This window comes from Streptomyces geranii (genome assembly GCF_002954775.1).
Classification (GTDB): domain Bacteria; phylum Actinomycetota; class Actinomycetes; order Streptomycetales; family Streptomycetaceae; genus Streptomyces; species Streptomyces geranii.
On the sequence record NZ_KZ672952.1, the window covers coordinates 57,225 to 113,999 of the forward strand.

Annotated in this window: 50 protein-coding genes and 1 pseudogene (1 of these 51 cut by a window edge); 19 read left to right on the plus strand and 32 right to left on the minus strand. The window is 71.4% G+C overall.

Annotated elements, in window-relative coordinates; genetic code table 11:
* Window positions 1-263 precede the first annotated feature (263 nt).
* Window positions 264-1,598 carry a hypothetical protein gene (locus CW359_RS00295; RefSeq protein ID WP_105967626.1) on the minus strand — a complete coding sequence of 445 codons (1,335 nt, stop codon included), beginning with the start codon at window positions 1,596-1,598 and terminating at the stop codon, window positions 264-266.
* Window positions 1,585-4,854 carry an AAA family ATPase gene (locus tag CW359_RS00300; RefSeq protein WP_198655022.1) on the minus strand — a complete coding sequence of 1,090 codons (3,270 nt, stop codon included), beginning with the start codon at window positions 4,852-4,854 and terminating at the stop codon, window positions 1,585-1,587. The genes CW359_RS00295 and CW359_RS00300 overlap by 14 nt, the downstream gene beginning before the upstream one ends.
* 563 nt (window positions 4,855-5,417) lie before the next feature.
* Between CW359_RS00300 and CW359_RS00305 the strand changes: the two genes are divergently transcribed.
* Window positions 5,418-6,755 carry a helix-turn-helix domain-containing protein gene (locus tag CW359_RS00305; RefSeq protein ID WP_269805575.1) on the plus strand — a complete coding sequence of 446 codons (1,338 nt, stop codon included), beginning with the start codon at window positions 5,418-5,420 and terminating at the stop codon, window positions 6,753-6,755.
* A 139-nt stretch (window positions 6,756-6,894) separates the two neighbouring features.
* Here the strand turns inward: CW359_RS00305 and CW359_RS00310 are convergent, their stop codons facing one another.
* Window positions 6,895-8,370, minus strand: a complete 1,476-nt coding sequence (locus CW359_RS00310; RefSeq protein WP_105967629.1) for a sensor histidine kinase — start codon at window positions 8,368-8,370, stop codon at window positions 6,895-6,897.
* Complete coding sequence (locus CW359_RS00315) at window positions 8,367-9,116, minus strand: response regulator transcription factor (protein ID WP_105968168.1); 750 nt, start codon at window positions 9,114-9,116, stop codon at window positions 8,367-8,369. Before CW359_RS00315 ends, CW359_RS00310 begins: the two co-directional genes overlap by 4 nt.
* Before the next feature lie 231 nt (window positions 9,117-9,347).
* Between CW359_RS00315 and CW359_RS00320 the strand changes: the two genes are divergently transcribed.
* The 4 genes from CW359_RS00320 to CW359_RS00335 all read left to right on the plus strand — a co-directional run bounded on the left by CW359_RS00320 (window position 9,348) and on the right by CW359_RS00335 (window position 14,420).
* Window positions 9,348-10,700 carry a ferredoxin reductase family protein gene (locus CW359_RS00320; RefSeq protein ID WP_105967630.1) on the plus strand — a complete coding sequence of 451 codons (1,353 nt, stop codon included), beginning with the start codon at window positions 9,348-9,350 and terminating at the stop codon, window positions 10,698-10,700.
* A gap of 7 nt (window positions 10,701-10,707) precedes the next feature.
* Entirely contained in the window at window positions 10,708-11,181 is a 474-nt protein-coding gene (locus CW359_RS00325) for an FMN-binding protein (protein ID WP_105967631.1), read from the plus strand.
* A gap of 924 nt (window positions 11,182-12,105) precedes the next feature.
* Window positions 12,106-14,061, plus strand: a complete 1,956-nt coding sequence (locus CW359_RS00330) for a PAS domain S-box protein (RefSeq protein WP_105967632.1) — start codon at window positions 12,106-12,108, stop codon at window positions 14,059-14,061.
* A 173-nt stretch (window positions 14,062-14,234) separates the two neighbouring features.
* Window positions 14,235-14,420: a DUF6126 family protein gene (locus tag CW359_RS00335; RefSeq protein ID WP_105967633.1), complete on the plus strand. Its 186-nt coding sequence runs from the start codon at window positions 14,235-14,237 to the stop codon at window positions 14,418-14,420.
* 52 nt (window positions 14,421-14,472) lie between these two features.
* On the opposite strand, the gene CW359_RS00340 is transcribed toward CW359_RS00335, so the two are convergent.
* The 6 genes from CW359_RS00340 to CW359_RS00365 all read right to left on the minus strand — a co-directional run bounded on the left by CW359_RS00340 (window position 14,473) and on the right by CW359_RS00365 (window position 18,558).
* Complete coding sequence (locus CW359_RS00340; RefSeq protein ID WP_105967634.1) at window positions 14,473-14,853, minus strand: hypothetical protein; 381 nt, start codon at window positions 14,851-14,853, stop codon at window positions 14,473-14,475.
* Between the two features lie 157 nt (window positions 14,854-15,010).
* Window positions 15,011-15,361 carry an ArsR/SmtB family transcription factor gene (locus CW359_RS00345; protein ID WP_105967635.1) on the minus strand — a complete coding sequence of 117 codons (351 nt, stop codon included), beginning with the start codon at window positions 15,359-15,361 and terminating at the stop codon, window positions 15,011-15,013.
* Between the two features lie 272 nt (window positions 15,362-15,633).
* A complete protein-coding gene (locus CW359_RS00350) occupies window positions 15,634-16,065 on the minus strand; it encodes an ATP-binding protein (RefSeq protein WP_105968169.1) in 432 nt (143 codons plus the stop codon).
* Window positions 16,065-16,490: a pyridoxamine 5'-phosphate oxidase family protein gene (locus CW359_RS00355; protein ID WP_105967636.1), complete on the minus strand. Its 426-nt coding sequence runs from the start codon at window positions 16,488-16,490 to the stop codon at window positions 16,065-16,067. The genes CW359_RS00350 and CW359_RS00355 overlap by 1 nt, the downstream gene beginning before the upstream one ends.
* The gene (locus CW359_RS00360; protein WP_105967637.1) at window positions 16,487-18,220 is read right to left on the minus strand and encodes a SulP family inorganic anion transporter; all 1,734 of its coding nucleotides are present in this window, start codon (window positions 18,218-18,220) and stop codon (window positions 16,487-16,489) included. The genes CW359_RS00355 and CW359_RS00360 overlap by 4 nt, the downstream gene beginning before the upstream one ends.
* Complete coding sequence (locus CW359_RS00365) at window positions 18,217-18,558, minus strand: ArsR/SmtB family transcription factor (RefSeq protein ID WP_105967638.1); 342 nt, start codon at window positions 18,556-18,558, stop codon at window positions 18,217-18,219. Before CW359_RS00365 ends, CW359_RS00360 begins: the two co-directional genes overlap by 4 nt.
* Window positions 18,559-18,920: 362 nt before the next feature.
* On the opposite strand from CW359_RS00365, the gene CW359_RS00370 reads away from it, so the two are divergent.
* The gene (locus CW359_RS00370) at window positions 18,921-19,868 is read left to right on the plus strand and encodes a Ppx/GppA phosphatase family protein (protein WP_105967639.1); all 948 of its coding nucleotides are present in this window, start codon (window positions 18,921-18,923) and stop codon (window positions 19,866-19,868) included.
* 174 nt (window positions 19,869-20,042) lie between these two features.
* On the opposite strand, the gene CW359_RS00375 is transcribed toward CW359_RS00370, so the two are convergent.
* Window positions 20,043-21,761, minus strand: a complete 1,719-nt coding sequence (locus CW359_RS00375; protein ID WP_105967640.1) for a sensor histidine kinase — start codon at window positions 21,759-21,761, stop codon at window positions 20,043-20,045.
* A gap of 317 nt (window positions 21,762-22,078) precedes the next feature.
* On the opposite strand from CW359_RS00375, the gene ppdK reads away from it, so the two are divergent.
* From ppdK to CW359_RS00405, 6 genes are all read left to right on the plus strand, one after another.
* Window positions 22,079-24,763 (plus strand): pyruvate, phosphate dikinase, encoded by a 2,685-nt coding sequence (gene ppdK / locus CW359_RS00380; protein ID WP_105967641.1) that lies wholly within the window; start codon window positions 22,079-22,081, stop codon window positions 24,761-24,763.
* Between the two features lie 16 nt (window positions 24,764-24,779).
* The gene (locus tag CW359_RS00385) at window positions 24,780-25,466 is read left to right on the plus strand and encodes a CBS domain-containing protein (protein ID WP_105967642.1); all 687 of its coding nucleotides are present in this window, start codon (window positions 24,780-24,782) and stop codon (window positions 25,464-25,466) included.
* On the plus strand, window positions 25,463-25,828 hold the full coding sequence (locus CW359_RS00390; protein ID WP_232838133.1) for a ferredoxin reductase domain-containing protein: 366 nt from the start codon (window positions 25,463-25,465) through the stop codon (window positions 25,826-25,828). Before CW359_RS00385 ends, CW359_RS00390 begins: the two co-directional genes overlap by 4 nt.
* A gap of 41 nt (window positions 25,829-25,869) precedes the next feature.
* Window positions 25,870-26,256 carry a hypothetical protein gene (locus tag CW359_RS00395; RefSeq protein ID WP_105967644.1) on the plus strand — a complete coding sequence of 129 codons (387 nt, stop codon included), beginning with the start codon at window positions 25,870-25,872 and terminating at the stop codon, window positions 26,254-26,256.
* A gap of 154 nt (window positions 26,257-26,410) precedes the next feature.
* Window positions 26,411-28,030 (plus strand): oleate hydratase, encoded by a 1,620-nt coding sequence (locus tag CW359_RS00400; protein ID WP_269805576.1) that lies wholly within the window; start codon window positions 26,411-26,413, stop codon window positions 28,028-28,030.
* A gap of 210 nt (window positions 28,031-28,240) precedes the next feature.
* Complete coding sequence (locus CW359_RS00405; protein WP_105968170.1) at window positions 28,241-28,720, plus strand: pyridoxamine 5'-phosphate oxidase family protein; 480 nt, start codon at window positions 28,241-28,243, stop codon at window positions 28,718-28,720.
* Between the two features lie 16 nt (window positions 28,721-28,736).
* Here CW359_RS00405 and CW359_RS00410 read toward each other — a convergent pair whose 3' ends face one another.
* The 6 genes from CW359_RS00410 to CW359_RS45690 all read right to left on the minus strand — a co-directional run bounded on the left by CW359_RS00410 (window position 28,737) and on the right by CW359_RS45690 (window position 32,771).
* A complete protein-coding gene (locus tag CW359_RS00410; protein ID WP_105967646.1) occupies window positions 28,737-29,594 on the minus strand; it encodes a universal stress protein in 858 nt (285 codons plus the stop codon).
* A 48-nt stretch (window positions 29,595-29,642) separates the two neighbouring features.
* Window positions 29,643-30,470, minus strand: a complete 828-nt coding sequence (locus CW359_RS00415; RefSeq protein WP_198655023.1) for a universal stress protein — start codon at window positions 30,468-30,470, stop codon at window positions 29,643-29,645.
* Between the two features lie 209 nt (window positions 30,471-30,679).
* Window positions 30,680-31,120, minus strand: coding sequence for a pyridoxamine 5'-phosphate oxidase family protein (locus CW359_RS00420; protein WP_105967647.1), 441 nt, complete (start codon window positions 31,118-31,120; stop codon window positions 30,680-30,682).
* Window positions 31,121-31,232: 112 nt separating this feature from the next.
* The gene (locus tag CW359_RS00425; RefSeq protein WP_232838135.1) at window positions 31,233-31,949 is read right to left on the minus strand and encodes a pyridoxamine 5'-phosphate oxidase family protein; all 717 of its coding nucleotides are present in this window, start codon (window positions 31,947-31,949) and stop codon (window positions 31,233-31,235) included.
* Window positions 31,913-32,206 carry a zinc-binding dehydrogenase gene (locus tag CW359_RS45685; RefSeq protein ID WP_198655068.1) on the minus strand — a complete coding sequence of 98 codons (294 nt, stop codon included), beginning with the start codon at window positions 32,204-32,206 and terminating at the stop codon, window positions 31,913-31,915. Before CW359_RS45685 ends, CW359_RS00425 begins: the two co-directional genes overlap by 37 nt.
* Window positions 32,142-32,771, minus strand: coding sequence for an alcohol dehydrogenase catalytic domain-containing protein (locus CW359_RS45690; RefSeq protein ID WP_198655069.1), 630 nt, complete (start codon window positions 32,769-32,771; stop codon window positions 32,142-32,144). Before CW359_RS45690 ends, CW359_RS45685 begins: the two co-directional genes overlap by 65 nt.
* Before the next feature lie 241 nt (window positions 32,772-33,012).
* Between CW359_RS45690 and CW359_RS00435 the strand changes: the two genes are divergently transcribed.
* The 3 genes from CW359_RS00435 (at window position 33,013) to CW359_RS00445 (ending at window position 35,038) form a co-directional block, all read left to right on the plus strand.
* Window positions 33,013-33,381: an STAS domain-containing protein gene (locus CW359_RS00435; RefSeq protein ID WP_105967648.1), complete on the plus strand. Its 369-nt coding sequence runs from the start codon at window positions 33,013-33,015 to the stop codon at window positions 33,379-33,381.
* A gap of 185 nt (window positions 33,382-33,566) precedes the next feature.
* Window positions 33,567-34,148 carry an Rv1733c family protein gene (locus tag CW359_RS00440; protein WP_105967649.1) on the plus strand — a complete coding sequence of 194 codons (582 nt, stop codon included), beginning with the start codon at window positions 33,567-33,569 and terminating at the stop codon, window positions 34,146-34,148.
* Between the two features lie 182 nt (window positions 34,149-34,330).
* On the plus strand, window positions 34,331-35,038 hold the full coding sequence (locus tag CW359_RS00445) for a universal stress protein (protein ID WP_232838136.1): 708 nt from the start codon (window positions 34,331-34,333) through the stop codon (window positions 35,036-35,038).
* Here CW359_RS00445 and CW359_RS00450 read toward each other — a convergent pair.
* From CW359_RS00450 to CW359_RS00470, 5 genes and pseudogenes are all read right to left on the minus strand, one after another.
* On the minus strand, window positions 35,035-35,532 hold the full coding sequence (locus CW359_RS00450; protein WP_105967650.1) for a flavodoxin domain-containing protein: 498 nt from the start codon (window positions 35,530-35,532) through the stop codon (window positions 35,035-35,037). The genes CW359_RS00445 and CW359_RS00450 overlap by 4 nt on opposite strands.
* A gap of 16 nt (window positions 35,533-35,548) precedes the next feature.
* Window positions 35,549-36,286, minus strand: a complete 738-nt coding sequence (locus CW359_RS00455) for a CBS domain-containing protein (protein WP_105967651.1) — start codon at window positions 36,284-36,286, stop codon at window positions 35,549-35,551.
* Window positions 36,287-36,299: 13 nt separating this feature from the next.
* The gene (locus tag CW359_RS00460) at window positions 36,300-39,020 is read right to left on the minus strand and encodes a bifunctional acetate--CoA ligase family protein/GNAT family N-acetyltransferase (protein WP_105967652.1); all 2,721 of its coding nucleotides are present in this window, start codon (window positions 39,018-39,020) and stop codon (window positions 36,300-36,302) included.
* A gap of 153 nt (window positions 39,021-39,173) precedes the next feature.
* Window positions 39,174-40,213: pseudogene (gap, locus tag CW359_RS00465) on the minus strand (type I glyceraldehyde-3-phosphate dehydrogenase).
* 31 nt (window positions 40,214-40,244) lie between these two features.
* Window positions 40,245-42,626 carry a phosphoketolase family protein gene (locus CW359_RS00470; protein WP_105967653.1) on the minus strand — a complete coding sequence of 794 codons (2,382 nt, stop codon included), beginning with the start codon at window positions 42,624-42,626 and terminating at the stop codon, window positions 40,245-40,247.
* 53 nt (window positions 42,627-42,679) lie between these two features.
* Here CW359_RS00470 and ppk2 point away from each other — a divergent pair, with 53 nt between their 5' ends.
* A complete protein-coding gene (gene ppk2 / locus CW359_RS00475; protein WP_105967654.1) occupies window positions 42,680-43,483 on the plus strand; it encodes a polyphosphate kinase 2 in 804 nt (267 codons plus the stop codon).
* 17 nt (window positions 43,484-43,500) lie between these two features.
* Here ppk2 and CW359_RS00480 read toward each other — a convergent pair whose 3' ends face one another.
* The 4 genes from CW359_RS00480 to CW359_RS00495 all read right to left on the minus strand — a co-directional run bounded on the left by CW359_RS00480 (window position 43,501) and on the right by CW359_RS00495 (window position 47,146).
* Window positions 43,501-44,379, minus strand: coding sequence for a universal stress protein (locus CW359_RS00480; RefSeq protein ID WP_105968174.1), 879 nt, complete (start codon window positions 44,377-44,379; stop codon window positions 43,501-43,503).
* Window positions 44,380-44,384: 5 nt separating this feature from the next.
* The gene (locus tag CW359_RS00485) at window positions 44,385-45,407 is read right to left on the minus strand and encodes a zinc-dependent alcohol dehydrogenase (RefSeq protein ID WP_105967655.1); all 1,023 of its coding nucleotides are present in this window, start codon (window positions 45,405-45,407) and stop codon (window positions 44,385-44,387) included.
* A gap of 45 nt (window positions 45,408-45,452) precedes the next feature.
* The gene (locus tag CW359_RS00490) at window positions 45,453-46,358 is read right to left on the minus strand and encodes a universal stress protein (protein WP_105968175.1); all 906 of its coding nucleotides are present in this window, start codon (window positions 46,356-46,358) and stop codon (window positions 45,453-45,455) included.
* Window positions 46,359-46,516: 158 nt separating this feature from the next.
* Complete coding sequence (locus CW359_RS00495) at window positions 46,517-47,146, minus strand: DoxX family membrane protein (protein WP_105967656.1); 630 nt, start codon at window positions 47,144-47,146, stop codon at window positions 46,517-46,519.
* 153 nt (window positions 47,147-47,299) lie between these two features.
* Between CW359_RS00495 and CW359_RS00500 the strand changes: the two genes are divergently transcribed.
* Window positions 47,300-47,818 (plus strand): hypothetical protein, encoded by a 519-nt coding sequence (locus CW359_RS00500; protein WP_105967657.1) that lies wholly within the window; start codon window positions 47,300-47,302, stop codon window positions 47,816-47,818.
* Here CW359_RS00500 and pflA read toward each other — a convergent pair.
* The 6 genes from pflA to CW359_RS00530 all read right to left on the minus strand — a co-directional run bounded on the left by pflA (window position 47,812) and on the right by CW359_RS00530 (window position 55,632).
* Entirely contained in the window at window positions 47,812-48,549 is a 738-nt protein-coding gene (gene pflA / locus CW359_RS00505; RefSeq protein ID WP_105968176.1) for a pyruvate formate-lyase-activating protein, read from the minus strand. The two genes, CW359_RS00500 and pflA, sit on opposite strands and share 7 nt — an antisense overlap.
* Window positions 48,550-48,554: 5 nt before the next feature.
* Complete coding sequence (gene pflB / locus CW359_RS00510) at window positions 48,555-50,816, minus strand: formate C-acetyltransferase (RefSeq protein ID WP_105967658.1); 2,262 nt, start codon at window positions 50,814-50,816, stop codon at window positions 48,555-48,557.
* Window positions 50,817-50,938: 122 nt separating this feature from the next.
* Window positions 50,939-51,862 (minus strand): carbamate kinase, encoded by a 924-nt coding sequence (locus CW359_RS00515; protein WP_105967659.1) that lies wholly within the window; start codon window positions 51,860-51,862, stop codon window positions 50,939-50,941.
* Window positions 51,863-51,865: 3 nt separating this feature from the next.
* Window positions 51,866-52,888, minus strand: coding sequence for an ornithine carbamoyltransferase (gene argF, locus CW359_RS00520; protein ID WP_105967660.1), 1,023 nt, complete (start codon window positions 52,886-52,888; stop codon window positions 51,866-51,868).
* A gap of 20 nt (window positions 52,889-52,908) precedes the next feature.
* Window positions 52,909-54,114 (minus strand): arginine deiminase, encoded by a 1,206-nt coding sequence (locus CW359_RS00525; protein WP_105967661.1) that lies wholly within the window; start codon window positions 54,112-54,114, stop codon window positions 52,909-52,911.
* Between the two features lie 33 nt (window positions 54,115-54,147).
* Window positions 54,148-55,632: an APC family permease gene (locus tag CW359_RS00530; RefSeq protein ID WP_105967662.1), complete on the minus strand. Its 1,485-nt coding sequence runs from the start codon at window positions 55,630-55,632 to the stop codon at window positions 54,148-54,150.
* Window positions 55,633-55,810: 178 nt separating this feature from the next.
* Between CW359_RS00530 and CW359_RS45060 the strand changes: the two genes are divergently transcribed.
* A complete protein-coding gene (locus tag CW359_RS45060) occupies window positions 55,811-56,044 on the plus strand; it encodes a hypothetical protein (RefSeq protein WP_157968442.1) in 234 nt (77 codons plus the stop codon).
* Window positions 56,044-56,775 carry the 5' portion of a hypothetical protein gene (locus tag CW359_RS00535; protein WP_105967663.1) on the plus strand. 252 nt of this gene lie beyond the right edge of the window, so the window shows 732 of its 984 coding nt (coding positions 1-732); its start codon is at window positions 56,044-56,046; its stop codon lies beyond the right edge, outside the window. Before CW359_RS45060 ends, CW359_RS00535 begins: the two co-directional genes overlap by 1 nt.

Here is a 56,775-nt window from a genome sequence, read left to right on the forward strand (position 1 = left end):
CCCGTCACTGATACACGGCGGGTGTCTCCACGGCGCCTGCCACGGCGTCTCCGGGGCCAGGAACGCACCCGCCAAAGCGATGTCACGGATGCCGCCCCCGGGAAGACCGACCTGCCGGGCGAGCAGGTCCAGGTCCAGCCTCCCGTCCAGGAGAGCCTCCTTGGGCCGGCCCCGCTCCGAGACGCGGCGCCGGCGTCAGTGCGCGCCTGCGGCCTTGGTGGCCTCGCGGGACGCGCGGGTGTGCCCACCGCGCCCGGCAGCGGTCACCACCGCCACGTTGTCCATACATCTCTCTGGCGGTCGTTGGCGGTCTCCCCGTCGAGACGTGGCGACCGCCAACCGGGCCCCGCCCCTTGTCCGGTCACAGTGAGTCCGCTGGAACCGTCCGGCCTCACCCTGGTCGGGTTCCCGGCCGCGTCGTAGCGGACACGGGTCCCGTATCCCACCCTCCAGTCGAACCAGTCCAGCAGGATGACCGCGTGCGACGTGTTGTGCCGCACCGCGAGCCAGCTTCGGAACTGGTCCTCGCCACCGGTCCCGACCAGCCGCTGCTCCTCGCCGTCCTGCGTCACCGTCAATGGTGAACGCGTCCACGGCGAGTCCTGCATGCTGGTGGACCGCGTACTCTGAGCCGCCTCCTGGAACCTCCTCGGCCGGTCGTTCATCCACGGCTGCCGGCCCACCTTGCTGTCCTGGGCGGGCAGGTCACTGACCGTGTCCTTGTACAACACCCGCCGACTCCGTGACGTGGGATCGGTCGGCTTGTAGTAGAACTTCCTCGTCGACTTGAAGACTGTTTGCAGGAACCCGACCGAATAGGCGCCGACGAGCTCGGCCGGACCCGTCGCCGTGACATCCCCCTCGATACGGAAGCCCGTCCATCCGCCCCGATTGCCCCCGATGACTCCCACACCGAGTTGGTCTCCGTTCGGCTCGACGACAAGGTCGCGCACCGCCGCCCCGTTGTGTGTCACGTCGGCCGATTCGAACCTGACCGTGTCGTCCGCCGCGTCGGCCGTGGTTCCGGCTCTGCGACAGGGACGCCAGGGCAGTACGGGACCGTCCGTCGTGGTGTACCGCGTCCGTCCCTTGACCGCACGCGAACTCTGGGGACCCGCCCCCGACAACCGGGCCGTGGCACGCCGCCCACCAGCGCGGGGCACGACACCGACCGACGTGGCACCGCGTACGCCGTCCAGGCCGTACCCGCCGCGGTCGGCGAACACGGCAGCGCCCTTGGCGGACGCTCCCGGCCCGGTCCAGCCACCGCCGCGGGCAACGACATCGCGCACCGTCGCCGTACCCGCGTCCACGTCCCGCCTGCCGTGAGGGTGCTGGACCGTGTCAGGTGTGTGCCGCGCCGACCGTTCGACCGCACCGGGCGACTGCCGGTCCGTCTCACTCTCAAGCGAATGATCGGCATGACCGGCGTTCAGCCTCGCCTGGACGGCACCCCGCGCGCGGTGATTCCCGTACCGCCGTTGCAGGTTCAGCGCCCCGTCGCGGGGGTGTGCGGGGCGGCGGCCCCGCGACGCGGATCCTTCGGTGGTGGCCGGTGCCTTCGGCACCGGAGTGACCTCACTCTCACGAACGCGCATGCGAGGCGTCCTTTCCGGTCGTCGAACCGGTGCCGAACTCTCCGGTGGTCAGGATCTTGCCCATCTTCTGGTACTCGCGCCGCGTCGCCCGCAGCAGATGACCCATCGTCACCATCCCGCCGTCCGCGGCGGCGAGGAACGCCCCCGCCAGGGCGATGTTGCGGATGTTGCCCCCGGGCAGGTCGATCTGCCGGGCGAGCAGGTCCGGGTCGATACTTCCGTCCAGGGGAGCCTCCTTGGGCCAGACCTGCTCCCAGATGCGCCGACGGTCCTCGACGCCGGGGACGGGGAAGTCGATGGTGACGTGCAGGCGGCGGATGAAGGCATCGTCGAGGTTCTTGCGCAGGTTGGTGGCCAGCACGACCACCCCCTCGTGCTGCTCCATCCGCTGCAACAGATAGCTGGTCTCCAGGTTGGCGTACTTGTCGTGGGCGTCTCGGACCTGGGAACGCTTGCCGAACAGGGCGTCGGCCTCGTCGAAGAAGAGGACGGCGTTGCTGGTGGCGGCCTCGGCGAAGATTCGGGAGAGGTTCTTCTCCGTCTCGCCGATGTACTTGCTGACCACGGTCGACAGGTCGATCTTGTAGAGGTCCAGGCCGAGTTCGTGGGCCAGGACGTCGGCGGCCATGGTCTTGCCGGTGCCGGACGGACCGGCGAACAGCACGGCCAGCCCCCGCCCGTTGGCCAGCTTGCGCTCGAAACCCCAGGACTCGTACACCAGAGCCCGGTAGCGCACCTGGTCGGCGACCTCCCGTAACTGCTCCATCCGGTCGGCGGGCAGCACGATGTCGTCCCAGCCGTAGTGCGGCGTGATCCGCTGGGCCAGCTCGGCCAGTTTGCGGTTGGACTGCAGGCGACACGCCGTGTACAGGTCGTCCTGGGTGATCAGGGGCGCGCCGGGTGCGCGGGCGTGCGCCAGGTTGCGGGCGGTCGCCGCGGCGTCCCGGATCTGGCCGCCGCTCAGCCTGAACTTCCCGGAGACGGCGGCCAGATCCAGCGTCGGCCGGTCCGTCCCGTCGAGCACGTCGAGTGCGGACTCCCAGAGGCGGAGCCGCTCGTCGTAGCCGGGAGCGGGGAACTCCAGCCGTACGAAGGTGATGCCGCCCGGCGGGTCGGACGGTTCCCACGCGGTGTTCCCGGCCAGGAACGCCGGGGCGGGGTGGGCCGCCAGTGCGGACAGCAGCAGGGACAGCCGGGGGCGGGCCTGTTCGCCGAGGAGGGCGTCGATGTCCTCCCAGTACATGACCGCGCCCTGCAACCGTGCCTCCCGGTCTACGAGAGCGACCAGTGCCGCGAACTCCTCCGTGGGGCGCTCGGCCAGCAGGTCGGCGGACACCACCAGCAGCGGAGCGTTCCAGCGCAGGGAGCAGGCGGACGCGGCGCTCTGTTTGCCGACGCCGTACGGCCCCTGGCAGTAGACGACGAGGCCGTCGTCGGCGTGCTCGCTCAGCCGGGTCAGTGACGCGCCGAACTCCGCGGGAAAGTGCAGGTCGTCGAGTGTGCCGGCCGGTGCGACGAGCCGTGCGTACGGCCGCAGTCGCCCGTCCGGCTCGTCGTCCTCCAGCAGGAATCCGGCGATCCTCGGGTCCAGCCGGACCGTGTTGCCCAGCAGGGAGTGCGTCGACGCGGCGGAGTCCTCCGTGAGCGTGACGAGACGGTGCCTGACCAGCGGCGCCGACGGCGCGAACCGGGTCCGTGCGGCGGCCCGCTCCGCGTGGTCGGCGCTCACCATGTCGAGGGCGAGGCCGACGGTGGGCAGCCGTCGGGTCATGTCGTCGTGCAGATAGCCGTAGAGCCGCTCGTACCGGCGGTCCATCTCCGGGGCCAGGCACATCACGAGGACGTCGACGTCCACCGGGTGCAGGTCGAACAGCCCGGCCAGCCCGACCAGCCTCAGGCTCACACCGTCACGCACGCTCTCGGCCACGCGTACGGCGATCTCGGCCGACAGCCTGTCCAGCTCCGCCCCCGTCTCCGGTTCGCCGTCGGCGGGCGGAGCGTCGAGCGTGCCGTCCAGCAGCGCGTCCACCTCGGCTTCCGTGATGTACAACGCGGAGAACTCGTCGGTGGGCTCCCGGTGGGATCGCCGGGCTCTCCGGACCTGTCTGCCCAGCAGTACGTCGAAGCGGGCGAGTTCGGCCAGCAGGTGCTGGGTCGAGTCGGTGTAGCGCGGACCACTCATGCTGCCTCGTCCCCCGCCCGGGATGTCCTCCCGCGCCTCGGCCAGGTTGTGCTCGGTCTGTCTTCGCCCTCGTGCCAGGGGGCCGCCCCGAGTCCGGCCGTCCGAGTCGGACGGACCGACCGACCGCACTCGAACGGATTCGACCGGCGCGGTCTCATGCGGAGACCGGGATCGTTGCACCGGGATCATGCCGACGAGCACCGGATCCAGGTGCGTACGCGGTTCGTCGGGGCCGGATCCCCCGCTCGGCAGATCGCGCGTCGGCGGGCCGGACACCACCGGCCGGACACCGCCCGGCCAGATGTTCTCTGCGCGGTCGGCCCGGATGTGCTCGTAGAGGACCGTCGTGTCCGCCGAGGGGCCCACCCCGAACTCCTGGTCGACCACCGATGCGCACCGCTCGTACTGGCGGAGCGCCGCGGTACGGTCGCCGGCGGCGTAGTGCAGCCGCATCAGCTGTCGGTGGGTGTGCTCCCGGGCCGCGTCCTGGCGCAGGACGGCCTGCCCGAAGCCAACTCCCTTGGCGTAGAGTCCGCGTGCCTCGCAGTGGCCCATCAGCTGGTCCAGCATCGCCAGATGGGCGTGTCTCAGCCGGTCCCGGTCGTGGCCGCACCAGTCGTGGTACCACGCGGCGAGCAGGTCCCCCCGGTAGAGGTCGAGCGCGTACTCCACCGCCCTCGCCTGATCGTCGGAGAGCGCGTGCCCGGGTGTGTCACGGACCGCCGCGTAGCTCTCCTCGAACGCGTCCACGTCCAGCCAGCAGGCCGCGGCAGGGTTGACACGGATGCTGTGGGGATCGACGACGACGACCTCACCGGCCCCGCCCTGATCGTCCGACCCGTCCTGGAGGGTCGTGTTGAGCCGCCACAGGGTCTGGCGCAGGTACTTGCGGGCGACACCGGGCTCGGTGTCCGGCCACAGCAGCTCCGAGATCACTTCACGGGTGTGGATGCGGTCGCGGTGAATCAGCAAGTAGCAGAGCAGTTCGAGGGCCTTGCCCGGCGGGGCGGTCAGGGGTCGGCCACTCCGCTGGAGCGCGATCTCACCGAACAGCCTCACCTGTATGCCGTGCACCACGTATCTCCCTCGAACCACACGCCCTGGCCGGCACTCGGACGGCACCCGCGCAGCGACGCCAAAGCGATCCGATTGCCGCCAACTCCCTCTGTGCTAAAGGGAGTTGAGAGTGTCCCATGGAACATGCAAGTCCTTCACGCTTTCCACACGGCGCGCCGCTCGCCGGAAGCCGACGGTCGTCGTCCGCTCGGCAGGCCGGAGACGTCGCCGATCGACGACCTGCCGCGTGTCCACCACAGGGACCCGCCCGCGGGCCACTCGCTCCGGATGCCGCCGCCCACCCCGTCGCTGCGCCCCACAGGAACCCCGACCCTTCAGACAGGTTCTGCGCTTGCCCCGCGGTCGCGTCCAGAACGACAGCCCCCCGCCATGCGGGCGCTTGCAGCCGCACGATGACTTCAGTCACAATTTGCGGGTCACCACCATGACTTCATGACAGCGCATCAGTCAACCCTCAGATTTCCGGAGGCCGGGCCGGGAACGCGCGCGCCGGGGCCGTCATGGAAGGCTGCGAGGTACCCGCGCCTGCGCGGAGCCCTATGTCTCAGTGAGGAGCTCTCTTGCCCACACAGCCGGAGTTCGGAAGAAGAATGCGAGAACTCCGGCGCCGCGCGGGCATGTCCCAGGCCGAACTCGCCGGGCCCGAGCTGTCCGCAAGCTACGTTTCGCTGCTGGAGACCGGCAGACGCGTGCCGAGCCCGAAGGTCGTCGCCCAACTCGCGGAGCGACTGGGGGTGACTCCACGGTCCCTCCAGAAAGAGGACACGGGACTCCCGGAACGAACCGGAGACGAAGTCGCCGGCAACCGGAGCATGGCCGATCCCGGTCGGTTCGACCTCGTGGGGCTCCTGCTCAAGGCACGCAAGACGGAGGAGGAAGGCGCCCCGGCCACGGCCGCCGGGCAGCTCACCGCGATCCTGGACACGTACGGGGACGACCCGCATCGGGACGTGCTCTGGGAGGTCCGCTGGTCGCTGGCTCGTCTCCACCACAGGAACGGCCGCGCCGACGAGAGCCGAAGGCTGCTGCTGCACCTCTTCGACGACGAGTACACCCGCTCCTCGGCGGAACGGCTGGAACGGGTCGCCCTGCGTCTCGCCGAGCTCGGTCTGGGCAACGGCAGCCTTCCCGACGGCCTGCGGTTCGCCCATGTCGCATGGACGCTCGCCGAGCCCCTCCAGGAAGCCTCCGTCGCCGTAAGGGCGGGCACCGTGCTGGTGAACGCCTGTGCATGGGGCGGCTACCGAGACTGGGGGCGCGAGGTGGCCGAGGCGCTCGTAGCAAGGATCTCGGACGAGATCCCCTGGGCGCAGCGCAGTGCGGCGTACCGGGAGTCGGCCCGCCTGTGCCTGCTGAACGACGACTACGCACAGGCGCGGACCTGGTTCGAGTGCGCCCTGGAACAGACCGACCCGCAGCAGGACATCAACGCCTGGGCGGAGGCCCAGTACTACCTGGCGATCGCCGAGTTCCTCCTCGACGAGGGCCTCGACGAGCGCGCGGTCGAGCGGGTGGCCAGGGCCCGGCCGGTGATCGAGGTGATCGGCCGCACGAACATGCTGGTCCACCTGGCCGTGCTCGAAGGACACCTGGCCCTGAGGCGGGGTGAGCACGACCGGGCCCGGCTGATGGCCGACGCCGCGGTGGAGGCGGGGTCCTGGCCCGCCGTGCACGAGGTCGGAGTGAACCTGCTGTGGACGGCGAGGATCTACCGTGCGCTGGGCGACACGTCCACGGCCGCCACCGTGTACCGGCGGGCGGCCGAGCTGTGCGAACAGGGCGGAGCGATGCACTTCTGCGCGTACGCATGGCGGGAACTCGCCGAACTGCCCACCGCACAGTCCCCCATGGACGAAGCGGACAGGGCACGGCGACCTGCCCGGAACCCGACTCACTGACGCCCTGACCGCAGCCGCGTGCGGAGCGCCGGAGAGTCGTTCCTGCATGATCGACATGACTTACCGGAGTCAAACAAGTTGACTCACCGATCGACTCCTGTCAGATCCCCTCCGTCTGAGAGGAACAACGGCAGCCGGATCACCTCTCGCCGGCGGGGAGCCGGACGGTGAACGTGGTCGATCCCGGGCCGCTTTCGAGGGTGACGCTTCCACCATGGGCCTCCACCACCGCTGCCACGATGGACAGCCCGAGGCCGCTGCCATGGCCCGCGCCCTCGCTACGGCGGCGGTCCGCGCGGGTGAAGCGTTCGAAGACCTTGGGCTGAATGTCGTCGGCAACGCCCGGCCCGTCGTCGTGGACCGTCAGCACCGCCGTGCCGGCGTCGGTCGACAGCGCGACGGTCACCGTGGTCCCTGCGGGTGTGTGCAGACGTGCGTTGGCCAGCAGGTTGGCCAGCACCTGATGGAGCCTGTGGGCGTCACCCCGCACCGTCACCGGTTCCTCGGACAGCTCCAGGGCCCAACGGTGTCCAGGACCCGCCGCCTGGGCGTCCGTCACGGCATCCAGGACAAGGCGCGTCAGGTCGACAGGAAGGCGCTCCAGGGGACGGCCCGCGTCGAGGCGGGCGAGGAGCAGCAAGTCGTCGACCATCTCCCCCATACGGGCCGCTTCGGCCTCGATGCGCTCCAGGGCCCGCACCACCTTCTGCGGCACCGGTTCCGGGTGCAGCAGCGCCAGTTCCGCGTGACCGCGCACCGAGGCCACGGGGGTGCGCAGTTCGTGGCTGGCGTCGGCGGCGAAACTGCGCAGCCGTTCCTCGCTCGCGTGCCGTTTGGTCAGCGCGTCCTCGACATGCCCGAGCATCAGGTTGAAGGCGCTGCCGACGCGCCCCACCTCACTGCGCGGGTCGGCCTCGGGCGCCCGCGGCCACAGCCCCACCTCGCCGCTGGAGAGCGGCAGTTCACTGACCCGGGTGGCGGTCGCGGCCACCCGGCTGAGCGGTCGCAGCGACCAGCGCACCCAGAGCGCTCCCGCGACGCCGGCGACAGCCAGGGCCGCGCCGAGGACGATCGCGGCGACCAGTTCCAGCCGGTGGACGGCGGCCTCCACCGACTCCATGGGCAACCCGGTGACCAGGACGTCCCCGTCCCTGCCCTCGGTCGCCATCATGCGGTAGTCGTCCAGCGTCGAGAGGTCGACCGTGTGCCCGTCGCCGTCGGCGGGCAGCCCGGCCAGCCGTCTCCGGTCCCGCGCGCTCAGCGCGACGCTCACCGTGCCTGTACCCCTGCCGGACGCCACCACCGCAGCGTTGGTGACCGTGTCGCCGACCAGCCTGGCGCCGAAGGTTCCGGCGGACTGACGGCGGGTGTCCCCGTCGCCGTCCTCGTCACCGTCGTGATCGGACGGCAACGGCCCGCCGTGTTCCAGGCTCGCCGGGAAGCGTACGCCCGCCTCGCGCAGCTGCTGGTCGAGGCGGCCGGTGAGGAAACCGTTCAGTTCCACCGCCGCCGCCAGCCCGACGGCCGCGCAGCTGACCGCGAGCAGCACGACGAGGCCGACGGTGAGCCGCGCCCGCAGTGTGTGCAGGCGAGGAAACCGTACGCGCGCCCTCACCGGGCCACCGGCTTGAGGACGTATCCGGCGCCCCGCACCGTGTGGATCATGGGTGGGCGGCCCGCGTCCACCTTCCTGCGCAGGTAGGAGATGTACAGCTCCACGACGTGGGCCTGTCCGCCGAAGTCGTAGGACCACACCCGGTCGAGGATCTGCGCCTTGCTGAGCACCCGGCGCGGGTTGCGCATGAGGAAGCGCAGCAGTTCGAACTCCGTGGGGGACAGCTCGACGAGTTCCCCACCGCGCAGGACCTCGCGGGCCTCCTCGTCCATGACGAGGTCGCCGACGGTCAGCCGCGGCCCGTCCTCCGACTGCCTGGCCATGCCGGCCCGGCGCAGCAGTCCGCGCAGCCGGGCGACGACCTCCTCCAGGCTGAACGGTTTCGTCACGTAGTCGTCGCCGCCCGCCGTGATGCCGGCGATACGGTCCTCGACACCGTCCCGTGCGGTCAGGAAGAGCACGCACACGTCGGGACGTACGGAGTGCAGCGAGCGCAGTACGGCGAAGCCGTCGGTGTCCGGGAGCATGACGTCGAGGACGACGGCGTCGGGCAGCAGCTCGCGTGCCTCGGTCACGGCCGAGGCACCGTCGCCCGCCGTGCGGACCTCCCAGCCCTCGTATCGCAGGGCGCCGGAGAGGACCTCCGCGAGGTCGGGGTCGTCGTCGACGACGAGGACCCGGAGCGGGGTGCCGTCGGTCCGGGTCAGCGCGGGGCGGCCGGGGCCTCGGGGGCGGGGAGTGTTCATCTCGGTTACCAGGATGCGGTCCGGCCGCCTCCTGGGCAGCATTTCCGACCTCTGAGTTCCCTCTGAGTCGGCTCTGCGCCCGCCGGGGCCCCGAACCACCTGACCACTCTTCCTACCTGCGGGTTCGGCGGCGCTGCATTCCCAGCCGCTGAGAGCGGGCTCAGAGGTTGCGTCGGCACAGTGTCGTCCCGGACGGCCGAAGAGACGTACGGACACCGAAGGGACACACAGATGACGACGGCGTACGCGCAACGAAGGGTCGCCCCCGCGCCCCCCGCGCCACGGCGCTCCCCCGCCGGCCCGGTGCTCGCCCTCCTGTGGGGCGGCGCCGCCGCCGTGATCGCGCTGTGGTGGCACGACACGGGGTCGGTCGTCGGTACGGCGGGCCGGCTGACCGGGGCCGGGCGGATCGCGGGACTGCTGTGCGGGTACGCCTGTGCCGTCCTGGTCGGTCTGATGGCCCGCGTCCCGCTGCTGGAGCGGCGGATCGGGGCGGACCGGGTGACGCGGTGGCACGCGATGGCAGGCCGCTACACGGTCTGCCTGCTGGTCGCGCACATCGTGCTGATCCTGCTCGGGTACGCCGCCCAGGACGGTTCCTCGTTCCTGGACGAGGCGCTCACCGTGGTCCTGGACTACCCGGAGATGCTCAAGGCCACCGCGGGCACCGTCATCCTGTTCGCGGTCGGGATCGTCTCGGCCCGCGCGGTGCGCCGCCGGGTCGCCCACGAGTTCTGGTACTACCTGCACCTGCTCACGTACGCCGCCGTCTTCCTCGCCTTCGGCCACCAGCTCGCCCTGGGCTCCGACTTCACCGGCAACGGGCCCGCCCAGGCCGCCTGGTACACGCTGTACCTGGGCGTCGCCACCCTGGTGGTGTGGTTCCGGATCCTCGCCCCGGTCCGGCTCAACCTCCGTCACCGGCTGCGCGTCGACTCCGTGCACCGGGAGGCGCCGGGCGTGTACTCCGTCGTCGTCGGCGGCCGACGACTGGACGAGATGGGCGTACGGCCGGGGCAGTTCCTGCGCTGGCGGTTCCTCACCGAGGGCATGCGCTGGACCTCCACGCCGTACTCCCTGTCCGCACCGCCGCGCCCGGACCTGCTGCGCATCACCATCAAGGCGCTCGGCGACCACAGCGCCGCCGTCCCCCTGCTGCCCCCGGGCACCCGGGTGTGGGCGGAGGGTCCCTACGGGGCACTGACCGCCGCCCGCCAGACCTCGCACAAGTCCCTGCTGATCGCGGGCGGCGTCGGCATCACCCCCCTGCGGGCCCTGTTCGAGACACTCCCCGGCGACGTCACCCTCATCTACCGGGCCCGTACGAACGAGGACCTCGCCCTGGGCGGGGAACTGGAAGCGATCGCACGGTGGCGCGGGGCGAAGGTCCTCTACGCACTCAACGGCCCGCACGGTCGGCGCCCCGACCTCTCGGCCCACTCCCTGCGCACGGCGGTACCCGGCCTGGAGGCCCACGACGTGTACCTGTGCGGCCCGCACGACTTCGCGCGGGACCTGTACGAGGCGCTGCGCGCCGCCGGGGTCCCGGACAGCCGTATCCACCACGAGTCCTTCGAGCTGTGAGGCCGTCTTGCACACGTTGAGGAAGAACCGTCCCCTGCGCCGCATCGTGCTGGCGAGCGCCGCGACCGTCTCCGGGATGGTGCTGCTCCTGTCCCTGAAGCCGCACACGACGCCGTCCGTCGCCGGGCTCGGGTCCTCTCCCGCGCCGTACACCAGTTCCAGCACGTCAAGTGGAACGACCGGGTCGAGCGGCTCGGCCACCGGCACCCGGACGCTCACCGGGGACTCCGTCCAGACGCGCTACGGTCCCGTCCAGGTCCGCGTCACGCTGACGAACGGGAAGCTCACCGACGTCACGGCGGTCACCTACCCGCAGGACAACCCACGGGACCAGCAGATCAACAGCTACGCGATCCCGCAGCTGACCAGAGAGGCCCTCACGGCTCAGAGCGCCGACATCGACACGGTCTCCGGAGCCACGTACACCAGCGACGGCTACCGCCAGTCACTCCAGTCGGCGCTGGATTCGGCGAGCCGCTGAATCCCGACCGGCAACTCGGCCACATCACGATGCCGGAGAGGAGCGGGCACATCGTCTCCGGGTCGATCGCCGACGACGAGGCGAAGTCGCCCCCCGCCGGCCCGACTTGGCCCCGCCGCCTTCGCCCGAAGTGTCTTCGGCCTCGGCGTCGCCCGCGCAGCCGACCGGTGACCTCGAGGCGACATCCAGACCGTCGGCGCCGGCACCCGGGGCCGATGCCGACACGAACCGGCCGGAACCCCAGGAATCGTAAGACGCGCGCCGCGACAGAGCACCGGGCGACTGCCACCAGCGCGTGAGGCGCACGGATGATCCCCTGCCGCAGGTCGTGCACGGCGCTGCAACAGAACAGGCCGATGGTCGCCACCCGGGCTGGGATCACACAACGGTGCGGAGGCCCGTTCGAACAGGCCCCATGGCGTCTGTTCGAACGGGCCTCCGCACGGTAGGTGTCCGCTACACGGCCGGGCGGCTCACGCGTTGCTCACAGGCCGGTTTCCCGGCCACCGTTCCTGCCTGTGCCCGGTTCAGCGGCCATGGCACGCTCGGGAGCGTCGGCCATGCAGCCGGACCCGGTTCTCGTACGGCCGACGCGCTCGTGGCGGGCGCCTGTGATCCGGCGCGCCGTCGCCCGTGTCGCGGCCCCGGCGTGTCCCGCCGCGTGTGGCGTACTGCGGCGCTCCGGTCCGTCGAACCCCCGTCGACCGGCCCACGAGCACGCCGCCCACCGGGGCGGGAGTCCGGGTGGCGCACACGCTCCGAGCCTCCTCCGCCGGGCCGGGACCAGGCCACATACGCGTCAACCTCGGACAGTTCCAGCCGCCCGACGGCAAGTAAGCGACATGCCGCGACGGGCGAGGGGCGGATGCGCTGGGATGACCCGAATCATCACGGAATCGTGGAAGGCAGCCGGGGGAGGCGCGCATGGACGACTTTGCCGAGACGGAGTCGGCGCAAGTGGCGGGAGTCGGCGGTCCGAAGCGCTGCTCGCACGGCGCGGTGTTTCACCGCGGTGGGCCGGGGGAGGCCGAGGAACGGTTCCGGGGTCTGCTCGAAGCCGCGCCGGACGCCATGGTCATCGTCGACGACACCGGAACCATCAAACTGGTCAACGCCCAGACCGAGGCACTGTTCGGCTACGGGCGTGAGGAGTTGCTCGGCCGCCCCGTCGAGGTGCTGGTGCCGCACCGGTTCCGCGGCCACCACACCGGGCACCGCGACGGCTACGCGGCCAACCGGCAGGTACGGCCGATGGGCGCCGGTCTCGAACTGCACGGACTGCGCAGGGACGGCACCGAGTTCCCCGTGGAGATCAGCCTCAGCCCGCTGGAGACCGCCGACGGGCTCCTCATGTCCGCGGCCGTCCGCGACGTCAGCGACCGCAGGGCCGCCGAGGCGCGGATCAACGAACTCGCCGCGATAGTCGAGTCGTCCCAGGACGCCATCCTCGCCAAGACCCTCGACGGGCGCATCACCTACTGGAACGCCGCCGCGCAGCGGCTGTACGGCTACACGGCCGAGGAGGTCATCGGACAGCATGTGACCCTGCTCTCCCCGCCCACCGCGCGGGACGAGATCAGCCTGCTCCTGGAGCGACTGCGGCACGGGGAGAAGGTCGAGCACTTCGAGACGCTGCGGGTCACCAGGACCGGGGTGCTGCTGGACGTGGACGTCACACTGTGGCCGACCCGGGACACCCACGGCACGGTGGTCGGCGCCTGCGCCATCGTGCGGGACATCAGCGACCGCAAGCGCGCCGAGGCCGAGCTCACCGCCCTCTACAAACAGCAGCAGCACATCGCCCTGACCCTGCAACGCAGCCTCATGGGTACTCCGCCCGCCATCCCCGGGCTGGCCACGGCCAGTCGCTACCGGCCCGCGACCCAGGGCGCGGGCGTGGGCGGTGACTGGTTCGATCTGATTCCGCTGGGCGCCGGCCGCGTCGGCGTACTGATGGGTGACGTGATGGGCCGTGGTCTGGAGGCCGCCGCCGTCATGGGCCAGCTGCGCTCGGCCGCGCACGCCCTCGCCAAGACCGACATGCAGCCCCGCCAGCTCATGCAGGCCCTGGACGCGGTCGTCGCCGACCTCGACGTGCCCGACCAGCTCGTCACCTGCTGCTACCTGGTCATCGCCCCGGACGCCGGGTCGGTGACCGTCTGCTCGGCCGGCCATCTGCCGACCCTGGTCGTCGGCCCCACCGAGGGCGTCCGAAGCCTTTCCACACCCGTCAACGCACCACTCGGCGTCGGCAACATCCTCTACCAGCAGTCCTGTGAGGCCGTTCCGCCCGGCGCGACCCTCGTCCTCTACACCGACGGTCTCATCGAAACCCCCGGCAGCGACATCGAGGACCAGATCGACGAACTCACGGCCGTCCTCGGCAAGTTCTTCACCGACACCCCCTGTCTGGAGGCCGCCGCCGACCATGTGCTGGCCGCTCTGCTGCCCGACGCGGAGAGCCACAACGACGACGTCACCCTGCTGCTGGCCCAGCTGCCGGCCGCTCCACTGACCGCCCTCACCACCGGTCTGGCCGCCGTTGCGACCTCCGTGCCGGAGGGGCGCGCGTTCCTCAGCAAGGCCCTCGTCACCTGGGGCTGCGCCGCGGTGGCGGAGGACGCCCTCCTGCTGCTCTCCGAGATCCTCACCAACGCGGTGCTGCACGCCGAGGGACCCATCGGACTCCGCCTGAGCCGCACCGACTCCGATCTCACGGTCGAGGTCACCGACCACAGCCCCCAACTCCCCCAGCCCCGCCTGGCCGGCACGGACGAGGAGTCCGGACGGGGCCTGCTCCTCGTCCGCGCGCTCGCCGACAACTGGGGAGTCCGCCCCACCGACGAGGGCAAGACCACCTGGTTCACCCTCAAACCGTGACGACGCGATACCGGGGCTGCACACCCCTACAATTGAAGAAGTCTTCAATTCGCCATATGTGACGGCTGATACCTGCACGATGCGGAACCGGGGCTCCCGTGCGGACCATGGCGCGGAGGAAGACGGCCCGCGGCCTCGTGCCTGGAGATCGCTCAACTCAGGGAGACGACAGTATGGGTGAGGGAACCGGGACGGCAGAGGGCCCCGAGAGCGCGCGGCACGAGGAGAAGGGCACGGACCGGGAAAGCTGGATCGAGCGCGGTGTCGCGATCCGGGCGGGCTTCTACATCTTCGGCACCCACCTGTTCGCGGGATTCGTCTGGCTGCTCATGTACCTGGGTGAGCACGCGGACAAGTAACGGGCTGCCCAGCGACGGCAGGGCCAAGGCCCGGTAGGCAGACTCGTCGGATCTAGGTCAGGACGAGCGGCACGGTGATGGTGAGGTGTTCGTCCGTGGTCGGCAGGGCGGTGGAAAGGGCGTTCATACGAGCCGCGAGGTGGCCGATCACCCGGCTGGTCAAGTCCTCGTCCCACTCCGCTGTGCCTTCCGGCGGCAGCCGCATCTCCTTCCCGACAGGTGGGTTGTCACCGAGATAGCGCGCCGTGTCCATGTTGACGACCCAGCAGGCCAGCGCGATCCTCACCTGCCCGGGTGCCGCCCACTGCGCCCGCACATGGGCACACATGCTGAAGTCGTCCCCACCGAAGGTGACCGTCGTGGAGAACGGCGTGCCACGGGGATACTGCCGTACCAGCTCGAGCACCGCCGGTTCCACAACGGCTCGCGCCATAGGTTCCGTGTACACAGTCCGCCCCCCCTGTCGAGCCGGCCTCCAGCATCCCAGACCGGACGTGCGAAGGACAGACCGTCTGCCGTCCCGACCCGGAGGTGAACGCCGCCGCCGACCCAAGCGGCGATCCAGGACGGACGCCGCTTGAGGGCCCTCGCTACGACGGCGGTTTCGCCTGCGTCTGGGCGGCCCGCAGGTCGGCGAGCAGTTCGGCCTGTCCGGCGAGCACGCCGGAGAGGATGGTCCGTGCGACCCGCAGCAGCTCGGCGAGGTGCGGGCTGGTCAGCGAGTAGTACACGGTGGAACCCTCCTTGCGCGCCACCACCAGGTTCGCCCTCCGCAGCACCGCGAGCTGCTGCGACAGATGCGCGGGCTCGATGCCCACCTCGGGCAGCATCTCGGCGACCGCGTACTCGCGTTCGCTCAGCAGTTCCAGGACCCGAATACGGGCCGGGTGGCCGATCGTCTTGAAGAACTCGGCCTTCAGCTGGTAGAGCGGCGTGCTCATCGTGGCGTCCCCTCCCCGGTGGAGCAGTACAGCCGTCTCGACCGGCCCTCGGCACATCGCATCCACTCTCCCCCGCCCTTGGGGCCAGGGGACCCCCACCTCGTTTCGCTCGTCACACACATGCGTCCCATCCTCGCCTGCGTCAGCGGCCACGCCGAAATCCGCACACGAGAACCGTCCCGTCCGGAGGGAGGCTTGGGGCGGGGCGTTGGGGGCTGCCGGGGGCGGGCCGTCCCGCCGGGGATGCGCCTAGTGCGGTAGGCCTGTTCTCTTCAGAGAGGGAGGGTGATCCAGATGCTCTTGCCCTGGCCGTCGGCGTCGCCCCGGACGACTGCGGTACCGCTCAGGCCGAGGGTGAGTTCCATGACGGTCGCCAGGCCGCCGCTCCCGGTGCCCGTGCCGGTGACCGGCGCGTACAGCGGCGGCTGGTAGGGGTGGCGGTCGTGTACGGCGAAGGCCAGGCAGTCCACGTCGGCCGCGTAGATCACGGTCAGCTCCGGCGAGAGCAGGGCGGCGTGCCGCACGCTGTTGGTGACCAGCTCGCCGAGTATCAGCAGGGCCGGGCCGACGGCGGGGTGGCGCAGGCTGATCCCCCACTCGCTCAGCGCCCGCCCGGCCGTCTGCCGGGACAGCCGGACGGCGGACGGCGCGGTGGGCAGGGTGAGGACATGCCGGTGGGGCAGGGCTTCGAGCCGTGGGGAGATCAACGCTCCGTCCCCCGGGCCCGCCGGAAACCGGAGACCGTCTGGGGATGGATCCGCACGATCGTGTCGTGCGGGCCGTACGCCCAGCCGGTGGGCGTACGGCGCACGGGGGCACCTCCCATGCCCTTCAGGCTGTGGAGGAGGGCGTCCTCGTTCGGATCGGTGATCGTCTCGGCGGGTCCGGTGGCCGTCGCCGTCCAGCCGGTGCCGGTCGCGGCCCGCACCTCGTTCACCTGGTACGTCGGCGCCTGTGCCGGGGTGCGCACCACCAGGCGCCCGCACTCCCGCGTGTGCCGGCCGGGCCGGATGACGGGCAGGTCCCGCCGCGTGTACACCAGCCGTCCCAGCGCGCTGTGCTCCAGCAGCCGCAGGGCCTCCGCGCCGGAGACCTCGACCCTACGCAACGATGCCGGCTCGGTGCTCATCCGACGGTTCCCCCTGTTTCCTCGCTGACGGGCCGCCACGTCCGGGCGGGGAGCGGCGGCAGGACACCGGCGCACTCCAGGTGGTTGCGGGCGCCGTGGATCGCTTCGGGCGTGGAGGCGTACTCGTGCCCGTCCCGGCACAGCAGTTCCAGCGCGCCGACCGAGTCCAGGACCTGGCGCTGGCCGGGGCGTATGCCGGAGGCCATGACGACGATGCCGCGCCGGCCCAGCTTCTGGACGGCGTCCTTGAGGACGAGGGCTCCGGTGGCGTCGATGGTGCTCACCCGGGACATCCGCAGGATGACCACGCGGACGTCGGCGACCTCGGCCAGCTCCAGCAGGAACCGGTGGGCAGCGGCGAAGAACAGCGGTCCGTCGATGCGGTAGGCGACGATGTGCTCGGCCAGCAGCGCGTGTTCCTCCGCGCTGTGGTCGCCCCGGTCGAGGGGGACCTGGTCCAGGCGGGCCTGTGCGGCCACCGCGCGCAGGGCGAGGGCGCCGGCGACCACCAGGCCGATGATCACGGCGTACACCAGGTCCAGGGCCAGGGTCGCGACGGCGGTCAGGACGAGGATCAGCGCGTCGGAGCGGGTGGCCTTGGCCATGGCCCGCAGCGAACTGACCTCGACCATCCGGATCGCGGTGGCCAGCAGCACGCCGGCCAGTGCGGCGAGCGGGATCCTGGAGACGAGGGGCGCTGCCGCGAAGACGATGACGGCGAGGACCGCCGCGTGGACGAGGGCGGCGAGGCGGGAGTTCGCGCCGGTGCGGACATTGACCGCGGTCCGCGCGATCGCACCGGTCGCGGGCACGCCGCCGAACAGCGGCGCGGCGATGTTGGCCAGCCCCTGGCCGAACAGTTCGCGGTCCGGGTCGTGCTGCTGGCCGACCGTCATGCCGTCGGCGACCGACGCCGACAGCAGCGACTCCAGGGCGGCCAGCGCCGCCACGGCGACGGCCGGGGCCAGCAGCGAGCCGAGTGCGCCGAGGTCGAGGAAGGAGAGGGACGGTGCGGGCAGGCCGGACGGCAGGTCACCGATCGGCCGCGCCGCGTCCAGTCCGGCGACCTGGGCCACGACGGTGGCGGCGATCACGGCGAGAAGGGAGAAGGGGATCGTGGGCCGTCGGCGGGCGCCGGTGAGCATGACGGCGGCGACCGCCAGGGCGAGGGCGACGGCTGTCCAGTTCGGGTGCCTCGCGAACTCCTGCAGCGCGCGCCAGGCCACCACGAGGACACGGTCGCCCTCGGGACCGGGTACCCCGAGGGCGTTCGGGATCTGCTGCACCCCGATGACGCAGGCGATGCCGAGGGTGAAGCCCTCCACGACGGGCGCGGGCACGTACCGCATGTATTTCCCGGCCCTGAGCAGGGCGAGCGCGACGAGCATCGCGCCTGCCATCAGCCCGACCGTGAGCACCCCGGACGGCCCGTGCTCCGCGACGATCGGCACCAGCACCACGGTCATCGCGCCCGTCGGCCCGGACACCTGGAGATTCGAGCCGCCGAACACCGCGGCCAGCGCACCGGCGACGACCGCGGTCGCCAGTCCGGCCTCGGCGCCGAGCCCGGAGGAGACGCCGAAGCCGAGCGCGAGCGGCAACGCGACGATCGCCACCGTGAGGCCGGCCAGCAGGTCCCGGCGCGGGCCTCGGCGCATCTCCGCCAGATCACTGCGGCCGGGCAGCAGCGCGGCGACCCGGCCCGAGAGACGGGTGAAGGCGGATGTCATCGCGCGGCGACCTCGTTTTCCCGCAACTCGGCCAGCAGTTCGTTCCGTCCGGCCAGCAGCTCGGTCAGGATGCGGCGCGCGGCCCGCATCAGATCGGCGACGTCCCCGCCCGCCAGCTCGTACGTCACCGTCGAGCCGGTGCGCGTGGCGGTGACGATCCCGGAGCGGCGCAGCACGGCCAGTTGTTGCGACAGGGCGGAGGGCTCGACCTCGATGGCGGCCAGCAGGTCCCGTACCGGTTTCGGCCCGTCCTGCAACAGCTCCAGCACCCGGATGCGCACCGGATGCCCAAGCATCCGGAAGAACTCCGCCTTCGCCTCGTACAGCGGAACGGACACGATGGCGCTTCCTTTCCTTGGCAGCGCCCCGTCCGGGGCGAGCGAAGGCCGCCCCCCGACACTTGCGAGAACAGCCAACACAGCATCTAGCCAATTGCATAATTTTGCAATTCAGCATGTGATTGACATCTGGGCGTCGTCGGACCTCCGGGGGAGGCTGCCACCCTCGCCCATGCGCCTCCTGCCACCCCGCTTGCGATCCTCCTCACTCCCGGTCCGTCGCCTCAAGGCCCAGGGTGTACGGGTGGTGACGATATGCTCACGCGGTGGGCAGGCATCTCTGTCGGGCCGTGGTCCGGACCGCCGGAGGAATCGGACGGGGAGCCGGCCCGGTCGAGTGCGGGACGAGGGAAGGCGATGAAATGCGGCAGGCAGGGGTGCTCGATGTCGGGTGCCACAGCGCTCTGCTGACGTTGGTGCGGCAGCGTCCGGGGGCGCTGCTGGAGCCGGTGTTCTCCCGAAAGGTGCGGCTGAGACTGCACGAGACCCTCGATCACAAGGGGCAGTTGGACAAGGTCGGCGTGAAGAGCGTCGAGCGTGCCGTGGCCGAGGCCGTCGCCGCCGACCCGCGCGGACCGGAGGTGTTCGCCTTCGCGACCTCCGTCATCCGGGACGCGCCCAACCGCGACGAGATCATCGCGCGGGTCGCACGCGCCACGGGCACCCGCCTGCAGGTGCTGACCGGCGAGGAGGAAGCCCGGCTGGCCTACGTGGCCGCCCGCCAGTGGGCGGGCCCGGCGACCGGGGAACTGCTGGTCCTGGACATCGGCGGCGGCACCGTGGAGATCGCCTCCGGCACCGCGGCCCAGCCCCGTACCGTCCACTCGCTGCCGCTGGGAGCCCGCAGGATCACCCGGGACTGGCTTCCCGGCGGGACCACGCCGTCCCCACGCCGCCTGGCCGAGATCCGGCGGCATCTGCGCCGGTCCCTGGAGGCCGTCCCCGGCCTGCCCCAGGCCGAGCCGGGCATGCGGGTACTGGCCTGCTCCAAGACCTTCGAACAACTCGCCCGGCTCACGGCAGCCCAGGGCAAGACACCACGAACCGTACGGCGGCTGGCGCTGCCCCACCTGCGCAGATCGGTCTCCCTGCTGGCCGACGCGGAACCGTCCCGCCGCGCCGAGCTGCCCGGCATCTCCCGGCACCGTGCCGAACAGTCCCTGGCCGGAGCCCTGATCGCACAGGCGCTCATGGAGGCCTGCGGGGCCAAGAAGGTCGAGATCTGCCCCTGGTCCACCCGGGAGGGACTGCTGCTCGAACACCTCGGCACACCCCGCACCTCAGCGGGCCGCCGCCGCGACGGCGGCTGAACCCGGCTGCCGACGTTCAACGCCGGAGCCGTTCCGGCCGACGGGTCATGGCGACCCCTCGGCGCCCCGCCCATCCGCACCGTCCGGTCAGGACTCCGTCCAGGACGGGAAGGGCGATGACCGTCCAGCGCCGCACGGTCCTGCCGATGCGGACCCTGGGCGCATGCCTCGGCCCTACGACTTCCGCGCCGGTACCCGCCACAGCAGTACGGTGCCGCCGCCCTCGGGCGTCCCGAGTTCCAGTCCGCCGCCCAGTTGCTCGGCGCGCTCCCCCATGTTGCGCAGCCCGCTGCGGCGGCCGTCGGCGGGGATGCCCACCCCGTTGTCGGTGACCGACAGCCGTACCTCGCGCCCGTCCGTGGCCAGGAGCACGTCGGCGCGGTTCGCCCGGGCGTGCCGGGCGATGTTGGTCAGTGCCTCGGAGAGCACCGCCACCACATGATCGGCGATGTCCTTCGGCACGTCGGTGTCCAGCAGGCCTTCCATCCGGACGCCGGGAGCGAAGCCGAGCACCGGGGCCGCCTCCCCCACGACCCGTACGGCACGAGCCCGCAGGCCGCTCTCTCCCGTGCCTCCACGTGCGCGCAGGCCGAAGATCGTCGACCTGATGATCTTGATGGTCTCGTCGAGGTCGTCGACCGCGCGCGCCACGCGCTCGGCGGCCTCCTCGTGCTCGATGAAGCGGCCGGCGCTCTGCAGTGTCATACCGGTGGCGAACAGCCGTTGGATGGCCAGATCGTGCAGGTCGCGTGCGATGCGGTCCCGGTCCATGAGCACCGCGACCGCTTCGGCGTCCTGGCGGCGTTCGGCCAGTTCCATCGCGATGGCGGCCTGTGCGGCGAAGGACTGCAAGGTCTCGGTCTCCGTCGCCGAGAACCCCGGCTGACCGGCCTTCCGCGCCAGCAGGACCACGCCCCGTGGACCCGCGTCTCCCGTGCCGATGGGCACCGCCACGGCGGGTCCGAGTCCGCCGAACCGCGGGGGCTCCAGGGAGATGCGTTCGTCGTGGGTGACGTCCGCGCTGGTGACGGGGGCGGCACCGGAGAACGCCAGCCCCATCAGGCTCTTGTCCATCGCCAGTACGAGGCCCCGGTGTGCGTCGGCGTCCATCCCGACGGCGATCTCCACCGCGAGTGACCCGGTGTCCTCCATGGGCAGCGCGACCGCCGCCAGGGCGGATCCGGTGATCTCGCCGGCCCGCTCGGCGATCAGGGCGAGGACCTCGGCGCTCTCAGCGCCGGACATCAGGCCGTGGGTGACCTCCGCGTTCGCCCGCAGCCAGCGTTCCCGCAGCCGGGACTCCTCGTACAGCCGGGCGTTGTCGATCGCGACGCCGGCCGCCACGGCGAGCGTCAGCGTGACCGACACGTCGTCCTCGTCGAACTGGGCGCCGCCCCGCTTCTCGGTCAGGTACAGATTGCCGAAGATCTGGTCGCGCACCCGGATCGGGACGCCCAGGAAGGTGTTCATCGGCGGGTGGTGCGCCGGGAAGCCGTACGAGGCCGCGTGCTCGGAGATCTTCGCCAGGCGCAGTGGCTCGGGGTGGTGGATCAGCTCCCCCAGGATGCCGTGCCCCTCCGGGTACGGGCCGATCCGTGCGATCTGCTTCTCGCTGATCCCGACGGTGTGGAAGGCGGACAGCCGCCTGCCGTCCGGGCCGATCACGCCGAGCGCCGCGTACTCCGCGTCGACCAGGACAGCGGCGGCCTCCACGATGCTGCGCAGGGCCTGTTCCAGGTCCAGCTCCCGGCCGACCGACAGCACCGCCTCCAGCAGGCTGTGCACCCGGTCCCGGGTGCCACGGGCCGCGTCCAGCCGCGACTGCAGCTCCTCCAGCAGCTCGTCCAGCCGCAACTGAGGCAGGCGCACGCGAGCCTCCTCGGGGGTTTCCACCCTGCGTTCCTCCAGGTCCCCTCTTACGCACGGACGCCCAACGGTCCGGTCAGTTGTCACGGTAGTGGTCAGCGGCAGGGTCCGGTAGCGAATCGAGCCGAGCACCCGGGCTCCCGGCTTCCGCGCCTCTGGATCACCGACATCACGTCTGGCCTGGACCGTCACCCCCCGTGCGTCGGGTCTCACGGCTGACCCCTCGGACCTGCCGGGGCCGACCGGCCCAGTGGTGGGGACCGAAAGCACCTGCCCCTTCCGGTCCCGGCGGCCGGACGCTGGAGAGGTACCCAGCCCGCAGCCCACCGGAGGAGACCGGCGTCATGGTCCGTTACGTGTACGACTTCACGGAAGGCGGCCGTGACCAGGCCGACCTGCTCGGCGGCAAGGGCGCGAACCTGGCCGAGATGACCCGGCTGGGCCTGCCGGTCCCGCCGGGCTTCACCGTCACCAGCGAGGCCTGCCGGGCCTTCCTCGCCGACGGCACCGAGCCGGAGACCCTGGCCGGCGAGATCTCCGCCCACCTCGCCGCCCTGGAGCAGGCCGCGGGGCGGCGACTGGGACAGCCGGACGACCCGTTGCTGCTGTCCGTCCGCTCCGGGGCGCGGTTCTCCATGCCCGGGATGATGGAGACGATCCTCGACATCGGGCTGAGCGACGACGCCGTGCTCGGCCTGGCGAAGGTCTCCGGGAATGAACGCTTCGCCTGGGACTCCTACCGCCGCCTCGTCCAGATGTTCGGCAGTACGGTCATGGGCGTCGACAGCTCCCTGTTCGAGGACGCCATCGCCGACCTCAAGCGAAAGCAGGGGGCGACGAACGACCTGGGCCTGAACGCGGCGGACCTGGCCGGGCTGGTCGGGACGTACAAGAAACTGATCCGCCGGGTGACCGGTGAGGACTTCCCGCAGTCCCCGGCCGAACAGCTGCGCCGGGCGGTCCTGGCCGTCTTCGAGTCCTGGCAGGGCGAGCGCGCCCGCCTCTACCGGCGCCGCGAGCACATCCCCGACGACCTGGGCACCGCCGTCAACGTGCAGACCATGGTCTTCGGCAACCTCGGCCACGACTCCGGCAGCGGTGTCGCCTTCACCCGGGACCCGGCCACCGGACAGCCCGGCCTCTACGGCGACTACCTGGCCGACGCCCAGGGCGAGGACGTTGTCGCCGGCATCCGCAACACCGTTCCGCTGACCGCCCTGGAGGAGCTGGACCCCGTCTCGTACGGGCAACTGCGCGACCACATGGGCACGTTGGAGACCCACTACCGAGACCTGTGCGACATCGAGTTCACCATCGAGCGCGGCCGGCTGTGGATGCTGCAGACCCGCGTGGGCAAGCGCACCGCCGAGGCCGCGTTCGCCATCGCGGCGGAGCTGACCGACGAGAAGCTGATCACCCCCGACGAGGGCCTGGCCCGGGTCGGCGGGGACGGCCTGGCCCGGCTGATGTTCCCCCGGTTCGACACCTCTGCCGTCGGTGAGGCGCTCGCCCACGGACTGCCCGCCTCACCGGGTGCGGCCGTGGGCGCGGCCGTGTTCGACTCGGCCGAGGCGGTCCGCCGGGCCGCCGCGGGCGAGGAGGTCGTCCTCGTACGCCAGGAGACCACCCCCGACGATCTGCCGGGCATGATCGCCGCGCAGGCGGTCCTCACCAGCCGCGGCGGCAAGACCAGCCACGCGGCCGTCGTCGCCCGGGGCATGGGCACGGTGTGCGTGTGCGGTGCCGAGGAACTCACCGTCGACACGGCGGCGCGTCGCTTCACCGTGGGCGACACAGTCGTCGAGGAAGGCACCGTCATCTCCGTCGACGGCTCCGAGGGGGCCGTGTACCTGGGCGCCGCTCCGCTGGTCGACTCCGCGGTGATGCGGTACTTCGAGACGGGCGAGAAGTCGGCCGGGCTGGTCGAGGCCGTGGCCCGCGCCATGGAACGGGCCGACGGCGCCCGGCGGCTGGAGGTGCGGGCCAACGCCGACACCCCCGAGGACGCCGCCCGCGCCCGGCGGTTCGGCGCGCAGGGTGTCGGGCTGTGCCGCACCGAGCACATGTTCCTCGGGGAGCGCCGCAAGCTGGTCGAGGCGATGATCCTGGCCGCCGACGAGACCGAGCGGGAGAGGGCGCTGAGCGCGCTGCTGCCGCTCCAGCGGCGGGACTTCGTCGGCATCCTGGAGGCGATGGACGGTCTGCCGGTCACCATCCGGCTCATCGACCCGCCCCTGCACGAGTTCCTGCCCGACCGCACCGCACTCGCCGTCCGCATCGCCGCCGCCGAGGCCCGAGGCGATCGGCCCGACCCGCACGACGCCGAACTCCTCGCAGCGGTCAACCGTATGCACGAGGAGAATCCGATGCTCGGGCTGCGCGGTGTCCGTCTGGGTCTGATCGTCCCGGGGCTGGTGGCCATGCAGGTGCGGGCGATAGCCGAGGCGGTCGTCGAACGCGTCCGGGCCGGGGGCTCCCCCGAGGCCGAGATCATGGTCCCGCTGGTCGGTGCCGTCGAGGAACTGCGTATCGAGCGGGCCGAGGTGGAGCGCGTGCTGGCCGAGGTCTCCGAGGAGTCCGGCATCCCCGTGCACTGCCCGGTCGGCACGATGATCGAGCTGCCCCGGGCCGCGCTCACCGCCGGCCGGATCGCGGAGGAGGCGGAGTTCTTCTCCTTCGGCACCAACGACCTCACCCAGACCACCTGGGGCTTCTCCCGCGACGACGTGGAGGCGGCGTTCTTCTCCGCCTACCTCGACAAGGGCATCTTCGCCGCCTCACCCTTCGAGACCCTCGACCGTGACGGTGTGGGCCGGCTGGTGCGGATCGCGGTCGACGAGGGCCGTGCCGCACGCCCCGACCTGAAGATCGGCGTCTGCGGCGAACACGGCGGGGACCCCGACTCCGTGCACTTCTTCCACTCGGTCGGCCTGGACTACGTCTCCTGCTCGCCGTTCCGCGTCCCGGTCGCGCGGCTGGAGGCCGGACGGGCCGCGCTCCCCGAGTCGGGGACGAGCGACAGCAGGTGACGAGGAGGTGGGGCACATGACCCGCATCGTCGGTGAGGTGATGACCCATGAGGTCGTCGAGGCCCACCGGGAGACTCCGGTCAAGGACGTTCTGCGGTTGCTGCACCGGCATCGGATCAGTGGGCTGCCCGTGGTCGACGAGGACGAAAAGGTCGTCGGAGTGATCTCGGAGAGCGATCTCATCCGCCGGCAGGCGGCCCGGTCCCCGAGGGCCCACGGCGTCACGGCGCAGGAGCTGATGTCCACGCCCGCGATCACCGTGCACCCGGAACAGCGGATCGCGGACGCCGCGCGCGTGATGGAGCGTCACGGCGTCGAACGTCTTCCGGTCGTGGACGAGGAGGACCGGCTGATCGGCATCGCCACCCGGCGCGACCTGCTGCGCGTCTTCCTGCGCACGGACGACGAGATCCGCCGGGAGATCAGCGACGAGGTGCTGCCCCGCGCCCTCGGCCGACCGGACCACGACGTGACCGTCTCGGTCCGCGACGGCATGGCCACGCTGGAAGGGGCGCTGGAGCACGGCGCGGACCTTCCGCTCGTGATCCGGCCGACGTTCCGGGTGGACGGTGTGGTGGGCGTCGTCAACAGGGGCACGAGCTGCTGCTGTCCGCGCCGTTCGGCGATGTCTTCCTCGACGACCCGGTGGATGCGACCACCCCCGTCGTACTGGTCTCGGCAGGCATCGGCTGCACTCCCATGACCGGCATCCTGGCCCGCCTCGCCGCCCTCCGTTCCATCCGCCCGGTACTGGTCCTGCACGCCGACCGCTCCCCCGCCGACCACGCCCTGCGGGCCGAGACGCACGACCTCGTCGGGCGACTGCGGGGCGCCCGGGCCGTCTTCTGGCACGAGCATCCCGGACCCGAGGAACCTGACGCCCGCACCGGCCTGATGGACCTGGGCGGAACGCGACTCCCCGACAACGCCACGGTGTTCCTGTGCGGCCCGCTGCCCTTCATGCGGGAGATACGCGGACAGCTGCTCGGCGCCGGGGTTCCCGCGCGACGCATCCGCCACGAGGTCTTCGGACCCGACGTGTGGCTGCCCGACAACACCTCCTGATCAGCACCGCGGCTTACGACCCCTCACTGAAAGGACCCCTGATGACCAGCGACAACGTCCAGGAGACTCCCCTGGTCCGGCTGCGCGCCGACGGCGCCGTGGACGAGGAGACCCTGGCCTACGCCCGTACGAAGATCGACGCCGTCGTCGGCAGGCCGGGCCTGCCCACCGTCACCGGCGAGGTGCACATCGTGCGGGCGACCGCCCACCACGCCGACGCCGCGTGGTCGGCCACCGCCGACCTGCGCATCGGCAGCCGGCAGGTGGTGGCGGTCGCCGAGGAGGCGACGGGCACGGAGGTCGTCGACCGGCTCCGGGACCGGCTGCGCCGCCAGACAGACAGGGCCGCACACGCCTGGGACGACGGACACCGGACGACAGCGCCTCCGTGGCGCGGTGGAGCCTCGGAAGCCCCCCGCACCGCATGATTCCCACTGCCTGATTCCGCAGCGGCGAAGCGACGACAGCGGCCCGGTCGGCGACGTCCCACCGACCGGGCCACCGGGCCCATGTCCGGGTGGGCCGTCCGGCCCCCTGAAGCGACCAACGGCCCACTGACGCACGGCCTGTCGGCGGGAAATCGTGGGAGGCACGGTTACCGATCGACCGGCGAGCACGAGGAGTTGTGTGATGGCGAAGGCATATCTGGTGGGCAGCGGAATCGCGGCACTGGCCGCGGCCACGTTCCTGATCCGCGACGGCGGCTTCAGGGGTTGCGACATCCACCTCTTCGAGGAACAGCGGACCCTCGGCGGCAGCCTCGACGCGGGCGGCACGCCGGACACCGGCTACACCATGCGCGGCGGGCGCATGTTCGAGGCCGAGTTCCGCTGCACGTACGACCTGCTGTCCGGCATCCCGACCCTGGACGACCCCGCCGTCTCGGTGACCGAGGAGATCCTGGCCGGACACGAGGACTTCGCCTGGGACGACATCGCCCGGCTCGTCGACGGGGACGGCAAGATCATCGACACGACCTCCATGGGGTTCTCCGAACGCGACCGGCTGGAGCTGGTCCGCTGCCTGGCCACCCCGGAAGGGCACCTCGACGGCAAGAAGATCACCGACTGCTTCGGCGAACACTTCTTCACCACCAACTTCTGGTTCATGTGGTGCACCACGTTCGCCTTCCAGCCCTGGCACAGCGCCATCGAGTTCCGCCGCTACCTGAGGCGCTTCATCCACCTGTTCTCCGAGTTCGCCTCCATGTCGGCCATCCACCGGACCCGCTACAACCAGTACGACTCCATCGTCCGGCCCCTGACCGCCTGGCTCCGCGAACACGGCGTCACCGTGCACACCGGCTGCCACGTCACCGACCTCGGCTTCGCCCCGGGCGCCGGGCACAGCACGGTCGAGACCATCTACCTGAACCAGGGCGGCTTCGACAAGGAGATCACCGTCGCGCCCGAGGACCTGGTCCTCGTCACCAACGGCTCCATGACCGACGCCTCCAGCCTCGGCTCGCACACCTCCGCGCCTCCCCCGGCCCCGCACCGCTCGGACGCCTGGCTGCTGTGGCACCGACTGGCCCGTGGCCGCGACGACTTCGGTGACCCCGCCGTCTTCGACAAGCACGTCAAGGACTCCCGGTGGGAGTCGTTGACGGTCACCACGAGGGACCCCGCCTTCCTGGAGGCGCTCAAGGAGTTCAGTGGCCGCGAGACGGGCAGGGGCGGACTGATGACCTTCACCGAGTCCAACTGGCTGCTCACGATCGTCGCGGACCGCCAGCCCGTCTACCGCGACCAGCCCGACGGAGTCTCGGTCTGGTGGGGCTACGGCCTGCACCCCGGCCGCGCCGGCAACCACACCCCCAAGCCGATGACGATGTGCAGCGGCCGGGAGATCCTCGAAGAGGTCCTCCAGCACCTCCCGTTCGACGAGCCGACCAGGGCCCGGATCCTGGAGACCTCCACCGTGGTGCCCTGCGTGATGCCGTACATCACCAGCCAGTTCCTGACCCGCCGCCGCGACGACCGTCCCCAGGTGGTACCGGAAGGGTCGGTCAACCTCGCCTTCATCGGGCAGTTCGCCGAGGTGCCCGACGACGTCGTCTTCACCGTCGAGTACTCCGTACGCACCGCCTGGACGGCCGTGGCGCGGCTCCTGAAGCTGGAGAAGCGCCCTCCCCAGGTCTACAAGGGCCACCACGACCCCCACGTACTGGCCGCCGCCCTGGAGACCATGCACCGCCGATAGGTCACCCACGGCACGGGGGCCGTCCGGCCCACGGTGGGGACCATCGGCACCTGTGGGAACAGCGCGGCCCGAGAGACAGTGGAGGCAGGAGCGGCACCGATCCCCCGCGGTGTCGCTCCGTTGCACGTGGGCATTCGATCGTCCGCGTGGTCAGGGGGTTTCTGGTGCCCGCATGGACACGGGAGAGGGAGAAGCGTGAGCGACCCGCCGATACGGAAACCTGCCACGGCCGACGGCGACGCGTCGTCGAATGCCTCGGAAACGCGCAGGAATGTCGAGTTGGACGGTGCCGAGGCGCTGCGGCTCCTGGGCGGCGTGTCCCTGGGACGGATCGTGTTCACCCGGCTCGCGCTGCCGACGATCCGCCCGGTCAACCATGTCCTGGTCGACGGCGACATCGTCATCCGCACCCACGGTGACGCCACGCTGACCCGGTACGCCCAGCAGAACGGGGGTGAGGGGGCCGTCGTCGCCTACGAGGCCGACGACATCGACCCCGACACCCACCTCGGCTGGAGCGTCGTCGTCACGGGCTATGCGCGGCTGGTCACCGACCCGCGGGAGCTGGCCCGCTATCGGGCCTTGTTGCGTCCCTGGGTGATGCAGCGGATGGATCACGCCATCCGCATCAGCCCCGATCTGATCACCGGGGTCCGCCTCACGGCCGACGATCCGTCCGCGTCGGCCTGAACGACGGCGGACGCCGTCAGTCGTGCGCGACCACCGCGACCGGTGCGAGCGCGTGCTGCAGGACGGCGTGTGCCACCGGGCCGATGTGCGGGCCGAGCGAGCCCTCCCGACCACGGCGTCCCACGACGACCAGCGACGCGGCACGCGAGGCGTCGACCAGATGCGTGCCCGCGTCGCCGATCACGGCCTCAGCCGTCACTTCGATGCCCGGGTACTTGTCCTGCCAGGGGCCGAGCACATCGGCCAGCCTCTGCTCCACGTCGTCGGCGGCGGCCTCGCCGCCGTGAACCACACGCAGTCCGGTGGCCCGTCTGGACGCGGCGTCGAACGCGAACTCCAGAACACGGCCGTCAGGGGCGCGCAGATCCAGTCCCAGCACCACATCGCGGTACGGCGTCGTGTCACCAGCCCCGTCGAAAGCCTCCGTCCGGCGCTCCTGCCCGCCTTCCTCTTCGGCGCGGACCAGCACGACCGGCCGCTCCGCCCGAGCCACCACAGCAAGCGCTACGGAGCCCAGCAGGACCCCCGCCACCATGCCGAGGCCCCTCGATCCGAGCACCAGGAGTTCGGCCTCCCCCGCGACGGCGGCCAGCACCGGCACCGGCGGGCCGGCGATCTGCTCGGCGCTCACCCGTACCCCGGAGTGGCGATGGGCCAGCCGGGCCTTCGTCTCGGTCAGCAGGCGGGCGGAACGGTCCACTCCCGGCGGGGGAACCGGATGGCCGGCGAACGGCACGTAGTCGTGGGGTTGCTGCTCCCCCGCGTACACGACTCGGAGCGGAATCCCGTACATCACGGCCTCACGAGCGGCCCACTCGGCCGCGGCCAGACTTTCGTACGAGCCGTCAAGGCCGACGGCGACGGTGCGGGGCATGAGCCGTCCTCCTTCGGGAATGTGGGTGATCGCGTGGCAGCGGGCCGGTCATTCGGGGACGACGACCACGGCACAGTGCGCCCGGTGCAGCAGTGTGTGGGCGACCGGGCCCAGTCGCGGGCCGAGCACGTTCGTACGGCGGTGGGCGCCGATGACGACCACGGCAGCCTCCTGGGTCGCCGCCAGCAGTTCATCCGCGGGAGCGGTGCGGACCGTGCGGGTCTCCACCGTCACGCCCGGGTACCGGTCCTGCAGTCGGGTGAGGGCGTAACGGGGTACGGCCTCCTCCGCCCGGGCCTCCCTGGCCAGCCGTTCCTGACCCGGACCGCGGGCAGGCACGAGGGAGGGAAGTTCGGGGGTGGTGTGCCGATGGCTCCAGGAATGCAGGACACGGAGGTTCACGCCGCGCCGATCGGCCTCCTGGAAGGCGTACTCCGCCGCAGCCGTGTCCGTGTCGTCCGCCAGGCCGAGCAGCACGTCCCGCCCGTCGTCGTACGCGTGCTCCCCGCGGACGACCAGGAGCGGTCCTCGCGTGAGTGCGGCCAGTTTCAGACTCACCGAGCCGAACGCCAGGCCGGTGAGCGCGCCCAGGCCACGCGATCCCACGACGGTGAGTGCCGCGTCCGCGCTCTCGCGCGCCAGCGCACGCACCACGCCGTCTTCCGCCGCGACGGTCTCGACGAGCAGTTCCGGACGACGTGCGTGGGTGCGCGAGACGGCGTAGCGCAGGACCGGTGCGGCCTCGTCACGGTCGGGCACCGCGTAGAGCACGCGCAGTCCGGCGCTGTGCCGTACGGCCTCGGCCTCGGCCCAGTCCAGGGCCCTTACGGAATTCAGCGAGCCGTCCACTCCGACGACTATGTGATGTGTGGTCATGGCCGTACCCGTCCCTTCTTCGAGTGACCGTTCGACGGAAGCGACGCTCGACGAACGCACCGGCCTCCACGAACGATGCTCCTCGTGAGCCGACGCCTCGGGCAGGAGCCAAGAGACCCGGAGAAACGCCGAACGGCCCCTGCCGCAGGGGCCGTTCGGTCCGGGACAGAACAGACCGATGAGGTCCCCCGGGACGTGGCGCTCACGGTTCAGGAAGGAAGGCGCACGCCGTACAGGGTGCGTCCGCCCGCGAGTTCACGTCCGGTGACCAGCTCCGGGGCGATGCGCACGAAGACCTCCTGCGGCGCCGGCACCCAGGAACGTGGTCCGGTCCGCAGCAGCCGTGCGTGCTCGGCGGGGTCGGTCACCAGGGCGGCCGGCCCCATCACCACGACGCTCCAGCCGGACTGGGTGGTGACGTCGACCGCGTCGGCCTCGAAGGCCACCACGGCTCCGTCGACCGCGCTCACCAGTTCCGACGAGGCCGCGGTGCGCACCAGCACCGCACCGTCGCGGTCGAGACCGAAGTTGACCGGGAGCACGGCGGGCAACGCCTGCCGTGTGTACACGATGCGCCCCACAGGCGCCTCGGCCAGGAGGCTCAGGCACTCCTGCCGGTCGAGCTCACGGAATCCGTCGTTGGCATCCATCCGCCTTCTCGTCTCTCACCTGGCATCGCGGTACGGGTCCTGTCCATCGTCGAGCGGCGCGGGCGTCCCCGGCCAGGGACCATCGGTCCCGGCTTCCGGAGAAGGACCCTGTTCAGACCACGATGCGTCGTCCGGTGACGGCACACGGTTCTATGCGCACCCACACGTCGCGCCGGCCTCCGGCCCATGGCTCGCTGTACGCCCGTTCCGCGAGCCGGCGCTCGTCGCCGGGGTCCGTCACGGTGCGCGCGTATCCGCGCGCCTGCACCCTCCAGCCCTGGCTGAAGGCGTCGTCGATCCGGTCGACCTCGAAGGCGACGAGGCCGCCGGAGGCGAGCGACGGTGTCGCCCCGGGGGCGGTTCTGAAGACGATCGTGTCGTCGACGACCCTGTAGGTGACCGGGACGATCACCGGCCCGAGCGCGGTGGACACCGCGAGCCGTCCGACACCGTGCGTCGACAGCAGTTGTGCGCACTCGGCCTGGCTCAGCTCGGTGAAGTCGGGAGCGTGCCCGACCCGTCCGAGGCCGGGTGGCGTATCGGCGTCGGCGCCGGTGAGCGCCGACACCGTGGTCCGCAGGGCTGCCGCCAGCGCGCGCAGTACGCCTCGGCCGGGCGCGGTGTCGGCGTGCAGCTCCAGGTGCGTCACGTAGCTGGGGGCCATGGCCGCCCGGGCGGCGACCGCCTCGTGCGACGGCCCGCCGAGGACCACCTTGAGGGCGCCGGTGTCGGCCGCGCGGGCGAAGACGTCGTACGCCTCCTCCATGTGCTCCAGCGGGAAGGTGTGGGTGATCAGTTGTGCCGTGGGCAGTCGGCCGGCGGCGGCCATGCGCAGCAAGGGGGCGTGGAGTGGGTGTCCACGAGACCAGTGGGGATGGTCACGTTCTTGATCCACAGGTCTTCCAGGTGCAGCGTGGCGGGCTTGCCGTGGACTCCGACGTTGGCCACGTGGCCGCCAGGCCGCACCATGCGTGTGCACAGCTCGAAGCTCTCCGGCACTCCGACCGCCTCGATGACCACGTCAGCGCCGAGCCCGTCGGTGAGGCCGGCGACCAGCTGTTCGGGGTCCTCGCGGGCGTCGGCCACGGCGTCGGCGCCGAGCCGCTTGACGGCCGCCCGTCGGGACGCGGCTCAGGTCGACGGCGACGATCCGCTCGGGCGCGAACAGGCGTGCCGTGGCGATCGCCGCGACTCCTATGGGGTCGGCTCCGACGACGGCGGTGTCGCCCGGACGTACCTGCCCGTTGAGAACGCCCACTTCGTAGGCGGTCGGGAAGATCTGCGCCAGCAGGACGGTGTCCTTGCTCTCGACGGCGCCGGGCAGGGCGTGCACGGACAGGTCGGCGTAGGGGACGCGGACGTACTCGGCCTGGGTACCGTCGATCAGGTGGCCGAGGATCCAGCCCCCACCGCCCCGGCACTGGCCGTAGCCGCTCTCGCGGCAGTAGCGGCAGCGTCCGCAGGCGCTGATGCAGGAGACCAGCACGCGGTCGCCCGAACGTACGGTCCGCACGTCGCCGCCGATCTCGACGATCTCGACGATCTCGACGACGGCCTCGTGCCCCAGGACCGTGCCCGGTCGTACCTCGGGGACGTCGCCCTTGAGGACGTGCAGGTCCGTGCCGCAGATGGTGATGGCACCGACCCTCACGACGGCGTCGGTGGGTTCCTGACTGCGAGGTCCGGGACCTCCTCCGAGGCGGACTGCCCGGGGCCGTGGAAGACGAAGCCTCGTCCGGCAATCGCCTGCTGCGCTCGGGCCGTCCGGCACCATCGCCCGCCGGACAGCCCCGGCAGTCTGTTCGAAAGCACAGTGGGGGGCCGACCGACCTGTCCGAACAGGGACCGAACGGCCCTTCCTCGCACCCCGACGATCCCGCTTCTCTCTCCTCATGGCCGCTAACCACACGAAGTCCACGCCGTTCGGCTCCCACTACACGTCCGGTGGCACGGCCGTCCTGGCCCTGCAGGGCGAGATCGACATCCTGACAGTGCCCGCGCTCGCGGCACACCTGGACACCTTGACGGCAGCCGAGTCCCCTGACGTGGTGCTCGATCTCCGTACCGTGTCCTTCATCGACTGCGCCGGGCTGGGCGCGCTGTGCCGGGCGCGGAATCGCGCGCGGGCCCGGCACGGCCGGCTGCGGCTGGTCACGGACAGCGCCCGGCTCCTGCGGATCCTCCGCTGCACAGGGCTGACCAACACCTTCGACATCCGTCCCCGGTGGCCCGAAGATCTGGCCGGTACGTCGGCCGCGTAGCCGTGTCGCCTTCGCCCTCGGCCACCCGACCCGCGTGGGCCTCGCGACCTCTTGGGCCGAACGGCCCTTCCTGACCGCGGAGTCGGTCCCGGGCAGCCTTGCGGCGGCGCCTGGTCGGCCCATGTCGGGGCACGGTCTTCGCTGTCACCTTCGGATGCGTCACGACAACGAGGAGGTGCGGAGCAATGGCCGGTGGCAAGTACGCGAAGAAGTGGTTGTGGCGGTGGCGCGGCAACCCGCTGCGACGGCGCAACGACATCGTCGAGGCCTGGATCGTGCCGGCCGTGTGGACGGTCTTCGTCGTGGGCGGCACCATCGCCGGGCTGGTGACCGATCATGCCGCGGACGAGGTGTTCGCACGGCAGCGAGCCGAGCGGCAGGCCGTCCGAGCCGTGCTCCTGGAGGATGTCCCCGTCAATGTCACCGCCGTTCGTGGTAAAGCCGACCGTCGGATGACAAGCGTGCGTTGGACGGCCTCCGACGGTTCGGCTCGCACGGGCCGGACCATGGTGGACATCGGCCTCGAAGCCGGATCCAGGGTCACCGTCTGGCAGGACGGCCAGGGCCGTCTCACCGCCGCGCCTCGGAGTTCCACCGAGGCGGCCGTCCACTCCGGCTTCCTGGGTGTCACGGCCGCGGCAGGCATTGCGGGCCTGGTGTTCGGTGCCGGAGCTGTCGCCCGGTGGCGGCTCGACCGGCGCCGCGTCGACGAGTGGGGCAGGGAATGGGACCAGGTGGGACCGCGGTGGAGCCACAGGACCAGCTGACCGCACGACGGATCCGGGCTCCGGGCCGAAGAGCGGCCTGGAGCTTCCCCGGGTGCCTTCGGCGCGGGCCGGCCCGGATGCACGACTCCACGGGACCGTTCAACCTCTGCCCTGACGCGAAGGCGTACGACAGGCTGGGCTGCCAAGGGGCTCGTCCCGCCGCCCCGGAAAGGCCGACTGCGATGGAACCAGTGATCCTTGCCTGTACCGACCCGTCGGCGCCGAGCCGCTCTACGGTCGACTGGGCCGAACGGGAGGCGCGGCTGCGCGGTGTGCCGATGCGTACGTTCGTGGGCGCGCCGCCTGACCCGGGGCACGCGAAATTGATCGTGTGCGGCGTCCCCCACGGGATCGACGACACCGGACGGCCTCTCGGCTCCCTCTTTCCGGCTGCCGTCAGGGCAACCGAGCGTCCGCTGGTGCTCGTTCCGGACGGACACGCCTCCACACACCGCTCCGGGACGGTCCTTCTCGGCGTGGACGCCCGAGCCCCCTCCGACGCCACCATCGGCTTCGCCTTCGACAGCGCCCGGGTATGCGATGCCCTCCTGCACGTCGTGCACGCCTGGTTGCTTCCGCCCTGTGCCGCCGAGTGGCCTTTCGGTGTGCCGGAGGAGGAACGTGCGACCTGGGAGGACCAGGAGGTGCAGCTCCTGGCAGACGTCCTGCGTCCGTGGCGCGAGAGGTATCCGCGGGTTGCGGTGCTCGAAGACGTCGTTCTCTTCACACCGGCTCAGGCCCTCCTGCACCACGCCCACAGCGCCACACTGATCGTGGTGGGCCGAAAGTCCGGTACGGAGGAGTGGGGCGAGGTCGTGCGCGCTCTTCTGCGCGAGGCTGCCCGCCCCCTGGCCGTGGTGCCGGCCTCACGGCAACTCCTCCCCTCCTAGGAGGACTTCAGCGACCCGGCGATGCCCTGTGCCCAGGCCCCGATCGTGCCGAAGTCCCGGAAGTCGCCGCCCTTCCCCGAGCGGAGGATCATGCCCGCGATCCGCCCTTTGGCACCCTCTTCCAGGCATCCTCCGAAGGTGACGTGATCCCGGACGTCCAGCCGGATCATGACCCGCCGCACGCCGCGCACCGGCGGGATGTCCCGCTCGGCGGCCGAGGCGTCGAGCGGTCCGCTGCTGAAGAGCCACACCGGACGTTCCGCGAGAGCGGCGCGGTGCCGGCGGACGAACCGCCGCGCGTCCTTGTGCCAGCGCCCGCCATAGAGCCCGGCGCCGACCACGACGGCGTCGTACCGGGCCACGTCCGTCACGGACCGGGCCGGAAGCGCCTCGGCGGTCAGCCCGTCCTTGCGCAGGACGTCGGCGACGGCTTCGGCGATCTCCGCCGTGGCTCCGTTCGTCGTTCCGTAGGTGACCAACACGGTGTCGGTCATGACGGTCCGCCTCCTTTCACAACCGGCGCAGCCAGTCGTCGGCCACGCCGTTCGGTGCTCGTGTCCGTGCCTCGGCACGAAGGTCCGCGTCGTCGAGTCGGTAGGTGAGCTTGCCGACCACGTCGACCACGCCGTCGATCCGGCGGGTCATGGCGACGGCGATCTCCGTCTCGCTCTTGCGTTCCATGTGTCCGGTGAGCGTGACGACGCCTTCCACCACGAAGACCTCGAAGCTGCTCGGCGGCAACCACAGCGCGCGCACCAGGACCTCCTCGATCACCTCGGTGCGGATCTCCTGGTCGGGCCGCAGGAAGACCTGGAGGAGATCGCGGCGGGTGACGATCCCGACGAGCCGGTCCTCCTCGTCGAGGACGGGGAGCCGTTCCACGTGCCGCTGGACCATGGTGCGGGCGGCCTGGACGATGGTGTCGTCGGCGTGCACGGTGACGGGCGGCTGCGTCATCAGTTCACCGGCGGTGCGTGCCCTGCCCGTCGCGGTCCGGCGCCGGGCGCTGGGGGTCAGCTCGGCGAGCTTCGCGCGGTGCTTGGGCTCGTACGGGTCCGGCGCGGTCGCCTGGTGCATCATCAGGTCCGTTTCGGACAGGACCCCGACGACCTTGTCGTCCTCGTCCACCACCGGCAGTCCGCTGATCCGATTGGCGGCCAGCAGCTGGGCCACCTCCTTGAACGGTGTGCCGTGCTCGGCGCGGACGACGTCCGTGGTCATCACGGAGCCGACCTTGTTGTGCCTCATGGTCGTTCTCTCCTCAGCGCAGCCGACGCAGATACGGGTCCTGGGGGCGGCGTGGCAGCAGGCGTATCCGTGCGTCGAGCACGGTGACGCCGCCGGGTGTCGCCAGGACGGGGTTGAAGTCGGCCTCGGCGAGCTGCGGCAGGTCCGCCGCCATCCGGGACAGCCGCAGGAGCAGGTGTTCCAGTTCCTTGAGGTCGACGGGGGTGTTCCCGTTCCCGCCCAGCAGCAGCGGGGCGCACCGCGGCGAGGTGATCAGCTCGTGCACGTCGCGGTCGGTCAGGGGGGCGAGGCGGGCCGCGTGGTCCGCGAGGACCTCGGTGGCCGTGCCGCCGAGCCCGAACAGGACGAGCGGGCCGAAGACCTCGTCCTGGACGACGCCCGCGAGGAGTTCGGTGCCACGGGCGGCGAGGGGTTGCAGGACCACACCGGTCATGAGTCCCGCGAAGCGGGTCTCCAGGTCGCGGAACGCGGCCCGGACCTGGGAGTCCCCGCGCAGGTCGAGGTGGACGGCGTGCTCCTGGGCCTTGTGCAGCAGTCCGGGCCAGTGCGCCTTCATGACCACCCGGCCGTCGAAGCCCCGCAGCCGTTCGGCGGCGAGCACGGCCTCGTCCTCGCTCACGGCCCACGCCCACGGGATCTGCGGGACGCTGTAGCAGGCGAGCAGGTCGGCGCAGGTACGCGGATCGAGCCAGCCCCCGTCGGGCCGCGCGGCCAGATACTCCGCGACGACCGTGCGCGCCCGTTCGGTCTCGATGTCGTCGAGGTCGGGGACGACGCCGGCGGGCCGGGCGAGCCAGGCCGCACGCTCGGCGGCGTGTGCCAACGCGCGGGCAGCCCCCTGCGGTTCGGCGTAGGAGGGGATGGTGCCGCCGTCGGCGGCGGGCAGCAGCCGGACGGACCGGTCCTGCTCCAGGCGTACGGCGAGCACGGGCCGCGCCCGTCGGCCGGGTGCCTCGGTGACGGCCCGCACGAGGTCGTCGCCGGTGGCGGCGGCGACCGCCGTGGGTACGAGGGCCACCACGACGGCGTCGATGCCGGAGCACCGGGTCAGTCGGTCCACGCACTCCGTGAGCTGTTCCTCGGACACCGCGGCCGTGGCGTCGATCGGGTTGCCGATGGCGGCGCCGTCCGGCAGTACGGCGAGGAGCTCGTCGATCATCGTGGGGGTGAACGGGGGAAGGGCAAGCCCGGCCTCGGCGCAGGCGTCGGCGGTGAGTACTCCGGCTCCGCCCGCGTTGGTGACGATCGCGACGCGGCTGCCTTCCGGCAGCGGCTGGGAGTGCAACAGGGCCGCCGTTTCGAGGAGTTCACCGACCGAGCGGGTCGCGGTGATGCCGGCCTGAATGAACAGCGCACCGCGGGTCATGGTGCGGGTGGCGGCGGCAGCGGTGTGCGAGGCGGCGGCCCTGCGGCCCGCAGCGGTACGGCCGGCGTCGACGGTGAGCACCGGGATGCGGCGGGTCACGCGCCGGGCGGTGCGGGAGAAGGCGCGGGGATTGCCGAAGGACTCCAGGTGCAGCAGGGCCAGGTCGGTGCGGCCGTCGCTCTCCCACCACTGGAGCATGTCGTTGCAGCTGACGTCGTACTTGTCGCCGAGGGAGACGAAGGAGGAGACGCCGATGCCCAGCCGGGACAGTCCGTCGAGCAGCGCGATGCCGACCCCGCCGGACTGCACGGCGACACCGGCCGTCCCGGGGCGGGGGTGTTCGGCGGCGAAGGTCGCGTCGAGGCTCAGCTCCGGGTCGGTGTTGGAGACGCCGAGGCAGTTGGGGCCGACGAGCCGTATGCCGTAGGTGCGGCAGGTGGTCAGGAGGGCCTGTGCCTGGGTGTGGTCGAGGCCGGCGGTGACGACGACGAGGGCTCGTACCCCGGCCCGGCCGCACTCATCGGCGACGGCCGGGACCACGGCGGCCGGTACGGCCACGATCACCAGGTCGGGCGTCTTCGGCAGCGCGGCGACCGACGGGTGGGACGGCACGCCGAGCACCGAGCTGACGGCGGGGTTCACGGCGAAGAGCCGCCGGGTGAAGCCGCCGGAGTGCAGGTGGTGCAGGATGGCCCGGCCCACCGATCCGGGCGTGCGCCCGGCGCCGACCACGGCGACCGTGGACGGTCGCAGGAGGGGCAGCAGGCTGGCCACGTCGGCCGCCCGGCCCCGGGCCTCGACGGCCGACAGGTAGGTGTCGTCCTCGTCCAGGTGGATCGTGCAGCGCACCTCCGGCCCCTCGAAGCGGCGGGAGGTGCGCAGACCGAGGTCGGCGAAGAGGCGGAGCACCTCGTGGTTCTCGCTGAGCGCGTCGGCGGTGAAGGTGGTGATGCCCTCCGCGCGCGCCGCCGAGACCAAGTGCTCGACGAGCAGGGTGCCCACGCCGCGGTGGTGCAGACCGTCGGCGACGGCGATGGAGATCTCCGCGCCGTCCTTCCCGCCGCTGTCCATCTCCGTGCCGGGACCGGTACCGGTGCCGTACTCGGCGATGCCGATCACCCGGCCGTCCACCTCGGCCAGCAGAGCCCGGTGGCCCCGGCCTGCCGGGGCACAGGCCCGGTCGGCGGCCATGGCGGCCGAGCGCCGGCTCGCCGCGAAGAAACGCAGGCGGAGGTTCTCCGATGACATCTCCTCGTAGAACCCTCGCAGCTGGTCGTGGTCACCCGGCCGCACCGGACGTAGGCACGCGGTGGTGCCGTCCGCGAGCAGGGCGTGGACCGTGGGGCGGCCGAGCAGGTCGTCCGTCATCGCAGGTCTCCTCCATGGCTTTCGTTGCCTCGATCGTCCGGCGGAGCGCCCGTGCGGCCCATGGGCTGCACGGGTCGTCTCCGGGCCGGTCGGCCCCCCTCCCTGACCGCCGACCGGCCCGCTTCCGACGCTGCGACGAGCGGTCATCAGTCGTCAGTCGCCCGCCACCAGGGCCGTCAGGTCCAGGAGACGGTTGGTGTAGCCCCACTCGTTGTCGTACCAGCCGAAGACCTTGGCCAGGGTGCCGTTGGCCTGGGTCAGCGCCGGGTCGAAGACGCAGGAGGCGGGGTCGCCGATGACGTCGCGGGAGACGATCGGGGCCTTCGAGACGCGCAGGACGCCGTTGAGCGGGCCGTCGGCGGCGGCTTCGAACGCGGCGTTGATCTCTTCGGCGGTCGCGTCCCGGGCGAGGACGACGGCGAGGTCGGTGAGCGAGCCGTCCTCCACGGGCACCCGGACCGCGATCCCGTCCAGTGTCCCGGCCAGTTCCGGCATCACCAGGCCCACGGCGCGGGCGGCACCGGTGCTGGTGGGAATGATGCTGAGGGCGGCGGAGCGGGCCCGTCGCAGGTCCTTGTGGGGGCTGTCGAGCAGGGACTGGTCGTTGGTGTAGCCGTGGATGGTGGTCATCACGCCGCGCTCGATGCCGAAGGCGTCGTCGAGGACCTTCACCATGGGGGCGACGCAGTTGGTGGTGCAGGAGGCGGCGGAGACGATGCGGTCGCGGTGCCGGTCGTAGGTCCGGTCGTTGACGCCCATGACGATGGTGGCGTCCACGCCCTTGCCGGGTGCCGACAGCAGCACGGTGTGGGCGCCGCCCTTCAGGTGCAGGGCCGCGGAGTCGCGGTCGCGGAACCGCCCGGTGCACTCGATCACGATGTCGGCGCCGTGGTCGGACCAGCGCAGGGCGGCCGGGTCGCGTTCCGCGGTGACGGCGATGCGCCGGCCGTCGACGGTGATCGAACTGTCGTCATGCGCGACCTCGCGCCCGATGCGGCCGAACGTCGAGTCGTACTCCAGCTGGGGGTCCCCCCGGACGAAGTCTGGGGGAGGGCCAGGGTGGCGGGCGAGGTGATGTCGTTGATCGCGACCACATCGACGTCCTGGGTGCCCGTCTCGGCACGGTCGAGGGCGGCGCGCAGGTAGGTGCGGCCGATCCGGCCGAAGCCATTGATGCCGACGCGTACGGTCATGACGGTGAACTCCTCTGCTGGGTAAGAGATTTCAGGCGTTCCAGGCCCAGTCGGCGACCTCGGGCAGGTCCGTGCCGTGCTCGCGGATCCAGGCGTGGTGACGGGTCCGGGCGTCGGCCATCGACTGACGTACGCCGGCGGCGCGGACGGCGAGGCCCGGGACGCGGTCGATGACGTCCATGACGAGGCGGTAGCGGTCGAGGTCGTTGCGGACGACCATGTCGAACGGGGTGGTCGTCGTCCCCGACTCCTTGTAGCCGCGCACATGCAGATTGGCGTGGCCCGTGCGGCGGTAGGCGAGGCGGTGGATCAGCCAGGGGTAGCCGTGGTAGGCGAAGATCACCGGTTTGTCGGTGGTGAACAGGCCGTCGTACTCGAAGTCGCTCATTCCGTGCGGGTGTTCCTCGCGGGGCAGCAGCCGGGCCAGGTCGACGACGTTCACGACCCGTACAGCGAGGTCCGGCAGATGGCTGCGCAACAACTGTGCGGCGGCGAGGACTTCCTGTGTCGGTACGTCGCCCGCGCAGGCCAGCACCACATCGGGCTCAGCGCCGTTCTCAGTCCCCGCCCACTCCCAGATGCCGGCGCCGCGCGCGCAGTGGGCGCGGGCCTGGTCCATGGACAGCCAGTCGAAGCAGGGCTGCTTGCCCGCCACGATCACGTTGACGTAGTCGCGGCTGCGCAGCGCGTGGTCCGCCACCGAGAGCAGGGTGTTGGCGTCCGGCGGAAGGTACACCCGTACGACCTCGGGGCTCTTGTTGAGGACGTGGTCGACGAACCCGGGGTCCTGGTGGGAGAAGCCGTTGTGGTCCTGGCGCCACACGTGCGAGGTGAGCAGGTAGTTGAGGGAGGCGATCGGGGCCCGCCACGGCAACTCCCTCGATGTCCGCAGCCACTTGATGTGCTGGTTGACCATCGAGTCGACGATGTGGACGAAGGCCTCGTAGCAGGAGAACAGTCCGTGCCGGCCGGTCAGGAGGTAGCCCTCCAGCCAACCCTGGCAAGTGTGTTCGGAGAGGATCTCCATCACCCGGCCGTGATGTTCGAGGTGTTCGTCGACCGGCAGGTGTTCGGCCTGCCAGGCCTTGCCGCTGACGTCGAAGACGGCCTGCAGTCGATTGGACGCGGTCTCGTCGGGGCCGACGAGACGGAAGTCCCGGCGTCCGCCCGTGTCCTTCATCACCCGGGCCAGGAGGTCGCCCAGAACCCGGGTCGGTTCGTGCAGCGTGGTGCCCGGCTTGTCGACGGGCACGGCGAACTCGTCCAGTGGTGCGACGGGCAGGTCGCGTACGAGCAGGCCGCCGTTGGCGTACGGGGTGGAGCCGAGCCGCTTGGTGCCGTCGGGGACGCAGGCGAGGACGTCGGCGGCGGGGCGGCCGTCCGGGCCGAAGAGCTCCTGGGGCCTGTACGAGCGGAGCCAGGTCTCCAACTGCCGCAGATGGGCCGGGTTTTCGCGCACTCCCGCCAGCGGGACCTGGTGGGCACGCCACGTTCCCTCCACGGGCTCGCCGTCGACCTCGGCCGGACCGGTCCAGCCCTTCGGTGTGCGCAGCACGATCACCGGCCAGTGCACGCGCTCGGTGACACCGTCCTCGCGGGCGGTCTGCTGCATCACGGCGATGCGGTCCAGCGCGCGGTCCAGCGCCGCAGCCATGTCCCGGTGCACCTGGGCCGGGTCGTCGCCGGTGACGTGGATCGGTTCGTGGCCGTATCCCCGCAGCAGCGCGTCGAGTTCGGCCTCCGGGAGGCGGGAGAGCACCGTCGGGTTGGCGATCTTGTAGCCGTTGAGGTGCAGGATCGGCAGGACAGCGCCGTCGTGCACCGGGTCGAGAAACTTGTTCGAGTGCCAGGAGGCGGCCAGCGGCCCGGTCTCGGCCTCGCCGTCACCGATCACGCACGCGACCAGCAGGCCGGGGTTGTCGAAGGCGGCGCCGTACGCGTGGGAGAGCGAGTAGCCGAGTTCGCCGCCCTCGTGGATCGAGCCGGGCGTCTCGGGAGCGACGTGGCTGGGCACGCCGCCGGGGAAGGAAAACTGCCGGAACAGCCGTGCCATGCCCTCCGCGTCCCGGGACACGTCCGGGTAGGTCTCGCTGTAGCTGCCCTCCAGCCAGGAGTTGGCGACCACGGCCGGGCCGCCATGTCCGGGTCCCCACACGCACAGCGCGTCGAGACCCCGCGCCCCGATCACCCGGTTGAGGTGCGTGTACACGAGGTTGAGGCCGGGCGAGGTGCCCCAGTGGCCGAGCAGACGCGGCTTGATGTGCTCCGGCGTCAGGGGCTCGGTCAGCAGCGGGTTGGACATCAGGTAGATCTGCCCGGCGGTCAGGTAGTTGGCGGCCCTCCAGTGGGCGTCCAGGGTGCGCAGCTCGTCGTCGGAAAGTACGGTGGCGTCCTGGTGTTCGACCTTGGACATGGGGAGGACTCCGGAAGTCGTGGGCGTAGGGGTCATCGGGCGGTGGAGGCGGCATGGCCGGCAAGAAGGCGGCACGACTGCCGCGCGACTCGTACGAGAAGGAACTGCTGCGCCTGCAGACCGAGTTGGTGAAGCTGCAGGAGTGGGTGCGGGCGACCGGGACCCGGCTGGTGGTGGTCTTCGAGGGGCGGGACGCGGCGGGCAAGGGCGGGACGATCAAGCGGGTCGCCGAGCACCTCAACCCGCGTGTGGCCCGGATCGCGGCGCTGCCGAAGCCGACCGAGCGCGAGCGCACGCAGTGGTACTTCCAGCGGTACGTCGAGCAGTTGCCGGCGGCCGGGGAGATCGTGCTGTTCGACCGGTCCTGGTACAACCGGGCCGGTGTCGAGCACGTGATGGGCTTCTGCACGAAGGAGGAGCACCAGCTGTTCCTCCGGCAGTGTCCGATCTTCGAACGCATGCTGGTCGAGGCCGGGGTCCTGCTGCGCAAGTACTGGTTCTCGGTGAGCGACACCGAGCAGCAGGAGCGCTTCCGGCGGCGGCTGGAGGACCCGCTGCGGCGCTGGAAGCTCTCGCCGATGGACCTGGAGTCGATCACTCACTGGGAGGCGTACTCCCGGGCCAAGGACGAGATGCTGGTGCACACCGACATCTCCGAGGCACCCTGGTACGTGGTCGAGAGCGACGACAAGCGCCGGGCGCGGCTGAACACCATCGCCCACCTGCTGTCGTCCGTGCCTTACCACGAGGTACCGCCGCCGGTGCTTGAGCTGCCGGCACGGCCGCCGTCGACCGGCTACCAGCGTCCGCCGCGTGATCTGCAGACCTACGTCCCCGATCACGCTGCGAGCCTCTGAGCGGCCGGTCACCTCGGTCACACCCGCTCGGGCACGATGACGACCGGGCAGGCGGAGTGGTGCAGCACGCCGTGGGCGACCCGGCCCAGCTGGAGCCCGAAGTGCCGCTGCCTGCGGCGGGCCCCGAGGACCAGGAGGTCGGCGTCGCGCGAGGCGTCCACCAGGACGGTCCGGGCATGGCCCTCGACCGTACGACGGCGCACCGCGACCCCGGCCGGGACGTCCTGGAGCGCCTTCTCCAGGGCCTCCACCGCCTGCTGCGCGTGCAGCCGGGCGGGTGCCCCGGCGAGCAGCGGATGGTCGGTGGTCTCGTGCCCGGGGCACCGCCAGGCCCGTACGGCCTCCAGCTCGGCCCCGCGCCGCCGCGCCTCGTCGGCGGCGAAGCGCACCGCCGCCGAGGCCACCGGCTGCTCGCCCACGCCGACGACCACACGGCCGTGTGTCGCGGGCAGGGCCTGGTTGTCGTGACTGCCGCGCACGACGACCACGGGGCAGTGGGCGTGTCCGGCCATGGTCAGGCTCACGGAGCCCAGCAGCGCCTCGGTGATGCCGCTGCGGCCTCGGGTGCCGGTCACCAGGAGGGAGGCTCTGCGGCTCTCCCGTACCAGCGCGTACTCGGGTTCCTCGGCCCGTATGTCGGTGGAGACCTTCACCTCGGGCCGGCGGCTCGTGGCGCGACGGGCGGCGCTCGCCACGACGTCCTCGGCCATGACCTGCTCGGACGGCTTGCCCAGGTCCTCGGCGAGGTAGGCGCCCTCGTACCGCTCCCACAGCGAGGCGTACACCAGCCGCAGGGGCAGCCCGCGTACGGCCGCCTCGTCCGCAGCCCAGTCCACGGCCCGCAGACCGGGCTCGGAGCCGTCGACGCCGACGACGATCGGCAGGTCCGTCGTCATCTCCGTCACCGCCCCGCTTCCAGGTCGAAGACGATCCGGGCCTTGACCTCACCGCGCAGTACCTCGTCGATGCACTCGTTGACGGAGGCCAGCGGGCGGGTCTCGCTGATGACCCGGGTCCGGCCCGCCGCGTGCAGCCGGAAGACCTCGGCGAGGTCCTGCCGGGTGCCGACGATCGAGCCGATGACGGAGGTGCCGTTGAGGACGGTGTCGAAGATGGGCACGCGGACCGTGCCGTGCGCGGGCAGAGCGACCATGACCAGCTTGCCGCCGCGCCGCAGTCCGGCGTTGACCGCCTCGAAGGCCGCGTCGTTCACGGCGAGCGCGATCGCTGCGTGCGCGCCGCCGTGCTGCTTCAGGACCGCGCCGACGTCGTCCTTGCGGGCGTCGACGATGATGTCGGCGCCCAGTTCGGCGGCGAGTTCGAGCTTCTCGTCGGTGACGTCGATCGCGGCGACGGTGGCCCCGGCGATCTTCGCGTACTGCACGGCCAGGTGACCGAGCCCACCCACGCCGGAGATCGCCACGAGCTGCGCGGGCTTCACCTCGGCGACCTTGAGCGCCTTGTACGTCGTGACGCCCGCGCAGGTCAGCGGGGCGGCGTCGACGGCACTGACGCCGTCCGGCACGGGCTGCGCGAAGTCGGCCCAGGCCAGCATCTTCTCGGCGTAACCGCCGTCGCAGCCGTACCCGGTGTTGATCTGCTGCTCGCAGAGGGTCTCCCAGCCGGACAGGCAGTGCTCGCACCGCCCGCAGGCCCTGCCGAGCCAGGGCACGGCGACCCGCTGTCCGATGCTCAGGTGGGTGACGCCGGCGCCGAGCTTCTCGACGAGGCCGACGCCCTCGTGGCCGGGCACGAAGGGCGGGCTGGGCTTGACGGGCCAGTCGCCGTGGGCGGCGTGGATGTCGGTGTGGCACAGCCCGGAGGCCTCGACACGGACCCGGACCTGGCCGGGGCCGGGCTCGGGGTCGGGGCGGTCCTCGATGACCAGGGGCTCGCCGAAGGCTCGTACGACCGCTGCCTTCATGGGGTTCAACTCCTCGGGTTCCTGGGGGTCTTCGGGTGCGGGACGTCAGTCGTGCGGGACGACGGCGACGGGGGCGGCGGAGTGGTGCAGGACGGCGTGGACGACCGGGCCGATGTGGGTGCCGAACGGGTTGCGGCGGATCCGGCGGCCCACGACGACCAGGGAGGCCTCGCGGGAAGCGTCGACGAGGTGGTTGCCGGGCGTGCCGTAGAGGGACTCCTCGGTGACCTCGATGTCCGGGTGCTTGTCCCGCCACGGGCGCAGGAACTCGGTCAGGGCGACGGTCTCGCGGCGGGCGAGGGCGCCGTGGAGTTCGAGGTCGGTGGCCAGGCCGTAGGCGTAGTACGGGGGCGGGTTCCAGCCGTGCACGACCCGCAGGGAGGTACCGCGACGGGCCGCCGCGGCGAAGGCGAACTCGATCAGGTCCTCGTCAGGGCTCCCGATGTCGAGGCCGAGGACGACGGGCCGGAACGGGGTCGCGGCGGACGGGATGCCGGCCGGGTCCATCTCGTGCTCGTCGGCTGCCTGTTCCCCGGCCCGGACCAGGACGACCGGCCGCTCGGCGTGCGCCACGGTCGACAGGCCGGCCGAGCCGACCATGAAGCCGCCGATGCCGCTCATTCCACGCGAGCCCAGCACCAGCAGCTCGGCGTCCTTCGCCGCGTCCGCCAGGACGTCGGCGGGGTGCCCGGACAGCTGCTCGGTGGTCACTTCCAGGCCGGGGTGCCGCAGGCGGATGCCTTCGGCGGCCTCGCGCGGAATGCGCTCGGTCCAGTGGGCTTGCGTCTCGGCTCCGAGCAGCGGCGCCTGCGCCATGGGAGCCGGGACCGGCTCCCACACGTGCACCAGCTTCAGCGGCAGGCCCAGCAGCCCGGCCTCGCGGGCCGCCCACTCGGCGGCGGCCAGGCTTTCGCTCGAACCGTCGACGCCGACGGTGATGGTGCGGGTCATGATCTCCACCTCTTGAATCGGGGGCTCTGATACGAGCCTTGTCTCCGGACGAGGCCCTGGGCAGGGGCCGCAGGTCCCTGCCCAGGGCCGACCGGCCCCATCGGCCGGTGTCGTGGAGCGGCGGACCCACCGACGTGGTCCGCCGCCCCTCCCGCGGATCAGCGCAGCCAGGGGCTGCGGCGGACCAGCGGGAGCTTGGCCCACAGCCGGCCGAGTCCGAGGGCGTCCCCGGCGGAGGCGGCGGCCAGGGCGATCAGGACGACGGCGTAGACGACGTGGTACTCGGCGAACGGGTTCGTCGACATGCTCGGCGAGCCGTCGGAGAGGTGCTGGGCGGGCGGCCACTCGGCGACCCACATCAGCGCCATCATCAAGGTGCCCGCGAGGGCCGCGAACCGCAGCGCCACACCGGCGATCAGCGCGACACCGATGCCGAGGAGGCCGAGCATGAACAGCCAGTCGGCCCAGGCGGCCCCGGCCCAGTCGTGGAAGGTCGACTCCATCGGCCCCGCGGCCACCGAGCCGAGGAAGCCCTTGGTGGGCGAGCCGCCGTCGATCCAGCCCTTGCCGGAGGAGGTGGCGTAGCCGAGGCCGAAGGTCTTGTCGAGGAACGCCCACAGGAAGACGAACCCGGTGAGCAGGCGCAGGGACGCGAGGACGTAGGCCCGCGCGGTGTGCGTGTCGCTGAGTGCCGACACGGCGGACTCGGAGGTGGCGGCGTTCCGGTTCCTGCGGAAGGACGGCAGGTGGAAGCCAGAACTCCGGTGAGGGTGCTCGTGCACGGCCATGGCGGTGATCCCTTCGGGGACGGTTGGGGTGAGGGGCGGTTCGGTCGCTGTCTGACGTCCCTCACTCTGGTCTCGTGAGACCGCTGCCGCCGGATGCCGAAGGTCCGCGGCCGTTGGGCCGAACGGCCCTGTCCGCGGGGGCTGTTGGGGTGCGTGGACGGCTTCGGCCTCGTCGCCGAGTACGAGACCTCCGAGGACATGTTCAGCAGGCCGACAGCCACCCTGACCGGGGTGCGCGTCCTTCCCTTGGACGAGCCGCGCGCACCGCTCAGCGATGAGATCACCGCCCTGGAGCACGACTTCGACCGGCTGGGGATGACCGTCGCGAAGAACTGCTACCGGCAGGCCGTGGACAACCTCGTCGAGCAGCATTTCGAGGCGGCGAACGGACAGTTGAGGGCCATGTTCGAGGCCGTGGTCGTCCACATGGCCACGGCACACGGATTCACCACCACCCAGCAGGGTGCTGGAGGAGCCGCCATCGCCTACCTCATCGCTGAGGATCTGCTGCCCGTGACGGACAGCGGGAACTTCGTGCGTGCCCTGTGGCAGATCACGCACACCAACGGACCGCATCCGGGCACCTCGTACGCCGGCGAGGCACACTTCCGCCTCCAGGCCGTGACCGGTGCGGCCCGCTACCTGATCGACCGCTTCACCCCGGCTCAGTAGGCCTTCAGGCCGCGCTCCCGGAACCGCTCCCGCACCCGCTCGACCGACTCCCGTGCAGGAACCGGTGTGTCGCGCAGCGGGAACGGGATGCCGAGGGCCTCGTACTTCGCGGCGCCGAGCTTGTGGAACGGCAGGACGTCGACCCGGTCGACCGAGCCGAGGCCCGCGACGAAGGCGGCGAGCCCCGCCACGGCTTCCGGGTCGTCCGTCCAGCCGGGGACCAGGACGTACCGGATCCACATCGGGACGCCCAGGCGGTCCAACCGGGTGGCGAAACCGAGGGTGGGGGCGAGTTCGCCGCCGGTCAGTCGGCGGTAGGCCGGGACGTCGAAGGACTTGATGTCCAGCAGCACCAGGTCGGTGTGGGCGAGGAGTTCGTCGCTCGCGCGGGCGCCGAGAAAGCCGGAGGTGTCGAGGGCGGTGTGCAGCCCGGCTTCCTTGCTGCGGCGCAGGATCTCGCCGGTGAAGGCGGGCTGGAGCAGCGGCTCGCCGCCCGTGACGGTCACCCCGCCGCCGGCCGTGGTGAGGAAGGCGCGGTACTTCTCGATCTCCGCCATCACCTCGTCGACGGTCGTCTCCCTGCCGTCGCGCATGTGCCAGGTGTCGGGGTTGGCGCAGTAGAGACAGCGCAGCGGGCAGCCGGAGACGAAGAGGACGAACCGGGTCCCGGGCCCGTCCACACCGGTGGACAGGTCCCAGGAGTGGATCCGGCCGGTGGTCGAGGTGCGCATGGTGCTCACAGCGATCCGTGGAAGGTACGGCTGATCACGTCGAGCTGCTGCTCCCGCGTCAGCCGGACGAAGTTGACCGCGTACCCGGACACGCGGATGGTCAGGTCCGGGTACTTCTCCGGGTGGTGCATCGCGTCCTCCAGCGTGGCCCGGTCGAGGACGTTGACGTTCATGTGGAAGCCGCCGGAGGCCGTGTAGGCGTCGAGGATGCCCACCAGGTGCCCGGCACGCTCGTCGGGGTTGTGGCCCAGACCCTCGGGCGTGACCGTCGTGGTCAGCGAGATGCCGTCGCGGGCCTGCTCGTACGGCAGCTTGGCCACCGACAGCGCCGAGGCGGCGACCCCGTGCCGGTCGCGGCCGTTCATCGGGTTGGCGCCGGGCGCGAAGGGGGCTCCGGCCCGGCGGCCGTCGGGGGTGTTGCCGGTGTGCTGGCCGTAGACGACGTTCGAGGTGATCGTCAGCACGGACTGGGTGTGTTCGGCGCCCCGGTAGGTGGGGTGCCTGCGCACCTTCGCCATGAACGACTCCACCAGCCCCACGGCGATGCCGTCGGCGCGGTCGTCGTTGTTGCCGTACGCCGGGAAGTCACCCTCGGTGCGGAAGTCGACGGCCAGCCCGGTGCCGTCCCGGAAGACCTTCACCCGCGCGTACTTGACGGCGGACAGGCTGTCGGCGGCGACGGACAGACCGGCGATGCCGCAGGCCATGAAGCGGTGCACGGGGTGGTCGTGCAGAGCCATCTCGACGCGCTCGTAGGCGTACTTGTCATGCATGTAGTGGATGACGTTCAGCGCGTCGACGTAGGTCTTGGCCAGCCAGTCCAGAACGCGGTCGTACGCCGCCGACAGCTCGTCGTGGTCCAGGTACTCCCCGGTGAGCGGGGGCGCCGCGGGCGCGATCTGGGCGCCGGTCATCTCGTCCCGGCCGCCGTTGACCGCGTACAGCAGGGCCTTGGCCAGGTTGACCCGAGCCCCGAAGAACTGCATCTGCTTGCCCACCGCCATCGCCGACACGCAGCAGGCGATCGCGGTGTCGTCGCCGGTGCGGGGGCGGGTCAGTTCGTCGGACTCGTACTGGACGGCGCTGGTGTCGATCGAGACCTGGGCGCAGAACTCCTTGAAACCGAAGGGGAGTTGGGGCGACCACAGGACGGTCAGGTTCGGCTCCGGTGCCGGGCCGAGGTTGTACAGGGTCTGCAGGAAGCGGAAGGAGGTGCGGGTGACCAGCGTACGGCCGTCCTGGCCCATGCCCCCGATGGACTCCGTCACCCAGGTCGGGTCGCCGGAGAACAGGGCGTCGTACTCGGGGGTGCGCAGGAACCGTACGATCCGCAGCTTGATCACGAAGTCGTCGATCAGCTCCTGGGCGCGGGATTCGTCGATGACCCCCTCGTCGAGGTCCCGCTGGAGGTACACGTCGAGGAACGTGGACGTGCGGCCGAGAGACATCGCGGCGCCGTTCTGCTCCTTCACGGCGGCGAGGTAGCCGAGGTAGAGCCACTGCACGGCCTCATGGGCGGTGGCGGCGGGCCGGGTGACGTCGCACCCGTACGAGGCCGCCATCTCGGCCAGTTCGCCCAACGCCCTTGTCTGCTCGGCGAGTTCCTCGCGGTCGCGGATGACGTCGGCGGTGGAGGGGCGGGCGTCCAGCAGGGCCCGCTCGGCCTGCTTGGCCTCGATCAGCCGGTCCGTGCCGTACAGCGCGACCCGCCGGTAGTCGCCGATGATCCGGCCCCGACCGTAGGCGTCGGGCAGCCCGGTGATGATCCCGGCCTTGCGGGCGGCGCGCATCTCGGGGGTGTAGGCGTCGAAGACACCGTCGTTGTGAGTCTTGCGGTAGGTCCCGAAAACCCGGGTGACGAACGGGTCGGGCTCGTAGCCGTACGCCTTCAGACCGCTCTCCACCATCCGCAGGCCGCCGTTCGGCATGATCGCGCGCCTGAGCGGGGCGTCGGTCTGGAGGCCGACGATCAGTTCGCGGTCGCGGTCGATCCAGCCGGGGGCGTGCGAGGTGATCGTGGAGGGGGTGGCGGTGTCGACGTCGAGGACGCCCCGGCGCCGCTCCTCCGGGAACAGCGCGCTGACCTTCTCCCAGACCGCGCGAGTGCGGTCGGTGGGTCCGGTCAGGAAGGTCGCGTCGCCTTCGTACGGCGTGTAGTTGGCCTGGATGAAGTCGCGCACGTCGACGTGCTCGCGCCAGCCGCTTCCCGCGAAGTCCCGCCAGGCGTCGGCCGTCGTCCGGTTGTCCGCTGTCACGGTGATGGTCATCGCCGTTTCCTCCCGCGCTCGTGGTCCGCTTCCGATCCTGGTGAATGGCGGTGGCCGTGGGCAGTGCCGACCAGGGCCAGGGGTGGGGCCATACGGCCCCACCCCCCTCCTGCCGTACGGCCTCAGGCGGCGGTGAGATCGGGGCGGACGAGGGTGCCCGACCTGCCGTGGACGATCTCGTACGCCGCGTCCAGGGCCCCGATCGCCGCCAGTCCGCCGGTGCGCTCGACGAACCGGGCGGCGGCCTCGGCCTTCGGTCCCATGGAGCCCTCCGGGAAGTCGCCGCCGCGCAGTTGGGCAGGGGTGGCGTCGATGACGGGCCGCTGGGCCGGGGTGCCGTAGCCCTCGTAGACGTTCGGGACGTCGGTGAGGATGAGCAGGAAGTCGGCCTTGAGGTCCTCGGCGAGCAGGGCGGCGGTGAGGTCCTTGTCGATGACCGCCTCCACTCCGGTCAGTGCGCCGGTGTCGCGGTCGGCGGTGACGGGGATTCCTCCACCGCCGGCGCAGATGACGAGTGTGCCGCCGCTGAGCAGTTCGTGGATAGTGTCCGTCTCCACGATCCGTTCGGGTGCCGGGGAGGGGACGACGCGACGCCAGTCCGTCCCGTCCTTGGCGATGTGCCACCCGTTCCTGCGGGCCAGGAGCTCGGCCGACTCCCGGGGGTACACCTGGCCGACGAACTTCGTGGGCCGGTCGAAGGCCGGGTCGTCGGCCCGGACGACGGTGTGGGTGACCAGGGCGGCGATCGGGTGGCCGGGCAGGGCGTTGTGCAGGGTGCGGGCGAGCAGGGAGCCGATCATGCCTTCGGTCTGGGCGCCGAGGAGGTCCAGCGGATAGGGGGCGGTGAGGGAGCGGTCGGCCGCGCTCTCCAGGGCGAGCAGGCCGACCTGGGGGCCGTTGCCGTGGGTGATGACCAGTTCGTGGTCGTGGGCGAGGGCGGCGAGCGCCGTGGCGACGCGCTCGATGTTGGCCTCCTGTACGGCGGCGTCGGGGCGTTCGCCCCGGTGCAGCAGGGCGTTGCCGCCGAGGGCTGCGACGATGCGCATGGCTCAGGCCTCCGGGTTGCTCAGGGTCGCGACGAGTACGGCCTTGATGGTGTGCAGTCGGTTCTCCGCCTGGTCGAAGACGATCGACGCCGGGGAGGTGAACACCTCGTCCGTGACCTCCAGGCCGTCCAGGCCGTAGGTGTCGAAGAGGTCGTGGCCGAGGCGGGTGCGGCGGTCGTGCAGCGCCGGCAGGCAGTGCATGAACCTCACGTCCGGGTTTCCGGTCGCCGCGAGGGTCTTGCCGTCGACCTGGTAGGGCAGCAGCAGTTCGATCCGCTCCCGCCAGGTGTCGGCGGGCTCTCCCATGGACACCCAGACGTCGGTGTGCAGGAAGTCGACACCCTGTACGGCGGTCTCGACGTCCTCGGTGAGGGTGAGACGGGCCCCGCTGGCGTCGGCCAGTTCACGGCAGCGGGTGACCAGGGCGGGGTCGGGCCACAGCCGGGCGGGTGCGGCGATACGGACGTCCATGCCGAGCAGGGCGCCCATGGACAGCAGTGAGTTGCCCATGTTGTTGCGGGCGTCGCCGAGGTAGCAGTAGGCGATGTCCGGCAGCGGCTTGGCGCTGTGCTCGTGCATGGTCAGGACGTCGCAGAGGCTCTGGGTGGGGTGGGCGGTGTCGGTGAGGCCGTTGTAGACGGGGACGCCGGAGTGGGCGGCGAGTTCGGTGACGAGGGCCTGGTCGGAGCCGCGGTACTCGATGCCGTCGAACATCCGGCCGAGCACACGGGCGGTGTCGGCGACGGTCTCCTTGGCGCCGATGTGGGTGTCGCCGGGGCCGAGGTAGGTGGTGGCCGCGCCCTGGTCGGCGGCGGCGACCTCGAAGGCGCAGCGGGTGCGGGTGGAGGTCTTCTCGAAGATCAGGGCGAGGTTGCGGCCGGTCAGCCGGGGCCGCTCGGTTCCGGCGCGCTTGGCGGCCTTCAGTTCGGCGGCGAGGTCGAGGAGGTGGTGGATCTCGCGGGCGGTGAAGTCGAGTTCGCTCAGGTAGGAGCGGCCTCGCAGGTCGACGGTCGTGGTGGTGGTCATGGTGGTGGTCCCTCGCCGGGTCAGTTGGCCGGGTCGCGTTCGATCGGGCAGCTCATGCAGCGCGGGCCGCCCCGGCCCCGCCCGAGTTCGGCGCCGGCGACGGTGACGATCTCGATGCCCTGCTTGCGCAGATAGGTGTTGGTGGTGACGTTGCGCTCGTAGCCGACGACCACGCCGGGGGCGAGGGCGAGGAAGTTGCTGCCGTCGTCCCACTGCTCGCGCTCGGCGCCCCGGATGTCCTGCGGGGCGGACAGCATCCGTACCTTGTCCAGGTCGAGGGCCTCGGCGAGCGCGGTCGCGAGGTCGGAGTCGGGGGTGACGTCGAAGCCGGTGTCGCGGGTGTCGCTGGGCCGCAGGGTCCATGAGCGCAGGGAGTCGGCGAGGCCCGGGTAGATGGCGAAGGCGTCGCGGTCGACCATGGTGAGCACGGTGTCGAGGTGCATGTAGGCACGAGCGGCCGGGAGCTGGACGGCGATCAGTCTGCTTGCCGTGCCGTCGGCGAACAGGCGGGCGGCCAGGTTCTCCACGGCCTGCGCGGTGGTGCGCTCGCCCATGCCGACCATGACGGCCCCGTTGCCGAGGACGTGTACGTCGCCGCCCTCCAGGGTGCCGGGCACGGTGTCCATGACCGGCGTGTCGGCGAACATCGGGTGGAACCGGTAGATGGCCTCGGCGTGCAGGCTCTCTCGGCGCCGGGCGGGCTTGGCCATCGGGTTGACCGAGAGACTGCCGTAGATCCAGCAGGAGTTGTCGCGCGGGAAGAGGTGGTTGGGCAGTGGGGTGAGCGCGAAGTCGTCCGCGCCGAGCGCGTTCCAGACCAGGCTGTGCGGGGTGGCGAGCGGCAGGTCGCTCTTGAGGATTCCGCCGATCAGGTATCCGGCGAGGGTCTCCCCGTCGAGTTCGGCGCACAGTTCGCGGACCGGGTCGATCAGCGCCGGACCGACGGTGGCCGCGGTGACGACCCGCTCCAGCAGCCAGGCACGGGCTCCGGGGGTGTCGAGGGTCTGGGCGAGCAGGTCGGCGAAGTAGTGGACGCGGGCGCCGTGGTCGCGCAGGACCTGTGCGAAGGCGTCGTGCTCCTCGCGGGCGCGTTTGGCCCACAGGATGTCGTCGAAGAGGAGCGCGTCGACGTTGCGCGGGGTGAGGCGGGAGAGTTCGAGGCCTGGGCGGTGCAGGACGACCTGGCGCAGGGGGCCGACCTCGGAGTCGACATGGAAGGTGTGCATGGCGATGCCTTCTGCGGGAGGGACGGGTGGAGGTCAGTCGTGCTGCGGGAGGTCGTCGCGCTTGCGGCGGCCACCGGTGCGGCGGGCGCGCAGTCCGCGCGAGAGCCGGGGCGCGGGCGGAGGCGTCTCCGGGGCCCGCCGCTCCACGGGCACGGTCGTGCCGGGCGTGCTCGGCCGGCCGTGGATGTCCTGTCCCCGCTTGAGCCAGACGTAGACCGGCACTCCCAGCAGGAGCACGAACAGCCCGTAGTAGACGGTCTGGTAGCCGCTGCCCTGGATCGACCAGTAGGAGAAGACGAGCGCGAGGCCGGCGACGGTGACGTCCCGGGCCAGGCAGCGCGGGCTGAGGTTCTCCCGCCCTCGTACCAGCAGCCAGTACAGCTGGGCGGCGGCCGAGAACAGGTACGGGATCACGGCCGTCAGGACACTCAGCAGCACGATCTTCGTGAACACGTCCTCGAAGCGGGTGTAGCTGAACACGGTGATCAGCGAGGCCAGCACGGTCGAGGCGACGATCCCGAAGGCCGGCACACCGCTCTCGCCGCGCAGCCGGGCGAAGGCGCCGGGGAAGAGTCCGTCGCGGGCGGCGGCGTAGGGCATCTCGGCGCACAGCATGGTCCAGCCGTTGAGCGCGCCGATGCCGGAGACGATCGCGGCGACGGCGACCAGGTCACCGGCCCAGGTGCCGCCGAAGATGTTGTTCGCGGCGTCGGTGAAGGGCGCGGTGGACTCGCCGAGGGCGCCGTGCGAGACGGTGCCGAAGACGGCGAGGGTGCCCAGGATGTAGATCGCGGCGCAGATCAGAGTGCCGTAGACGGTGGCGCGCGGCACGTTGCGGCGCGGCTCGCGGACCCGGCCGGCGACCACCGAGGCGGCCTCCAGTCCGATGTAGCTGAACAGCGCGATGGCTGCGGCGGCCGAGATCGCACCCAGCGCCGACTGGCCACTGGCGTTGAACGAACCGAAGTTGTCCGGGTCGACGAACAGCAGCCCGACGGTGGCCATGAAGACCAACGGCACGAACTTCAGCACTGTTGTGATCACCTGGAAGGCGCCGATGTTCCGTACGCCCGTGAGGTTGATCGCGGCCGGTATCCAGAGCCCGATCAGCGCGATGAGCACCGAAATCCCGGTCTTGTGACCGGTGTTGACGAACACCTCGACATAGCCGACCCAGGCCACCACGATCGCGGCGTTCCCGGCCCAGGCGCTGATCCAGTACGACCAGGCGGTGAGGAACCCCGTGAACTCGCCGAAGGCCTCACGGGCGTAGACGTACGGCCCGCCGCTCGCCGGCACCCGCTTCGACAGTGCGCCGAAGACCATCGCCAGCGCGAGCGCGCCGAGGGTCACGACGACGAACGCCACGATCGCGATGGGCCCGTACGGGGCGAGCGCGGAGGGCAGGGCGAAGACCCCGGTGCCGACGATGCTGCCGATGACGAGCGCGGACGCGGCGGGAAGTCCGAGAGCCGCCGCGGGCTTCGCGGGTTCCCCGCTCCTGGGTGTGCTGAGCATGGCTGTGCTCCTTGCGCGGGTCGCGTGGGGTGGGTCGCCTGAGGCGGACCGCCTGGGGCGTCGATCCGCGGACGATCCTGCTGCGCGGCGCCGGGAGGGGGCAGTGGCCACAGGTCCCACAGGGGTCCCGTTGGTCCTGGGGCCGGTGGGCCGACCGGCCCCAGGGGGCTCAACTACCGTGCTGCTGCTGTCCGCAGACGAAGCCTCGGCGAAAACTGGTGAGCGGCAGCGGGCACGAGACAGCTATCGTGCCGATATGTCGCACTACCGTCGTCTGGCCACACTCCTGGCAACCGACCCCGCGCACGCTACAGCCGACGATGTCCGCAGGCTGCTGAACAATCCCGGAGCCGCGGAGGGCCAGGACCTGGACCACAAGCTCGAACCCCATGTCAACGGCACAGAGGGGTGATGGTGGCACCGAGCCCGCGTGCGCCGCACGCGGTACTCGGCCTGAACGACCCCAGGGACGGCTGCCTGCGGTTTCCGGTACGTTCCGGCTCGCGCGTACGGTTCATGAGCCCGGCCGAGGTGGAGACCGCCCTGTTGGACAGGCAGACACGCCGTGCGCAACGAGAACGACGGCACGGTCAATTGCTGGAGGCCATCGCCGAGCAGCAGTCCTTCGGTGCGGCGCCGGTGGCACAGTCGTGGGCCGTCAAGGTGCCGCTGTCCATCACGCTGGTACCGCACATGCCCGGCTCGCTGCCCTGGGACCGGACGGCTGTCGAGCGGTACCGGCAGCAGGTCCGAGCCGAAATGACCTTGCTGAGCAAACGGCACACGACCTTCGACGAAGTCGAGCCGATCGCGGACGGGTTCGCGGCTCGGCAGGGCTCGGGCACGACACGCCAGGTGATCGCGGTCTTCGCCGAAGACGGGAGCGCCGGGATGGAGTACCCGCTGTCACCCGAACCTCCTCGCAGGCAGCACAGTGGTCAGGCAGACGAAGTTCTCCGGATCGGTACGGGGCAACTGACGGAGGTCGTCGTCTCGGCGCTCGGCGTCCTCGGCCGACACGCCACCGACCGCGCGGGAGCCACCGGCGGCTGCACGGTACGGCTCGCCCTACGAGGCCCCTGGGCTCACTATCCGGGCGGGACAGGCGCCGGGGTACGGTCCCTTGCGCTGACCTCCGGCAGC

Excerpts from the sequence above, each read along its gene's own strand:
- CW359_RS00370 (WP_105967639.1), top strand. The coding sequence starts at position 18,921 with ATGCGGCAGGCAGGGGTGCTCGATGTCGGGTGCCACAGCGCTCTGCTG.
- CW359_RS00490 (WP_105968175.1), bottom strand. The coding sequence starts at position 46,358 with ATGACCCGCACCATCACCGTCGGCGTCGACGGTTCGAGCGAAAGCCTG.
- CW359_RS00330 (WP_105967632.1), top strand. The coding sequence starts at position 12,106 with ATGGACGACTTTGCCGAGACGGAGTCGGCGCAAGTGGCGGGAGTCGGC.
- CW359_RS00320 (WP_105967630.1), top strand. The coding sequence starts at position 9,348 with ATGACGACGGCGTACGCGCAACGAAGGGTCGCCCCCGCGCCCCCCGCG.
- CW359_RS00455 (WP_105967651.1), bottom strand. The coding sequence starts at position 36,286 with ATGAGGCACAACAAGGTCGGCTCCGTGATGACCACGGACGTCGTCCGC.
- CW359_RS00345 (WP_105967635.1), bottom strand. The coding sequence starts at position 15,361 with ATGAGCACGCCGCTCTACCAGCTGAAGGCCGAGTTCTTCAAGACGATC.
- pflB (WP_105967658.1), bottom strand. The coding sequence starts at position 50,816 with ATGACCATCACCGTGACAGCGGACAACCGGACGACGGCCGACGCCTGG.
- CW359_RS00440 (WP_105967649.1), top strand. The coding sequence starts at position 33,567 with ATGGCCGGTGGCAAGTACGCGAAGAAGTGGTTGTGGCGGTGGCGCGGC.
- CW359_RS00530 (WP_105967662.1), bottom strand. The coding sequence starts at position 55,632 with ATGCTCAGCACACCCAGGAGCGGGGAACCCGCGAAGCCCGCGGCGGCT.
- CW359_RS00515 (WP_105967659.1), bottom strand. The coding sequence starts at position 51,862 with ATGCGCATCGTCGCAGCCCTCGGCGGCAACGCCCTGCTGCACCGGGGC.
- CW359_RS00495 (WP_105967656.1), bottom strand. The coding sequence starts at position 47,146 with ATGGCCGTGCACGAGCACCCTCACCGGAGTTCTGGCTTCCACCTGCCG.
- CW359_RS00395 (WP_105967644.1), top strand. The coding sequence starts at position 25,870 with ATGACCAGCGACAACGTCCAGGAGACTCCCCTGGTCCGGCTGCGCGCC.
- CW359_RS00340 (WP_105967634.1), bottom strand. The coding sequence starts at position 14,853 with ATGGCGCGAGCCGTTGTGGAACCGGCGGTGCTCGAGCTGGTACGGCAG.
- CW359_RS00335 (WP_105967633.1), top strand. The coding sequence starts at position 14,235 with ATGGGTGAGGGAACCGGGACGGCAGAGGGCCCCGAGAGCGCGCGGCAC.
- CW359_RS00295 (WP_105967626.1), bottom strand. The coding sequence starts at position 1,598 with ATGCGCGTTCGTGAGAGTGAGGTCACTCCGGTGCCGAAGGCACCGGCC.
- CW359_RS00485 (WP_105967655.1), bottom strand. The coding sequence starts at position 45,407 with ATGAAGGCAGCGGTCGTACGAGCCTTCGGCGAGCCCCTGGTCATCGAG.
- CW359_RS00435 (WP_105967648.1), top strand. The coding sequence starts at position 33,013 with ATGGCCGCTAACCACACGAAGTCCACGCCGTTCGGCTCCCACTACACG.
- CW359_RS00410 (WP_105967646.1), bottom strand. The coding sequence starts at position 29,594 with ATGCCCCGCACCGTCGCCGTCGGCCTTGACGGCTCGTACGAAAGTCTG.
- CW359_RS00385 (WP_105967642.1), top strand. The coding sequence starts at position 24,780 with ATGACCCGCATCGTCGGTGAGGTGATGACCCATGAGGTCGTCGAGGCC.
- CW359_RS00425 (WP_232838135.1), bottom strand. The coding sequence starts at position 31,949 with ATGGCCGCCGCCGGCCGACTGCCCACGGCACAACTGATCACCCACACC.
- CW359_RS00460 (WP_105967652.1), bottom strand. The coding sequence starts at position 39,020 with ATGACGGACGACCTGCTCGGCCGCCCCACGGTCCACGCCCTGCTCGCG.
- CW359_RS00445 (WP_232838136.1), top strand. The coding sequence starts at position 34,331 with ATGGAACCAGTGATCCTTGCCTGTACCGACCCGTCGGCGCCGAGCCGC.
- CW359_RS00360 (WP_105967637.1), bottom strand. The coding sequence starts at position 18,220 with ATGACATCCGCCTTCACCCGTCTCTCGGGCCGGGTCGCCGCGCTGCTG.
- CW359_RS00470 (WP_105967653.1), bottom strand. The coding sequence starts at position 42,626 with ATGTCCAAGGTCGAACACCAGGACGCCACCGTACTTTCCGACGACGAG.
- CW359_RS00420 (WP_105967647.1), bottom strand. The coding sequence starts at position 31,120 with ATGGATGCCAACGACGGATTCCGTGAGCTCGACCGGCAGGAGTGCCTG.
- CW359_RS00355 (WP_105967636.1), bottom strand. The coding sequence starts at position 16,490 with ATGAGCACCGAGCCGGCATCGTTGCGTAGGGTCGAGGTCTCCGGCGCG.
- CW359_RS00315 (WP_105968168.1), bottom strand. The coding sequence starts at position 9,116 with ATGAACACTCCCCGCCCCCGAGGCCCCGGCCGCCCCGCGCTGACCCGG.
- CW359_RS00415 (WP_198655023.1), bottom strand. The coding sequence starts at position 30,470 with ATGACCACACATCACATAGTCGTCGGAGTGGACGGCTCGCTGAATTCC.
- ppk2 (WP_105967654.1), top strand. The coding sequence starts at position 42,680 with ATGGCCGGCAAGAAGGCGGCACGACTGCCGCGCGACTCGTACGAGAAG.
- ppdK (WP_105967641.1), top strand. The coding sequence starts at position 22,079 with ATGGTCCGTTACGTGTACGACTTCACGGAAGGCGGCCGTGACCAGGCC.
- CW359_RS00480 (WP_105968174.1), bottom strand. The coding sequence starts at position 44,379 with ATGACGACGGACCTGCCGATCGTCGTCGGCGTCGACGGCTCCGAGCCC.
- CW359_RS00525 (WP_105967661.1), bottom strand. The coding sequence starts at position 54,114 with ATGCACACCTTCCATGTCGACTCCGAGGTCGGCCCCCTGCGCCAGGTC.
- pflA (WP_105968176.1), bottom strand. The coding sequence starts at position 48,549 with ATGCGCACCTCGACCACCGGCCGGATCCACTCCTGGGACCTGTCCACC.
- argF (WP_105967660.1), bottom strand. The coding sequence starts at position 52,888 with ATGACCACCACCACGACCGTCGACCTGCGAGGCCGCTCCTACCTGAGC.
- CW359_RS00390 (WP_232838133.1), top strand. The coding sequence starts at position 25,463 with ATGACCGGCATCCTGGCCCGCCTCGCCGCCCTCCGTTCCATCCGCCCG.
- CW359_RS00450 (WP_105967650.1), bottom strand. The coding sequence starts at position 35,532 with ATGACCGACACCGTGTTGGTCACCTACGGAACGACGAACGGAGCCACG.